This is a genomic window from Bradyrhizobium sp. SZCCHNS30572, from assembly GCF_032484415.1.
In the GTDB taxonomy this organism is placed as follows: domain Bacteria; phylum Pseudomonadota; class Alphaproteobacteria; order Rhizobiales; family Xanthobacteraceae; genus Bradyrhizobium.
In genome coordinates this window covers 54,177-106,225 of sequence record NZ_JAUESY010000012.1, presented here as the reverse complement: position 1 = coordinate 106,225, position 52,049 = coordinate 54,177, and the positions used below count along the sequence as shown (strand labels likewise).

At 64.8% G+C, this 52,049-nt stretch carries 73 protein-coding genes (2 of these 73 cut by a window edge); 19 read left to right on the top strand and 54 right to left on the bottom strand.

Features of this window, described 5'->3' with window-relative positions:
• The 4 genes in view from QX048_RS31265 to phnG are tightly spaced (at most 3 nt apart) and all read right to left on the bottom strand, a layout consistent with a single transcriptional unit that may run on beyond the window.
• Positions 1–738, bottom strand: partial view of an alpha-D-ribose 1-methylphosphonate 5-phosphate C-P-lyase PhnJ gene (locus tag QX048_RS31265; protein WP_315752883.1) — the 5' portion only. The gene continues 147 nt to the left of window position 1, outside the view; only the first 738 of its 885 coding nucleotides appear in the window; it begins with the start codon at positions 736–738; the stop codon falls past the left edge of the window.
• Positions 735–1,838 carry a carbon-phosphorus lyase complex subunit PhnI gene (locus QX048_RS31260; RefSeq protein ID WP_315825149.1) on the bottom strand — a complete coding sequence of 368 codons (1,104 nt, stop codon included), beginning with the start codon at positions 1,836–1,838 and terminating at the stop codon, positions 735–737. The genes QX048_RS31265 and QX048_RS31260 overlap by 4 nt, the downstream gene beginning before the upstream one ends.
• A gap of 3 nt (positions 1,839–1,841) precedes the next feature.
• Complete coding sequence (gene phnH / locus QX048_RS31255) at positions 1,842–2,453, bottom strand: phosphonate C-P lyase system protein PhnH (protein ID WP_315825150.1); 612 nt, start codon at positions 2,451–2,453, stop codon at positions 1,842–1,844.
• Positions 2,453–2,908 carry a phosphonate C-P lyase system protein PhnG gene (gene phnG, locus QX048_RS31250; RefSeq protein ID WP_315825151.1) on the bottom strand — a complete coding sequence of 152 codons (456 nt, stop codon included), beginning with the start codon at positions 2,906–2,908 and terminating at the stop codon, positions 2,453–2,455. The genes phnH and phnG overlap by 1 nt, the downstream gene beginning before the upstream one ends.
• Positions 2,909–3,027: 119 nt before the next feature.
• On the opposite strand from phnG, the gene phnF reads away from it, so the two are divergent.
• Positions 3,028–3,753: a phosphonate metabolism transcriptional regulator PhnF gene (gene phnF / locus QX048_RS31245; RefSeq protein WP_315752880.1), complete on the top strand. Its 726-nt coding sequence runs from the start codon at positions 3,028–3,030 to the stop codon at positions 3,751–3,753.
• Between the two features lie 35 nt (positions 3,754–3,788).
• On the opposite strand, the gene QX048_RS31240 is transcribed toward phnF, so the two are convergent.
• From QX048_RS31240 to phnC, 9 genes are all read right to left on the bottom strand, one after another.
• Positions 3,789–4,631 carry a phosphodiesterase gene (locus QX048_RS31240; RefSeq protein ID WP_315825152.1) on the bottom strand — a complete coding sequence of 281 codons (843 nt, stop codon included), beginning with the start codon at positions 4,629–4,631 and terminating at the stop codon, positions 3,789–3,791.
• Between the two features lie 7 nt (positions 4,632–4,638).
• Complete coding sequence (locus QX048_RS31235) at positions 4,639–5,691, bottom strand: ABC transporter ATP-binding protein (RefSeq protein WP_315825153.1); 1,053 nt, start codon at positions 5,689–5,691, stop codon at positions 4,639–4,641.
• A 5-nt stretch (positions 5,692–5,696) separates the two neighbouring features.
• Entirely contained in the window at positions 5,697–6,482 is a 786-nt protein-coding gene (locus tag QX048_RS31230; protein ID WP_315810534.1) for an ABC transporter permease, read from the bottom strand.
• A gap of 4 nt (positions 6,483–6,486) precedes the next feature.
• Positions 6,487–7,302 (bottom strand): ABC transporter permease, encoded by an 816-nt coding sequence (locus tag QX048_RS31225; RefSeq protein ID WP_315713039.1) that lies wholly within the window; start codon positions 7,300–7,302, stop codon positions 6,487–6,489.
• 52 nt (positions 7,303–7,354) lie between these two features.
• Positions 7,355–8,362 (bottom strand): ABC transporter substrate-binding protein, encoded by a 1,008-nt coding sequence (locus tag QX048_RS31220; RefSeq protein ID WP_315752875.1) that lies wholly within the window; start codon positions 8,360–8,362, stop codon positions 7,355–7,357.
• Between the two features lie 159 nt (positions 8,363–8,521).
• Positions 8,522–9,370, bottom strand: coding sequence for a phosphonate ABC transporter, permease protein PhnE (gene phnE, locus QX048_RS31215; protein ID WP_315713042.1), 849 nt, complete (start codon positions 9,368–9,370; stop codon positions 8,522–8,524).
• Positions 9,367–10,251 carry a phosphonate ABC transporter, permease protein PhnE gene (gene phnE, locus QX048_RS31210; protein ID WP_315825154.1) on the bottom strand — a complete coding sequence of 295 codons (885 nt, stop codon included), beginning with the start codon at positions 10,249–10,251 and terminating at the stop codon, positions 9,367–9,369. Before phnE (QX048_RS31210) ends, phnE (QX048_RS31215) begins: the two co-directional genes overlap by 4 nt.
• A 95-nt stretch (positions 10,252–10,346) precedes the next feature.
• The gene (gene phnD, locus QX048_RS31205; RefSeq protein WP_315713046.1) at positions 10,347–11,279 is read right to left on the bottom strand and encodes a phosphonate ABC transporter substrate-binding protein; all 933 of its coding nucleotides are present in this window, start codon (positions 11,277–11,279) and stop codon (positions 10,347–10,349) included.
• A gap of 79 nt (positions 11,280–11,358) precedes the next feature.
• The gene (gene phnC / locus QX048_RS31200; protein WP_315713048.1) at positions 11,359–12,168 is read right to left on the bottom strand and encodes a phosphonate ABC transporter ATP-binding protein; all 810 of its coding nucleotides are present in this window, start codon (positions 12,166–12,168) and stop codon (positions 11,359–11,361) included.
• 174 nt (positions 12,169–12,342) lie between these two features.
• On the opposite strand from phnC, the gene QX048_RS31195 reads away from it, so the two are divergent.
• The 7 genes from QX048_RS31195 to QX048_RS31165 all read left to right on the top strand — a co-directional run bounded on the left by QX048_RS31195 (position 12,343) and on the right by QX048_RS31165 (position 20,646).
• Entirely contained in the window at positions 12,343–13,005 is a 663-nt protein-coding gene (locus QX048_RS31195; RefSeq protein WP_315713050.1) for a DapH/DapD/GlmU-related protein, read from the top strand.
• Positions 13,002–14,186: an alpha-D-ribose 1-methylphosphonate 5-triphosphate diphosphatase gene (locus QX048_RS31190; protein ID WP_315810539.1), complete on the top strand. Its 1,185-nt coding sequence runs from the start codon at positions 13,002–13,004 to the stop codon at positions 14,184–14,186. The genes QX048_RS31195 and QX048_RS31190 overlap by 4 nt, the downstream gene beginning before the upstream one ends.
• A 6-nt stretch (positions 14,187–14,192) precedes the next feature.
• A complete protein-coding gene (locus QX048_RS31185; RefSeq protein ID WP_315752871.1) occupies positions 14,193–14,903 on the top strand; it encodes a DUF1045 domain-containing protein in 711 nt (236 codons plus the stop codon).
• Positions 14,904–15,673: 770 nt separating this feature from the next.
• Positions 15,674–16,228, top strand: coding sequence for a peroxiredoxin (locus tag QX048_RS31180; protein ID WP_315713058.1), 555 nt, complete (start codon positions 15,674–15,676; stop codon positions 16,226–16,228).
• Positions 16,229–16,230: 2 nt separating this feature from the next.
• Positions 16,231–16,776 carry a carboxymuconolactone decarboxylase family protein gene (locus tag QX048_RS31175; protein WP_315825155.1) on the top strand — a complete coding sequence of 182 codons (546 nt, stop codon included), beginning with the start codon at positions 16,231–16,233 and terminating at the stop codon, positions 16,774–16,776.
• A 503-nt stretch (positions 16,777–17,279) separates the two neighbouring features.
• On the top strand, positions 17,280–18,197 hold the full coding sequence (locus QX048_RS31170) for a sel1 repeat family protein (RefSeq protein WP_315825156.1): 918 nt from the start codon (positions 17,280–17,282) through the stop codon (positions 18,195–18,197).
• A gap of 103 nt (positions 18,198–18,300) precedes the next feature.
• Positions 18,301–20,646: an ABC transporter substrate-binding protein gene (locus tag QX048_RS31165; protein ID WP_315825157.1), complete on the top strand. Its 2,346-nt coding sequence runs from the start codon at positions 18,301–18,303 to the stop codon at positions 20,644–20,646.
• Between the two features lie 13 nt (positions 20,647–20,659).
• On the opposite strand, the gene modD is transcribed toward QX048_RS31165, so the two are convergent.
• Complete coding sequence (modD, locus tag QX048_RS31160) at positions 20,660–21,535, bottom strand: ModD protein (RefSeq protein WP_315825158.1); 876 nt, start codon at positions 21,533–21,535, stop codon at positions 20,660–20,662.
• A 73-nt stretch (positions 21,536–21,608) separates the two neighbouring features.
• Here modD and QX048_RS31155 point away from each other — a divergent pair, with 73 nt between their 5' ends.
• The gene (locus QX048_RS31155) at positions 21,609–22,172 is read left to right on the top strand and encodes a DUF2478 domain-containing protein (protein ID WP_315768941.1); all 564 of its coding nucleotides are present in this window, start codon (positions 21,609–21,611) and stop codon (positions 22,170–22,172) included.
• 27 nt (positions 22,173–22,199) lie between these two features.
• Here QX048_RS31155 and QX048_RS31150 read toward each other — a convergent pair whose 3' ends face one another.
• The 11 genes from QX048_RS31150 to nifH all read right to left on the bottom strand — a co-directional run bounded on the left by QX048_RS31150 (position 22,200) and on the right by nifH (position 31,289).
• On the bottom strand, positions 22,200–22,406 hold the full coding sequence (locus tag QX048_RS31150; protein ID WP_315713067.1) for a molybdopterin-binding protein: 207 nt from the start codon (positions 22,404–22,406) through the stop codon (positions 22,200–22,202).
• Positions 22,407–22,558: 152 nt separating this feature from the next.
• Positions 22,559–22,855, bottom strand: a complete 297-nt coding sequence (locus QX048_RS31145) for a ferredoxin family protein (RefSeq protein ID WP_172112536.1) — start codon at positions 22,853–22,855, stop codon at positions 22,559–22,561.
• A 41-nt stretch (positions 22,856–22,896) separates the two neighbouring features.
• Positions 22,897–24,204, bottom strand: coding sequence for an FAD-dependent monooxygenase (locus QX048_RS31140; RefSeq protein WP_315752867.1), 1,308 nt, complete (start codon positions 24,202–24,204; stop codon positions 22,897–22,899).
• A 22-nt stretch (positions 24,205–24,226) separates the two neighbouring features.
• On the bottom strand, positions 24,227–25,333 hold the full coding sequence (locus QX048_RS31135; RefSeq protein ID WP_315713073.1) for an electron transfer flavoprotein subunit alpha/FixB family protein: 1,107 nt from the start codon (positions 25,331–25,333) through the stop codon (positions 24,227–24,229).
• 36 nt (positions 25,334–25,369) lie between these two features.
• Positions 25,370–26,215 (bottom strand): electron transfer flavoprotein subunit beta/FixA family protein, encoded by an 846-nt coding sequence (locus QX048_RS31130; RefSeq protein ID WP_315752866.1) that lies wholly within the window; start codon positions 26,213–26,215, stop codon positions 25,370–25,372.
• Between the two features lie 261 nt (positions 26,216–26,476).
• Entirely contained in the window at positions 26,477–26,815 is a 339-nt protein-coding gene (gene nifW / locus QX048_RS31125) for a nitrogenase stabilizing/protective protein NifW (RefSeq protein ID WP_315713078.1), read from the bottom strand.
• Positions 26,812–27,603 (bottom strand): serine O-acetyltransferase, encoded by a 792-nt coding sequence (gene cysE / locus QX048_RS31120; protein ID WP_315825159.1) that lies wholly within the window; start codon positions 27,601–27,603, stop codon positions 26,812–26,814. The genes nifW and cysE overlap by 4 nt, the downstream gene beginning before the upstream one ends.
• A 2-nt stretch (positions 27,604–27,605) precedes the next feature.
• Positions 27,606–28,745, bottom strand: coding sequence for a homocitrate synthase (gene nifV / locus QX048_RS31115; RefSeq protein ID WP_315825160.1), 1,140 nt, complete (start codon positions 28,743–28,745; stop codon positions 27,606–27,608).
• Between the two features lie 326 nt (positions 28,746–29,071).
• Entirely contained in the window at positions 29,072–29,566 is a 495-nt protein-coding gene (irrA, locus tag QX048_RS31110; protein WP_315713082.1) for an iron response transcriptional regulator IrrA, read from the bottom strand.
• A gap of 17 nt (positions 29,567–29,583) precedes the next feature.
• Positions 29,584–30,318, bottom strand: coding sequence for a nitrogen fixation protein NifQ (locus QX048_RS31105; protein WP_315825161.1), 735 nt, complete (start codon positions 30,316–30,318; stop codon positions 29,584–29,586).
• A gap of 83 nt (positions 30,319–30,401) precedes the next feature.
• Positions 30,402–31,289: a nitrogenase iron protein gene (gene nifH / locus QX048_RS31100; protein WP_315713086.1), complete on the bottom strand. Its 888-nt coding sequence runs from the start codon at positions 31,287–31,289 to the stop codon at positions 30,402–30,404.
• 419 nt (positions 31,290–31,708) lie between these two features.
• Between nifH and QX048_RS31095 the strand changes: the two genes are divergently transcribed.
• Both QX048_RS31095 and QX048_RS31090 read left to right on the top strand, forming a co-directional pair.
• Complete coding sequence (locus QX048_RS31095; RefSeq protein ID WP_315713088.1) at positions 31,709–32,140, top strand: response regulator transcription factor; 432 nt, start codon at positions 31,709–31,711, stop codon at positions 32,138–32,140.
• A 1-nt stretch (position 32,141) separates the two neighbouring features.
• A complete protein-coding gene (locus QX048_RS31090; protein ID WP_315825162.1) occupies positions 32,142–32,561 on the top strand; it encodes an ArsC/Spx/MgsR family protein in 420 nt (139 codons plus the stop codon).
• A gap of 19 nt (positions 32,562–32,580) precedes the next feature.
• Here the strand turns inward: QX048_RS31090 and QX048_RS31085 are convergent, their stop codons facing one another.
• The 3 genes from QX048_RS31085 to QX048_RS31075 are packed head-to-tail and all read right to left on the bottom strand — an operon-like array spanning position 32,581 to position 33,551.
• Positions 32,581–32,943 carry a (2Fe-2S) ferredoxin domain-containing protein gene (locus QX048_RS31085; RefSeq protein ID WP_315825163.1) on the bottom strand — a complete coding sequence of 121 codons (363 nt, stop codon included), beginning with the start codon at positions 32,941–32,943 and terminating at the stop codon, positions 32,581–32,583.
• Positions 32,940–33,269: a Grx4 family monothiol glutaredoxin gene (grxD, locus tag QX048_RS31080; RefSeq protein WP_315752861.1), complete on the bottom strand. Its 330-nt coding sequence runs from the start codon at positions 33,267–33,269 to the stop codon at positions 32,940–32,942. The genes QX048_RS31085 and grxD overlap by 4 nt, the downstream gene beginning before the upstream one ends.
• A 48-nt stretch (positions 33,270–33,317) precedes the next feature.
• Complete coding sequence (locus tag QX048_RS31075; protein ID WP_006609694.1) at positions 33,318–33,551, bottom strand: BolA/IbaG family iron-sulfur metabolism protein; 234 nt, start codon at positions 33,549–33,551, stop codon at positions 33,318–33,320.
• A gap of 272 nt (positions 33,552–33,823) precedes the next feature.
• On the opposite strand from QX048_RS31075, the gene QX048_RS31070 reads away from it, so the two are divergent.
• The 4 genes from QX048_RS31070 to QX048_RS31055 all read left to right on the top strand — a co-directional run bounded on the left by QX048_RS31070 (position 33,824) and on the right by QX048_RS31055 (position 35,830).
• Positions 33,824–34,315, top strand: a complete 492-nt coding sequence (locus QX048_RS31070) for a hypothetical protein (RefSeq protein ID WP_315825164.1) — start codon at positions 33,824–33,826, stop codon at positions 34,313–34,315.
• 88 nt (positions 34,316–34,403) lie between these two features.
• Positions 34,404–34,766, top strand: a complete 363-nt coding sequence (locus QX048_RS31065; protein ID WP_315752901.1) for an iron-sulfur cluster assembly protein — start codon at positions 34,404–34,406, stop codon at positions 34,764–34,766.
• A 36-nt stretch (positions 34,767–34,802) separates the two neighbouring features.
• Positions 34,803–35,561: a dienelactone hydrolase family protein gene (locus QX048_RS31060; protein WP_315825165.1), complete on the top strand. Its 759-nt coding sequence runs from the start codon at positions 34,803–34,805 to the stop codon at positions 35,559–35,561.
• 26 nt (positions 35,562–35,587) lie between these two features.
• Positions 35,588–35,830, top strand: coding sequence for a hypothetical protein (locus QX048_RS31055; protein ID WP_315752858.1), 243 nt, complete (start codon positions 35,588–35,590; stop codon positions 35,828–35,830).
• Between the two features lie 259 nt (positions 35,831–36,089).
• Here the strand turns inward: QX048_RS31055 and QX048_RS31050 are convergent, their stop codons facing one another.
• From QX048_RS31050 to QX048_RS30955, 20 genes are all read right to left on the bottom strand, one after another.
• Positions 36,090–36,548 carry a group II truncated hemoglobin gene (locus QX048_RS31050; protein ID WP_315752857.1) on the bottom strand — a complete coding sequence of 153 codons (459 nt, stop codon included), beginning with the start codon at positions 36,546–36,548 and terminating at the stop codon, positions 36,090–36,092.
• 16 nt (positions 36,549–36,564) lie between these two features.
• Positions 36,565–36,732 (bottom strand): hypothetical protein, encoded by a 168-nt coding sequence (locus tag QX048_RS31045; RefSeq protein ID WP_315752856.1) that lies wholly within the window; start codon positions 36,730–36,732, stop codon positions 36,565–36,567.
• The gene (locus tag QX048_RS31040) at positions 36,729–37,061 is read right to left on the bottom strand and encodes a DUF6156 family protein (protein WP_315825166.1); all 333 of its coding nucleotides are present in this window, start codon (positions 37,059–37,061) and stop codon (positions 36,729–36,731) included. Before QX048_RS31040 ends, QX048_RS31045 begins: the two co-directional genes overlap by 4 nt.
• A 13-nt stretch (positions 37,062–37,074) precedes the next feature.
• Positions 37,075–37,287, bottom strand: a complete 213-nt coding sequence (locus tag QX048_RS31035; protein ID WP_315713111.1) for a hypothetical protein — start codon at positions 37,285–37,287, stop codon at positions 37,075–37,077.
• A gap of 12 nt (positions 37,288–37,299) precedes the next feature.
• On the bottom strand, positions 37,300–37,608 hold the full coding sequence (locus QX048_RS31030; RefSeq protein ID WP_315752853.1) for a 2Fe-2S iron-sulfur cluster-binding protein: 309 nt from the start codon (positions 37,606–37,608) through the stop codon (positions 37,300–37,302).
• Positions 37,609–37,643: 35 nt separating this feature from the next.
• Complete coding sequence (locus tag QX048_RS31025; RefSeq protein WP_315825167.1) at positions 37,644–38,858, bottom strand: DegT/DnrJ/EryC1/StrS family aminotransferase; 1,215 nt, start codon at positions 38,856–38,858, stop codon at positions 37,644–37,646.
• Positions 38,859–38,860: 2 nt separating this feature from the next.
• Positions 38,861–39,121, bottom strand: a complete 261-nt coding sequence (locus QX048_RS31020) for a hypothetical protein (protein WP_315752851.1) — start codon at positions 39,119–39,121, stop codon at positions 38,861–38,863.
• A 19-nt stretch (positions 39,122–39,140) separates the two neighbouring features.
• A complete protein-coding gene (locus QX048_RS31015; protein WP_315713117.1) occupies positions 39,141–39,497 on the bottom strand; it encodes a DUF3024 domain-containing protein in 357 nt (118 codons plus the stop codon).
• A 6-nt stretch (positions 39,498–39,503) separates the two neighbouring features.
• Positions 39,504–39,752, bottom strand: coding sequence for a nitrogen fixation protein NifZ (locus QX048_RS31010; RefSeq protein ID WP_315752850.1), 249 nt, complete (start codon positions 39,750–39,752; stop codon positions 39,504–39,506).
• Positions 39,749–40,072, bottom strand: coding sequence for a nitrogen fixation protein NifZ (locus QX048_RS31005; RefSeq protein WP_315752849.1), 324 nt, complete (start codon positions 40,070–40,072; stop codon positions 39,749–39,751). Before QX048_RS31005 ends, QX048_RS31010 begins: the two co-directional genes overlap by 4 nt.
• Positions 40,069–40,842: a 4Fe4S-binding leucine-rich repeat protein gene (locus QX048_RS31000; protein WP_315752848.1), complete on the bottom strand. Its 774-nt coding sequence runs from the start codon at positions 40,840–40,842 to the stop codon at positions 40,069–40,071. Before QX048_RS31000 ends, QX048_RS31005 begins: the two co-directional genes overlap by 4 nt.
• Positions 40,835–41,368 (bottom strand): hypothetical protein, encoded by a 534-nt coding sequence (locus QX048_RS30995; RefSeq protein WP_315752847.1) that lies wholly within the window; start codon positions 41,366–41,368, stop codon positions 40,835–40,837. The genes QX048_RS31000 and QX048_RS30995 overlap by 8 nt, the downstream gene beginning before the upstream one ends.
• 11 nt (positions 41,369–41,379) lie before the next feature.
• Positions 41,380–41,709, bottom strand: a complete 330-nt coding sequence (locus QX048_RS30990) for an iron-sulfur cluster assembly accessory protein (RefSeq protein WP_315713125.1) — start codon at positions 41,707–41,709, stop codon at positions 41,380–41,382.
• Positions 41,710–41,720: 11 nt separating this feature from the next.
• Positions 41,721–41,945 (bottom strand): YfhL family 4Fe-4S dicluster ferredoxin, encoded by a 225-nt coding sequence (locus tag QX048_RS30985; RefSeq protein WP_006609676.1) that lies wholly within the window; start codon positions 41,943–41,945, stop codon positions 41,721–41,723.
• Positions 41,946–42,000: 55 nt separating this feature from the next.
• Positions 42,001–43,563: a nitrogenase cofactor biosynthesis protein NifB gene (gene nifB / locus QX048_RS30980; RefSeq protein ID WP_315825168.1), complete on the bottom strand. Its 1,563-nt coding sequence runs from the start codon at positions 43,561–43,563 to the stop codon at positions 42,001–42,003.
• A 264-nt stretch (positions 43,564–43,827) separates the two neighbouring features.
• Positions 43,828–44,694 carry an SIR2 family protein gene (locus QX048_RS30975; protein ID WP_315825169.1) on the bottom strand — a complete coding sequence of 289 codons (867 nt, stop codon included), beginning with the start codon at positions 44,692–44,694 and terminating at the stop codon, positions 43,828–43,830.
• Positions 44,694–44,915 (bottom strand): putative nitrogen fixation protein NifT, encoded by a 222-nt coding sequence (gene nifT, locus QX048_RS30970; protein WP_315713133.1) that lies wholly within the window; start codon positions 44,913–44,915, stop codon positions 44,694–44,696. Before nifT ends, QX048_RS30975 begins: the two co-directional genes overlap by 1 nt.
• Entirely contained in the window at positions 44,912–46,126 is a 1,215-nt protein-coding gene (gene nifS, locus QX048_RS30965; protein ID WP_315825170.1) for a cysteine desulfurase NifS, read from the bottom strand. The genes nifT and nifS overlap by 4 nt, the downstream gene beginning before the upstream one ends.
• 9 nt (positions 46,127–46,135) lie before the next feature.
• Positions 46,136–46,426: a NifU family protein gene (locus QX048_RS30960; RefSeq protein ID WP_315713137.1), complete on the bottom strand. Its 291-nt coding sequence runs from the start codon at positions 46,424–46,426 to the stop codon at positions 46,136–46,138.
• 38 nt (positions 46,427–46,464) lie between these two features.
• Positions 46,465–46,785: a HesB/IscA family protein gene (locus QX048_RS30955; RefSeq protein WP_257170758.1), complete on the bottom strand. Its 321-nt coding sequence runs from the start codon at positions 46,783–46,785 to the stop codon at positions 46,465–46,467.
• Between the two features lie 324 nt (positions 46,786–47,109).
• Between QX048_RS30955 and QX048_RS30950 the strand changes: the two genes are divergently transcribed.
• Positions 47,110–47,718: a hypothetical protein gene (locus tag QX048_RS30950; RefSeq protein ID WP_315825171.1), complete on the top strand. Its 609-nt coding sequence runs from the start codon at positions 47,110–47,112 to the stop codon at positions 47,716–47,718.
• Between the two features lie 71 nt (positions 47,719–47,789).
• Here QX048_RS30950 and QX048_RS30945 read toward each other — a convergent pair whose 3' ends face one another.
• Positions 47,790–48,209, bottom strand: a complete 420-nt coding sequence (locus QX048_RS30945; protein WP_315825172.1) for a Rieske (2Fe-2S) protein — start codon at positions 48,207–48,209, stop codon at positions 47,790–47,792.
• A 199-nt stretch (positions 48,210–48,408) separates the two neighbouring features.
• On the opposite strand from QX048_RS30945, the gene QX048_RS30940 reads away from it, so the two are divergent.
• The 3 genes from QX048_RS30940 to QX048_RS30930 are packed head-to-tail and all read left to right on the top strand — an operon-like array spanning position 48,409 to position 50,112.
• Entirely contained in the window at positions 48,409–48,867 is a 459-nt protein-coding gene (locus tag QX048_RS30940; protein ID WP_315768856.1) for a hypothetical protein, read from the top strand.
• A 53-nt stretch (positions 48,868–48,920) separates the two neighbouring features.
• Positions 48,921–49,772, top strand: coding sequence for a sulfurtransferase (locus tag QX048_RS30935; RefSeq protein ID WP_315752840.1), 852 nt, complete (start codon positions 48,921–48,923; stop codon positions 49,770–49,772).
• Positions 49,773–49,794: 22 nt separating this feature from the next.
• A complete protein-coding gene (locus QX048_RS30930; protein WP_315825173.1) occupies positions 49,795–50,112 on the top strand; it encodes a hypothetical protein in 318 nt (105 codons plus the stop codon).
• A 204-nt stretch (positions 50,113–50,316) separates the two neighbouring features.
• On the opposite strand, the gene hspQ is transcribed toward QX048_RS30930, so the two are convergent.
• The 5 genes in view from hspQ to nifX are tightly spaced (at most 23 nt apart) and all read right to left on the bottom strand, a layout consistent with a single transcriptional unit that may run on beyond the window.
• Positions 50,317–50,643 carry a heat shock protein HspQ gene (gene hspQ / locus QX048_RS30925; protein WP_315752839.1) on the bottom strand — a complete coding sequence of 109 codons (327 nt, stop codon included), beginning with the start codon at positions 50,641–50,643 and terminating at the stop codon, positions 50,317–50,319.
• Positions 50,644–50,662: 19 nt separating this feature from the next.
• The gene (gene fdxB / locus QX048_RS30920; RefSeq protein WP_315713149.1) at positions 50,663–50,950 is read right to left on the bottom strand and encodes a ferredoxin III, nif-specific; all 288 of its coding nucleotides are present in this window, start codon (positions 50,948–50,950) and stop codon (positions 50,663–50,665) included.
• A gap of 23 nt (positions 50,951–50,973) precedes the next feature.
• The gene (locus QX048_RS30915; protein WP_315713150.1) at positions 50,974–51,174 is read right to left on the bottom strand and encodes a CCE_0567 family metalloprotein; all 201 of its coding nucleotides are present in this window, start codon (positions 51,172–51,174) and stop codon (positions 50,974–50,976) included.
• A gap of 18 nt (positions 51,175–51,192) precedes the next feature.
• Positions 51,193–51,663, bottom strand: a complete 471-nt coding sequence (locus QX048_RS30910) for a NifX-associated nitrogen fixation protein (protein ID WP_315752838.1) — start codon at positions 51,661–51,663, stop codon at positions 51,193–51,195.
• 10 nt (positions 51,664–51,673) lie between these two features.
• On the bottom strand, positions 51,674–52,049 hold the 3' portion of the coding sequence (gene nifX / locus QX048_RS30905; RefSeq protein WP_315713153.1) for a nitrogen fixation protein NifX. Its footprint extends 20 nt past the window's final position; 376 of the gene's 396 nt are visible here — the last part of the coding sequence; its start codon lies beyond the right edge, outside the window — the gene reads right to left on this strand; the stop codon is at positions 51,674–51,676.

Sequence of the window (52,049 nt, the reverse complement as noted above, 5' to 3'; positions counted from 1 at the left end):
CTCCGCGCCGCACAGCGCGCAGGGTGCATCGAACTTGTAGCGCGTGAACGGATGGTCCTCGAAATCCAGCGAGACGACCGGCGTATAGGGCGGAATGGCATAGATTCGCTTCTCGCGTCCCGCACCGAACAATTGCAGCGCCGGGCAATTGTCCATCTTGGGATTGTCAAACTTCGGCGTCGGCGACGGATCCATCACGTAGCGCGCATTGACCTTGACCGGATAGGCGTAGGACGTCGCGATGTGACCGAAGCGTGCGATGTCCTCATAGAGCTTGACGTGCATCAGGCCATATTCGGCCAGCGCATGCATGCGGCGGGTCTCGGTCTCGCGCGGCTCGAGAAAGCGCAACGGCTCCGGGATCGGCACCTGATAGACCAGCACCTGCCCCTCGTGAAGCGGCGCCTCGGGAATGCGATGCCGGGTCTGGATCACGCTCGCCTCTTCCGTCGACGTCGTGGTCGCGACGCCCGCGGTCTTGGCGAAGAACTTGCGAATCGAGATCGCATTTGTCGTATCGTCCGATCCCTGATCGATGACCTTGAGCACGTCGTCGGGACCGAGAATGGCGGCGGTGACCTGCACACCGCCGGTGCCCCAGCCATAGGGCATCGGCATCTCGCGGCTCGCGAACGGCACCTGATAGCCGGGAATCGCGATCGCCTTCAGGATGGCGCGACGGATCATCCGCTTGGTCTGCTCGTCGAGATAGGCGAAATTGTAGGTCGGCGCGTTCATTCCGCAGCTTCCTTCAATTCGGGAACGGCATTGGCCTCGGCGAACTCCTGGCGCAGCTTGCGCAGCAGTCCGAGCTCGGACTGGAAGTCGACATAATGCGGCAGCTTCAGATGCTCGACGAACCCGGTCGCCTGCACGTTGTCGGAGTGCGACATCACGAACTCCTCATCCTGCGCCGGCGCGACCATGTCCTCGCCGAGCTCGCGCGCCCGCAAGGCGCGGTCGACCAGCGCCATCGACATCGTCTTGCGCTCGCTCTGCCCGAAGGCGAGGCCATAACCGCGCGTGAAGCACGGCGGCTCGGTCGCCGACCCCTTGAACTGGTTCACCATCTGGCATTCGGTCAGCTCGATCGATCCGAGCGGCACCGCAAAGCCGATCTCCTCGGCCAAGAACTCGACCTCGACTTCGCCGAAGCGGATTTCGCCGGCGAAGGGATGGTTGCGGCCGTAGCCGCGCTGGGTCGAGTAGCCGAGCGCGAGCAGAAAGCCCTCATCACCGCGTGCGAGATTCTGCAACCGCAGATCACGATCCGCGGGAAAGCCTAGGGGATCGCGGGTGAGATCGCCGACCGGCGCGCCAACATCGGCTTGCGGCGACGGCTCGATCAGCCCGTCCTGGCCGAGAATATCGGTGACACGCGGCGTCGGCGCATTCGGCGCCTCGGCACGGGCCGGCGGCTCCGGCTCGGCGGCGGCCGCCAACTGCGGATCGAGCAGCCGATGCGTATAGTCGAAGGTCGGCCCGAGCACCTGGCCGCCCGGAATGTCCTTGAAGGTCGACGAGACGCGCCGCTGCACCCGCATCGCACCGGTGTCGACCGGCTCGGTCGCACCGAAGCGCGGCAGGGTCGCGCGGAAGGCACGCACCAGGAAGATCGCCTCGATCAGATCACCGCGTGCCTGCTTGATTGCGAGCGACGCGAGCTCGCGGTCGTACAGCGAGCCCTCGGTCATCACGCGATCGACGGCAAGCCCCAACTGCTCGGAGATCTGCGCCAGCGAAAGTTCGGGCACATCGCGATCACCCCGGCGTTCATGCGCCAGCAGCCGGTGCGCGTTCTCGATGGCGCGCTCGCCACCCTTGACGGCAACATACATGCCTCACTCTCCTGCGGAAACGAGTCGGGTCGTTCGCGGGATGGCGACGATGGACGAGCCATCGACCAGCACCACATCGACACCACGCGGAAACAGCTTCTCATTGATCGACAGCCGCTCGAACAGATCGGCGGGCGCGACCGTTGCACGGAACGATGTCGTCCCGTCGATGCCAGGACCGCGCAGCTTGAACGCCGGCCCTCCGGACAAGCTCGGCACCTGCAGGATCAGCGTCGTCGAGCGATCAGGGTATTCAGCACTGCCGAGCGCGAATGAATCCAGATCAGGCAGCGCTTCGGCGTCCGCCGCCACCGCAAAGCAAGCGAGCGCGGCATCGGCGACGATCGGCGCCCCGGTGTGAAACTTGAGCCAGGCGCCGACCTCGGGCGTGCCGGCGAGCGGCGCATCGAGCCAGATCGGCGTATCGTGATCGAACAAGGTCAACGCGATCGCGGCAGCACCAGGCATCAACGACGACGGCCGGCCGACATTGCCCTCGACCTGCCGCACATTGCCCGGACGCGCCATGGCCTCCATGACGGTACGGAAGGTCGATTGCGCGGACAGGACATTGTCGGCGAAACCAGGCTGCAGATCGGAAGCGGCAGCAGCCATCAGCTTTCTCCTCGCACCATCGTATAGAAATCGACACGCGTGGCCGCAGCCTCCTCCGCTCGATGCTCCCGCGATGCGCGCATCAGCTCCTGCAGCGGCGCGACCACCTGAGTCTCGATCGATCGCGCATGGCTCGACGACTGGATCATCGCGTCACACAGCGCCATCAGACGCGCCTTCCCGGCGTCTCGTCCGAGCACATAGCCGAACCCGACCTCGCCGCTCTCCAGCCGTACCGCGGCGCGCGACACCGTCGCTTCGCCGACATTGAACGGCGCACCATCACCGCCGATCCGGCCCCGCAGCATCACGAGACCATTCTCCGCCGGACGCAGGTCGCGATACTCAGGCAGCGCCAGTCCGTCGAGCCTGACGCGGATGTCCTCATGCGAGGCATGCGCCAATACCCGCATCGCCGTCCTGCGCCGGTCCTGCATCGCGGTCTCGCCCTCCATCGTCACCTCGAACTTGCTATCGCGAAGTTGTCTATGTTAATAGACAACTTCGTAACGAAGCGCCATGACTGTTTGATGACATGGGCGTGATTTTCAGGTCGCGCAGCGGAGAACCGCAGATGAGCATGCAGGGCGCCGACTCGGGCGTGGCACTGTGGCGCCGGGTGGCCGACGGCATCGAGCGCGACATCGCCGACGGCCGCTTCGCGGCCGGCACCCGCCTGCCCGGCGAGACCGAGATCGCCGAAACCTACCGCGTCAACCGTCATACGGTGCGTCGCGCGCTCGCGACCTTGGCCGAGCGCGGCCTCGTGCGCGCCGAGCGCGGCAGCGGCACTTATGTCGAAGCGCCTCGTCTGTCATATCCCCTGAGATCGCGAACCAGGTTCTCCGAGATCGTGGGCGCCGGCGGGCGCGAGCCGCGCGGACAGTTGATCGCAGCGTCCGAAGAGTCGGCGACGCGCGAACTCGCGCACGCGCTCCGACTGAAGACGGGGGCGCCGCTGGTCCGAATCGAGGCACTGCGTCTTGCCGACAAGACCCCCATCTGCGTCAGCACGTCCTGGCTGTCGTCCGAGCGATTTCCCGAGGCCGGCCACATCTTCGCATCGCTCCGCTCGATGACGGCGCTGCTTGCGCATTACGGCATTCGCGACTATCGCCGCGGCGCGACCAGGATCACGGCGGCCATCGCCGACGCGAGCGACGCCGCACGGCTCGACCTCGCGCTGGGCCGTCCGGTGCTGGTGGTCGACAGCACCGACATCGATGCCGATGGGACGCCGCTGGTCAGCAAGCGCTCGCGCTTCGCGGCGGAGCGCGTGACGTTCGAGGTCGAGAGCTAGACCAGACCCCGCCGCCTCGCTTCGTTCTTGCGCCCTCAGTCGATGAGCGTGCCGTCCTGATTGAAGAACGGATGCGGCCCGTTGAAAATCCCGATCGGCACCTGATGCGTGACGACCGTTCCAAATCCCGGTCCTGGAAACCAGGCATGAAGGTGAAAGGCCGGTGGCTCGATCCGGAAGGATGGCGGGCGAAGCTCGGCCAGGTCGAGCGCGACGGCATGGTTCGGTGCCGGGCAGATCGTGCAGGGGATGCCCGCAAACCGGGTCAGCGTCGCGCGATGAACGTGACCGCACCCGATCAGTTGCACCCGCGGATGGCGCGTGAGGACGGCCGCGAGATCGTCGGCGTTGCGCAGGTTCTGCCGGTCCATGTGCCAGATGCCAGTGGCGAACGGCGGGTGGTGCAGAAACAGCAGGGCCGGCCTTTCGCTGGATCCGGACAGCGCGGCGTCGAGCCATTGCAGACTCGCTTCATCGAGCTCGCCATGCGGATGGCCGGGCACGCTGGAATCGAGCAGAAGCAGATCGAGATCGGCCAACTCCACGCACCGGTTCAGCGGACCGGTGGGCTGACCATGCAGAGCGTCCGGAAACGCCGCGCGCATCAGCTCGCGTGAATCGTGATTGCCGGGCACGGCGACGAATGGAGTTTCGAGCTCGGCGAGAAGATCCTTGAGATGATCGTACTCGGCCGACAACGGCGTATCGACGAGATCGCCGGAGATCACCACCAGATCGAGCTTCGGCTCGAACCGGTTGAGCTCCGTGATGCAACGGGTCAACGCGCGCGCCGTATCGACGCGGCGGTAGGCGAGCCGGCCGGGCGCCTTGATGTGCAGGTCGGATATCTGGGCGATGACGACGGGGCTCTTGGTCATCAGCAGATCAGCCTTTCTCCGGCAACAGCCGAATGGAGTCCGGTGCAATCCGCAGGCCGATCCGCTCTCCCGCAGCGACCCTGATCGAATTCGGCGCGTCCACGGTCAGTGCAATTGAGGCGGCGTCGCGGACGATGATCCGCTGCCGGTCGCCGACAAAGCGGACGCTGTCGACGACGCCAGTCAGACTCGATGCCGCGGCATCGACGATCCCGATCGTTTCCGGCCGAACCATCGCCACCGCCAGGTTACGTGGACCGGGATCGGCGATCGGCTGCCGACCTCCCGGCAGAACGAGCTGGGCGCCGTCGATCGGCGCCTCGATGATGTTGGCCGCGCCGACGAACTCCGCGACGAATCGATCGGCGGGCGAGAAATAGATCTCGCGCGGCGTCCCGATCTGGGCGATGGCGCCCTTGCGCATCACGACGATGCGGTCGCCGAGCTCCATGGCTTCGGCCTGGTCATGCGTGACGTAGATTGCCGTGATTCCGAGCGTTCGCAACAGGCCGTTGAGCTCGCCGCGCAACCGCTCGCGGAGCGCTGCGTCCAAGGCGGTGAGCGGCTCGTCGAGCAGCAGCACGCTCGGCCGGATGGCGACCGCGCGCGCGAGCGCGACGCGCTGGCGCTGACCGCCCGAGAGCTGATCGATGCGCCGATCTTCGAGGCCGGCGAGGTTGGTCAGCGCGACCAGCTCGGCGACCCGCGCGGCGCGCTCCGGCTTGGGCACGCCGCGGATCTTGAGCCCGTAGCCGATATTGTCCGCGACGGTCATGTTGGGGAACAGCGCGTAGGATTGAAACACCATGCCGACATTGCGTTTCTCGATCGGCTGCCTCGTCAGATCCTTGCCGCCGAAAAGCACGCGCCCGCCCGCATCGGGTGTTTCGAGCCCGGCCACGATCCGCAGCAGCGTGGTCTTGCCGCAGCCGGACGGCCCCAACAGCACCAGCGTCTCGCTCTGCGCGATGTCGAGCGTGGCGCGCGCAAGCGCGCAGGTCCCGTCGGCAAAGGTCTTGCCGCAATTCTCCACCTTGAGGGCGGCTCCATGCCGGGTCATCGTGCTCACCTCAGGCTTCCTCTCTCGCCGATCCATTGCATGGCCACCAGCAGCGGGATGATCATGACGAAGAAGATCAGCGTGTAGGCGGACGCGACCTCGAGCCGCATCGATGCGTAGCTGTCGGCGAGGCCGACGGGCAATGTCTTGGTCAGCGGCGTATGCAACATCCAGGTCAGGTTGAACTCTCCGAGAGATAGTGTCACCACCATGAGGCTGCCCGCCAGGATGCCGGGCGCGGCGTTGGGAACGATGACGTCGATGAAGCGGCGCCATGGCGCGGCTCCGACCGATGCGGCACCTTCGTCGAGCGACTTCACGTCGATCGTCGAGAACACGGCCATGACGGACCGCACCATGAATGGCATCGTAAAGATCACATGGCCGGCGAGGATGAACAGCCATGAGCGGCGGAAGCTTCCCGCCCCGCCATAGGTGAGCAACAGCGCGAGCGCGATGGCGAGCCCGGGAATCGCGAGCGGCAAGGTGATGATCTCCTCGACCAGCCGCGCCAGCCGTCCGCCGCGAACGTACAGCGCATAGGCAGCGGGAACACCGACCACGAGCGTGACCGCCAGCGTGCCCAGCGCGATCAGGATCGATGCCATGATCGTGCCCGCGTAGAGCTCCCAGACCTGGGCCACCCACTGCAGCGTCACGCCGGATTGAATGCCGCGGAAGTAGTTGACGGTCACGCCCGCGGCGATCGAAAGGCCGGCCGGCACGGCCAGGAAGGCGGCGACCAGCAGTGTGAACAGCAGTTGAAGAATGAAGATGGCTCTGTCGCGCACGTGCCTACCCTGCCGCTGCCACCGAGCTGCCGGCGAAGGAGCGCGCCAATGCGAGCATCAGCCAGGTCATCAGGCCAAGGCCGACCGAGAGCGCCGCCGAGGTGGCCAGGTTTCCGGCCAGCGTGAACTCCGTGTAGATCAGCATCGGCAACACGTCGATGTTCGTGGCCAAGGTGAATGCCGTTCCGAACGCGCCCATCGCCGTCGCGAACGCGATTGCGCCGGATGCGATCAGCGCCGGGGTCAGTGCCGGCAGAATCACGTCGCGCAGCACGGCCCAGGGGCTTGCGCCGAGCGAGCGCGCGGCCTCCTCCAGCCCCGGGTCCAGCTTCTGCGCGGCAGCCATGATCGTGAGGATCACCCGCGGAATCGAGAAATAGAGATAGCCGAGGAACAGCCCGTAGATCGAATAGGCGAATACGAGCTTGTCGCCGGTGAGCCGGGACGAGACCTCGCCGATCAGCCCCTGACGGCCAGCCAGAAGGATGATCATGAAGCCGACCACAACGCCCGGAAAAGCGAGCGGAAACGTCAGGATCGCAACCAGGATCGCGCGGCCCGGAAACCGGTGACGCTGCAGAAACAGGCCGGCGATCGTCGCGATGATCAGGGTCGCGATCGTGGTGGCCGCCGCCAGCGCCAGCGTGTTGAGGAGAGTCGTGCGGTAGCGCGGTTCGAGAATGATCGCGAGATATTCGGTCAGACCGTGCGGTCCCTCGGCGCCGGTCGCGAGCAGCCTCGCCATCGGCAACAGGAAGAATGCCGCGGTGACGGCTGCCAGGGGCAGCAGGCAGAGCCGGACGAAGGATTTGTGCGACATGTGATCAAGTGCACCTCCGCCGGATCGTCTCCGGCGGAGGCGCGGTGCTCCTTCAGCGGACTTCGGACAGATAGCGATCGACGAAGCCCTTCTGCGCAGCTTCCATATCGCCCCAGTTCACGCTCTTGGCGCGGGCGTAGTCGCTGTCCGGCAGGAACTTGTTCTTCACCGAGTCCGGCAGCTCGATCGGGCGCGCCGGACGCAGATAGGCATTGGTCCAGATCGCCTGGCCCTTGTCGGAGAGCAGATAGTCGATCACCTTCTTCGCCTTGTCCTTGTCGGGCGCGTTCTTCACAAGGCCGACGACATAGGGAAAGACCACCGAGCCTTCGCAGGGAATCACGAACTCGAAATTGCCCTTCTCGGTATATTTCGCGCGGTAGGCGTTGAAGTCGTAGTCGAACAGGATCGGGATCTCGCCCGAGACGACACGCGCATAGGACGTCTGCTTCGGCACGATCGGATCGTTCTTGCGCAGATCCTTGAAGAACGTAAGGGCTGGCTCGAAATTGGCCTGCGAACCGCCGAGCGCGAGGTTGACGGCAACCGCGCCGACATAGCCGACGGCCGCAGAGCTCGGATCGAGGTAGCCCACCATGCCCTTGTAGTCGGGTTTGAGCAGGTCCTTCCAGCAGGCCGGAACGGGCTTGCCGCCGAGCGCGTCCTTGTTCACGAACAGGCCGAGCGTGCCGGAGTGGATCGTGGTCCAGTAGCCGTCCGCATCCTTCAGGCCGGCGGGGACCTGATCCCAGTTTGCGGGCTTGTAGGCCTCCAGCGCGTCCTGCGTCTTTGCCTTCATGCCGAAGGTGACGCCGAAATAGCCGATGTCGCCGACCGGATTGCTCTTCTCGGCGAGGATCTGCGCCAGCGCCTGGCCGGAGTTCTTGTTGTCGTGTGGAATGTCGTAGCCGAGATCGGTCTTGATCGCCTTGAGCATCGAGGCCCAGTCGGCCCATTCCGGCGGGCAGTTGTAGCAGATGACGTCCGCGGCCTTGGCCGGCTGCCATGATGCGGCAACACATAGCGCGAGCAGCGCGAGAACGAGGCGAGTGAGCTTCATGAAGACGGACTCCGTATGTCCTGGCATGGCAGCCAGTTCCGGAGCTTCCCCTAAAGGCGGCACATGAAGGATTTGCGACAGTCGGTGCAGCACACACAGCCGGCACCGCATCCTGATCGTTCGTAAGCGAACGATCGCAACCTTCGGATGCCGCTCCGGTCAGGCGATGGCGCGGCGGCCGATGATCGCAAAGCGCAGCTTGCCTGAGATCCAGTCGATCACAGCCACCGCCACGAGGATCATCAGGATCAGGAACGACACCTTCTGCCATTCCAGCACGCGGATCTGCTCCGCCAGCTGCAGCCCGATGCCTCCCGCGCCGACGATGCCGATGATCGTCGCGGAGCGCGTGTTGGATTCGATGAAGTAGAGCACCTGGCCGGCAATCACGGGAAGAACCTGCGGCAGAAGGCCGAAGCGGATCTCATGCAGCGGGCTGCCGCCGGCAGCGCGAACGCCCTCGACCTGCCGCCGGTCGGCGCTCTCCATCGCCTCCGAGAACAGCTTGCCGAGCGCTCCGAAATCCGAGACCGCAATCGCCAGCACTCCGGCGAACGGCCCGAGGCCGACGACATTGATCCAGACCAGCGCCCAGATCAGTGTGTCGACGCCACGAATGGTGTCGAACAGGCGACGCACCGGAAAACGGAAGATCGCCGACGGGATGATATTCCTGGCTGCAAGCAGGCTGACCGGAAGAGCGAACACGGCCGCCAAGGTGGTGCCGAGCACCGCGATCGAGAGCGTCTCGCCGAGCGCCTTGAGATAAATCGGAAGCGATGAGCCGGGATCCGGCGGCAGCATCATCCGCGCGATCCAGCCGAGCTGGCCGAGGCCGGACAGCATCCGCGACGGCGAGAAGTCGAGATCGACCAGACCGAAGACGAAGATCGCCACGGCCAACGCCAGCACGAGCGGCGTTGCAAGGCGTGCGGACAACGGCCGATTGAAGATCTGCGGATAGCGCTCGGCGAGCTGCTTCGGGTCGGGTGAGCCGGAGATACTCATGTGCGGGCCTCCGAGCCGAACAGGCGGCCGCGCAGCCAGCCGGTACCGATGTCGATCAGGAACACGGTGACCACGATCATGACAAGAATGGCGCTGACGTCGGAATAGTAGAACTTGCGGATCGCGACCACGAGCTCCTGGCCGATGCCGCCGGCACCGACGAAGCCCATCACGGACGCCTCGCGCACGTTGATCTCGAACCGCAGCAGCGTGTAGCTGGAGAAGCCGGCGATGACCTGGGGCAGCACGGCAAAGCGCATGCAGGACAGCCAGCTCGCGCCGGTGGCGCGCACGCCCTCGACCGGCTTCATGTCGGCGTTTTCGACGACCTCGGAGAACAGCTTGCCGAGCGCACCGCTCGAATGAAGGGCGATGGCGAGGACGCCCGGGATCGGCCCAAGCCCGAAAGCAATGACGAAGATCAGGGCGAACACGACGCTCGGAACGGTGCGGGCGAATTCCAGGAGCCGGCGCACCGTGAAGCGGATCCACGGCGCGGGCGAGGTGTTCTCGGCGGCGAGGAAGTTGAGACCGAATGCGACGAGCATTCCGGTCATCGTGCCGACGTAGCTGATCAGCAGCGTCTCTGCCAGAAGCTTGATCCACTTCTTGAAGCCCCAGAACCATTCGGGCAGATTGGTCCAGACCCGCTGCCCGTCGTCGAGCGTGAAGATGCGATCGAAGTAGCTGATGAAGTTGCCGAAGTAGGTATAGAACGTCCGCGGATTGACCTCGGCACCGATGGCCGCGGCGAAGAGCACCGCCAGGAATACCATGGCGGACAGGGCAAGACGCAAACGGCGGCGCGAAACGGCCCGCCGATAGGTCTCGTTCAGAGCCGCAAGCTGCTGGCTCGGAAGGATCGAAACGGCAACAGCCATCGGCTTCGTGCTGCTCTTGGTTCGGACGTGCGAGGGATTCTTCAACGGACGAGCCGGGCCCCACGAGACCCGGCTCACCATCGATGGATCGTCGATCAGGACGCCTTCTTGCGCAGGCTGTCGACGAATTTGATCAGGTCGATCGTGCCATCCCAGTCCTTCGTCGTGGCAGGGTGGAAGCCCTTCTTCTGGCCGTCGGAGAGACGGTCGAAGGCGGCCTTGTCCTTGATCGGCGCATCGAAGAAGGCCTTGGCGATCGCCGATTTCAGATCGGCCGGCAGGTCGGTGTTGTAGGCGTAGGGGCCGTTGATGATCGGCGCCGACTTGTGAATGATGCGGAAGTCGTCCTTCTTCATCGGCGAACCGTCAGCGTTCTTCAGCATGCCCTTGGTCAGCATCTGCGCCAGCGTCGAGTCGTTGTCGCTCGTCCATTGGTTGGCCGCGATGTCGACAGTCCCCTGCGACAGGGCCAGCACCGCGTTCTCGTGGCTGCCGGTGAAGACAACCTTGCCAAAATACGTCTCGGCGTCGGTCACGCCCATCTTGTTGAGCTCGAAGCGGGGCACGTTGTTGCCCGACGTTGAGTTCGGATCGACGAGGCCGAGATTCTTGCCCTTGAGGTCTTCGACCTTCCGGTACGGGCTGCTCGCCTTGACGAAGAACACCGAATAGTAGCCGGTGCTGCCGTCGGAGTTGATGTCGTTGGCGAAGGCATCGGTCTTGACCCCGGTGAGCCGGGCGCGGGCGAACGAGGCCGAACCGTAGCTCGCGATGTGGATGTTGCCGGCGCGCTGGCCTTCGATCACGGCCGCATAATCGTTGGCGATGCGCAGCGTCACCTTCACGCCCAGCTCTTTCGAGAGATAGTTCACGAAAGGCGTCCAGCGCTCGGTGACACCCGAGGCGTTCTCTGCCGGGACCACGGCGAAGGTCAGCTCAGGATACTTCGCCTTCCAGTCCTCGGCTGACGCCGAGGCCGTGAAAGCCAGCGCAGCGACGCCCGCCAGAACGATGCGACGATTGATCATAACATGCCCTCTTGTTGCAGTAAGTAACAGGTCTCGCCCCCGCGCCATGCGGAAGCTCGAGCTTGCAGAAATCCGCGTCTCAGGCCACGGCCGCTTCGCCGAGTACCGGCACCGTTGCCGCCGGTGCCGGATGGATCGAACCCATCACCTCGTCCGCCTCGAGATCGTAGAGTTCACGTGCGATCTGCGCCGTCAGCGCCGACGGCACGTCGTCGAACACGATCCGTCCGGTCGCCATGCCGATCAGGCGATCGCAATAGCTGCGCGCCAGATCGAGCGAATGCAGATTGCAGACGACGGTGATGCCGAAATGCTTGTTGATGCGCAGCAACGCGTCCATCACGATCTTGGTGTTACGGGGATCGAGCGAGGCGATCGGCTCGTCTGCGAGAATGATCTCGGGGTTCTGCACCATCGCGCGCGCGATCGCGACGCGCTGCTGCTGCCCGCCCGAGAGCTGATCGGCGCGCTGCGCGGCGAGGGAGGCCATGTCGAACTGCTCGAGCGCCGACAGCGCCATGGCGACATCCTCCGCTGGCCAGAGCTGCGCCAGCGAGCGCCACGACGGGATTTCGGCCAGTCGCCCCATCAGCACGTTCGTCAGCACGTCCAATCGGCCGACCAGATTGAACTGCTGGAAGATCATCGCCGAGCGCGCGCGCCACTGCCGCAGGTCACGGCCGCGCAGCGCCGTCACGTCGAGATCCTTGAAGAGGATGCGGCCGCCGCTCACCGGGCTCAGGCGATTGATGGACCGCAGCAGGGTCGACTTGCCGGCGCCGGAACGCCCGATCACGCCGACGAAGCTGCCCGGTGCAACAGAGAAGGATGCATTGTCGACTGCGGCTTTCATGCCAAAACGGCACGTCAGGCCATCCACCACCAGCATTGAATTCTCCAGACGCCTCGCTTTGGCCTATCGCTAACGTCTGGATTCTACGGTTATGTGACAGCGACACTGCGGCGCCACATCCGTCCACACGCTGGCCGCAGTCATGCAGATGTCACGCCTCTGTCATAAGGGAGATCCAACACCCTCACAGGCGTAGAGACAGGACGCGAGATGGCCGGCAAGTCGCTTTCGATTGAACCTACCGTTGACCCTTCGGCCAAGCTCCAGGACGTGACGCTCGGCGCCTATTGCGAGATAGGCGCCCGCACCATCCTGCAGGAGGTGACGATGGGCGACTACTCCTATGTGGTCAACGATTCCCAGATCACCTACACGAGGATCGGGAAGTTCTGCTCGATCGCGGCGATGACCCGGATCAATCCGGGCAACCACCCGATGCAGCGGGCGACGCAGGCCCATTTCACCTATCGCGCCAGCGCCTATTTCCCAGGAGAGCCGGACGATGCGGAGTTCTTCGCCTGGCGGAGAGAGCATCATGTCCAGATCGGACACGATGTCTGGATCGGCCATGGCGCGATCGTGCTGCCGGGCCGCAACATCGGCACCGGCGCGGTCGTGGCGGCCGGCGCCATCGTCACCAAGGACGTTGCGGCCTATACCATCGTCGCCGGCAATCCGGCGCGCCCGATCAAGCGCCGGTTTCCGCGCGAGGTCGAGCAGCGGCTGCTGGATCTGGCGTGGTGGGATTGGAATCACGAGGCGCTGCGCGCGGCGCTGCCGGATTTCCGCAAGCTCGCGATCACCGCGTTTCTCGACAAATACGAGGCTGCCCTCGACGCACGCGTCTCGGTGCGGCAGAGTGCCGCCCCATGACCGATATCTCCATCTCGCGAGGCCGCTGCCTCGTCGATACCGACTTCGTCGACACCTCCTTGATCATATCCGGCGGCGTGATCGCCGGCATCGGGACACCGGGACGCCGGTCGGGTCTCGAACTCGATGCGGAGGGGCTCACCGTGCTTCCCGGCATCGTCGACATTCATGGTGATGCGTTCGAGCGCCAGATGATGCCGCGCGCCGGGGTCGATTTCCCGACAGACGTTGCGCTGATCGACAGCGACCGCCAGGCCATCAGCAATGGCATCACCACGGTCTTTCACGCGACGACCTGGTCATGGGAGCCGGGCCTGCGCAGCGCCGACAATGCGCGGCGCCTGCTCGAATCGATCGAAGCGCTGCGCCCGCGGCTCGCAGCCGACACGCGCTTTCATCTGCGTCACGAGACCTTCAATCTCGACGATGAGGAGGAGATCGGCCGGTGGCTCGCCGACCGGCGCGTTGACCTGTTCGCCTTCAACGATCACATGGATTCGACGGTGGCGAGTCTGGACAAGCCGCACAAGCGCCAGCGCATGGTCGACCGCACCGGCCTGCCCGGCGCGGAGTTCGACCGGTTGGTCGCGCGCATCGCCGCTCGCGCCGACGCCGTTCCGGCCTCGATCGCGCGGCTGGCCGAGATCGCACGCAAGGCTGGTGTCCGCATGCTGTCGCATGACGACAACAGCCCGGCCATGCGCAAGGCGTTTCGCAGCCAGGGAGTGACCATCGCAGAGTTTCCGGTCAATGAGGAGACCGCGCGCGAGGCCGCTCAAGGGGACGACGCGATCGTATTCGGCGCGCCCAACGTCGTCCGTGGCGGCAGCCATACCGGGTGGACGAAGGCCAGCGACATGATCGCCAAGGGCCTCTGCTCGGTGCTGGCCTCCGACTACTACTATCCAGCGCCGCTGCTGGCAGCGTACCGGCTTGCGGCCGACGGCGTTCTTCCGCTGGCGCGCGCCTGGGATCTGATCTCGGGCAGCCCTGCACGCGCAGCCGGGCTGGCGGACCGCGGCACGCTCGCCGAGGGCCGCCGCGCCGATATCATTCTGGTCGACGACCGCGTGCCGTTGCGCCCCCATGTCGTCGCCGTGATCGCGTCCGGCCGGCTGGTCTATCTCACCGAGACCGACCGGCTGAACGCCCGGCCGGCGCGTGCCATGGCGGCGGAGTAGCGAACCATGGCCAATCTTCTGCGCTATGCGATCTATTATGCTCCACCAGCGACGGCGGATCTGGCGGAATTCGGCGCGAGCCTGCTCGGATACGACGCGTGGAGCGGCGATGACCGCAGCTTTCCGAGCGAGATCGTCCGCGCGGTTCCAGACTGGGCTGAGCTGACCGCAGACCCGCGCAAATACGGCTTTCACGCGACCTTGAAGGCTCCGTTCGAGCTGTCCGATGCGGAGAACGAAGCCGCGCTCCGCAGCGCCTGTGCCGCGTTCGCGGCCACGCCGCGAGCCGTCCCGGCCATCCGTCCGATCGTGGACGCGATCAGCGGCTTCATCGCGATGATCCCCGGCGAGCCGTCGCCGGCGCTGCAACAGCTCGCGGCCGATTGTGTCCAGGCCTTTGAGCCATTTCGCGCTCCGATGACGGCCGACGACCGTGCTCGGCGCAAGCCGGATCTGCTGACACCACGGCAGCGCGATCATCTCGATCGTTGGGGTTATCCCTATGTCATGGAGGATTTCCGCTTCCACATGACGCTGACCTGCCGGCTGTCCGACGAACGGCGCCGGCCGATCCTGATGATGCTGCAGGAGAGATTCGCGGCACTGTCACTGACAAAGCTCCGGATCGACAGGATTGTGCTGTTCCGCCAGGCCAATGCCCACGAACGTTTCCGCATCATCGGAGACTGGCCGCTCACGGTCGTCCAGGGGGGATAGCGGCGTCAGTTCGGCATGGCCTGCATAGTGCGGCGGCGCCTCGCGGTCGAAGACCGAGAGTGGCGGCGAGATGTCGGCGCGCTCCCGCGGCAGGGCTCCCCATCCTGCCGCGAGCGCGGCTGAGGTCGCGAGAAATCGTCGATCGATCGACAGGCTCGCGCTTGCATTTGGTGCCGAGACAGTTTCGCTCATGGTGATGAACTCCTCCCAGGCCGATGAAAATCTGCGAGGAGACTATGGTCAGGTCATCGCGCAGCAAGGCGAAATAACAGACGCGATCTGCCGAAAAGCTGACAACACTGTGCGCCGTGCGACACCTTGCACCGTGCCGCGCCGTGATCTGCCGACGGCTTGTCGCCTTCATGCCGCTTAGCGAGTCGCCGTGGTCAAACGTGCATCGCGACGAAGGCGATAATGTCAATTTTGCCACTTCGGCCGCACAAAGAAATTGCACGTCGGGCGTCGTCGAGACCGTCAACACGACGTCGCATGGCGCTTCGACCAAGCGGATATCAACCTCATTTTGCCGTGGCGACGACGCGCGCGCTCCGGCTGTCGTCGCTCGATGTCCGATCGCAATGTCACGAAGCCGACTCTCCAAGCCAGCTCCATCCAAAAGCTCCCCATCGCCACGGCCTCGCACTCGCAGCATGTTGCCGCCAAGTGTCGGGTTTTCGACAATCCACTGATACTAAAAACGAATGGCATATCGCTTGCAATGCACAATGCGCCTCGCTATTGCAGCGCAATAATTTTCTTGGAGTGCCCCAATGCTCGGAATCGGAAGCAAGCTGCCATCGTTTGAAATCGTCGGCGTGAAACCCGGCTTTCATCTTCAGGAAGAGAAGGGCGAGAGCGCCTTCGAGACGCTGACCGAGACCAGCTTCCCTGGAAAATGGAAGATCATCTTCTTCTATCCGAAGGATTTCACCTTCGTCTGCCCGACCGAGATCGCCGAGTTCGCGCGCCTGGCGAAGGACTTCGCGGACCGCGATGCCGTCGTGCTCGGCGGCTCGACCGACAACGAGTTCTGCAAGCTCGCCTGGCGCCGCGACCACAAGGATCTGCACAAGCTGCCGATCTGGCAATTCGCCGACACCAAGGGCGCATTGGTCGACGGCCTCGGCGTCCGCTCGCCCGACGGTGTCGCCTATCGCTACACCTTCATCGTCGATCCCGACAACACCATCCAGCACGTCTATGCGACCAACCTGAATGTCGGCCGCGCTCCGAAGGATACGCTGCGCGTCCTCGACGCGCTGCAGACCGACGAGCTCTGCCCGTGCAACCGCGAAGTCGGCGGCGAGACCCTGAAGGTCGCCTGATCGTGTCGATCGAGCAGCTGAAGGACCAGATCCCGGACTTCGCCAAGGACGTCAGGCTCAATCTGTCGTCCATGGCCTCCGACGAGACGCTGTCGCCGCAGGCCAAATATGGCCTGCTCGTCGCCTGCGCGATTGCGACTCGCAATCCGAGCGTCGTTGCGGCCTTCGAATCGGTTGCGGCCGCGCAGCTGTCGCCCGCCGCTTTGGCGGCGGCGAAATCGGCCGCCGCGATCATGGCCATGAACAACGTCTACTACCGCTTCGTGCACCTTGCCTCGAACAAGGAGTACGCGACGATGCCGGCCCGGCTGCGGATGAACGTCATCGCCAACCCCGGCGTCGCCAAGGCCGATTTCGAGCTGTGGTCGCTCGCGGTGTCCGCCATCAACGGCTGCGGCACGTGCATCGATTCGCACGAGAAGGTCCTGCAGGATGCGGGCGTGCCCGCGGCCACGATCCAGACCGCCGTGCGCTTTGCCGCCATCATCCAGTCGGTTGCCGTTGCGATCGAAGCCGCTGGTGTGTCCGTCGCGCTGGCGGCGGAATAAGAATCGATCGGATATGTGAATGCGGCCGGCATTGTCCGGCCGCATTTGTTTTTCGCCATTTCTCGCCTGAGTTGCAGAATTTCCCGGCGCGCCTGCAACTCCTCGGTCCGCTAAGCCCCTGACCTCGCGGCAAAGTCGAGATGGCTGCGGCATCCTGATACTCCAACCGATCTTTCCGCAAAGCGCAGAACTCGCCCCCGATCTCGCGCATTGCGCGTAATCACCGATGCGGCGCGCCGGGAAATTTCCATCAAATAGCCTTACCTACTCACCCTTCCCGACAAGAACATTGATCAGCTTAGGGACCAAGCAACATCGATTGTGACCAGGGCGCGCGAAAACAATGGCGTGCATGTCGGAAGGAAACCGGACCTGTCGGTCTCGACGGAAGCGTTGATGCAATGTCCCCGATGTCGCATCATGTGCGCTTCGGTTGGACCGCGCGCGCCCGACGTCCTGAAGCTATCTCCCACGACCCGTTCGTCGGAGACAGGAGGCTAGTGATGAGTGCTCCAGATCAGAACGATCCGGCGAAACCAGCGCCGCCCTGGGCGAACGAAGAGCTCCGCAGATATGCGCCGCGCCGCCGCCAGACGGAGGCCGGCCCGACGGCATTCGATCCGCCCGCCGACGGCATCCCCCTGCCGCATCATCTGGTCTCCCGGCCAAGCTCCCTGCCGGCCCGGCCAGCGGCCCTTGACCTCGACGATGAGGAGGCCCACCGCGCCTGGAGCGCGAAGCTCGATCCCGTGGTGATGCCCCTGCCGCCGGAGGATCCGGACAAATCGTTGCGGCTGAGCAGCATCATCAAGATCGGTGCCGCCGTCGGCATCGCGGCCTCCATCGCCATGATGGTGGTCAACATGGTCTCCTTCGACAACGGCGCAGCGACACCGGGTGGCAAGAGCCCGATCATGCCGACCGCCGTGCTGGAAAGCCTGGCCCAGATCGATCCTGCGGAAGCCAAGGTCGCCCAGGACGACCCGCCACAGACGGTCGCCGCGCTCGCGGCTCCCAGCGGTACAGAACTGGCGCTGCGGCCATGGCCCTCGACGCCGACGTCGCCAGCGCCAGCCGCGGCAGCACCGGCGGTCTCGCCCCCCTCCGCTGCGCTCCCGATGGCCTCGCCTCGCCCGACCGTTCCGCTGCCGCGAGACGAGGTCGATGCGCTGATGAAGCGCGGACGCGACCTGCTCGCCGCGGGCGACGTCGCCAGCGCGCGCCTGATCCTGACGCGGCTTTCCGACGCCGGAATTGCGGACGCCTCCCTTCTGCTCGCGCGCACCTATGACCCGGCCGAACTGACGAAATCGCGGTTGCTCGGTGCTGTTCCCGACGCAGCCAAGGCGCGTGCCTGGTATCTCAGGGCTGCGGAGCAAGGATCGCCGGAAGCCAGCCGACGCATCTCGGCTGCGCGCTAACGCATACATCTCGGAGCGCTCGAGACGCGACCCGGACCGCTCCCTGCGAGACGGTCGGCCGCGATCTGCTGCGCCCAAGAACCAAATATCGATGGGAGGACTGATGATGCACGGCATCCATGCTGCAGTTCGCGCCTGCTTGGCCGCCAGATGGAGCCGACATCGCAAACCGCGGGATGCAAAGAACAGCCACCCTCGAGCAGCCGCATGCCTCGCCCTGGCTCTGTCCGCTCCGCTGGCGCTGACCGGACATCAAGCGGTCGCCGCGGACAACGAGATCCGCATCGGCAACACCATGCCCTATAGCGGCCCGGCTCTCGCCTATGGCGTCATCGGCAAGACGATCGCGGCCTACTTCAATAAGATCAATGCCGAGGGCGGCATCAACGGCCGGCGCGTCAACTTCATTTCCTACGACGACGGCTATGCGCCGCAGAGGACGGTCGAGATGACCCGCAAGCTCGTCGAGGAGGACAACGTCCTCCTGATGTTCGCCAGCCTGGGCACGGCTCCCAACCTTGCGGTCCGCCCTTATCTCAACGCCAACAAAGTCCCGCAATTGTTCGTGGCATCAGGCTCCTCGCAATGGGACCAGCCGCACGACTTTCCGTGGACCATGGGCTTTCAGCCGAGCTACCAGGCCGAGGCGCACGTCTATGCCCAGTACCTGCTGGAGACCCACAGCCGCGGCAAGATCGCGATTCTTTATCAGGACGATGATTTCGGCAAAGATTACGTCAAGGGATTGAAGGACGGCCTGGGTGGCAAGCTTCCGATCGTGGCGGAAGCCGCCTACAAGGTGACGGACGCCAACGTCAATCAGCAGATCGCCACGTTGAAGGCATCCGGCGCCGACGTCTTTTTCGACGTGACTACGCCCAAATTCGCCGTGATGGCGATCCGCCGCGCGGCCGAGCTCGGCTGGCGTCCGGACCACATCATCTCGACGGTCTCGGAATCGGTCTCCGCCGTGATGCAGCCGGCCGGCCTGCAGAATGCCGAAGGCATCTTGTCCGCGGGCTATTACTACGAGGGCGAGGAGGCCGCGGCCGCAGGCGATCCATCCTACCGCGAATGGTCCGCATTCATGGACCGCTATTTGCCCGACGTACCGAGAAGCAATGGTCTTGCGACCTTCGGCTACCTCGCGGCAAACGCGATGGTCGCAGTGTTGCGGAGTTGCGGCGACGACCTGTCGCGCGACAACATCATGAAGCAGGCGGCATCCCTGAAGAGCCTCAAATTGCCGATGCTGACGCCCGGCATCACCGTCAACACCAGCCCCCATGATCACGCGCCGCTGGAGCAGATGCAGATGATGCAGTTCACCGGCGGCAAGTGGCAGCGCTTCGGTCCGGTCCGGAGCGGTATCGATCCCGGCAGCGTCAGCGATTCCTTTAAGACCATCTTCCGTTACGGCACGGCGAAGCGCGATCTGGCCAACCAGCTGAATGCCAATACCGTCACGCTGATGACCGGCTCGTTCGGCAGCACCTACGCCAATATGGGCGCGGACCTCGCATCCGCGCTCGACAAGGGGACGGAGTTGCGCATCCTTCCCGTGATCGGCCGCGGCTCGGTGCAATCGGTCGCCGACATCCTGCTGCTGCGCGGCGTCGACGCCGGCATCATCCGCAAGGACACCCTGGCCTTTCTCGAGCGCAAGGACTTCGCCAACAACATCCGCGAACAACTGGTCTATGTCACCAAGCTGTTCAACGAGGAGATGCACGTGCTGGCGCCGAGATCGATCGCCAGCCTGAGCGAGCTCGACGGCAAGACCATCGCCGTCGACCTGCCCGACGGCGGCACCTTCGTCACCTCGATCAACGTGTTCGAGCGCCTCGGCATCAGGCCGCATCTGCTCTATATCGAGCCGCGACTGGCGCTGGACATGCTGCGCAAGGGCGACATCGACGCGATCATCACGGTCGAGGGCAAGCCGGTGCAATGGCTGAGCCAGGTCAACGATCCCAATCTGCATCTCGTGCCCGTCGACTACGACAAGGCTCTGCACGACGACTATCTGCCGGCGCAATTGTCCGCCGAGGACTATCCGAACCTCGTCGGCGCCTCGGCGCCGGTGAACACGATCGCGGCCGAGGCCGTACTGGCGTCGTTCAACTGGCCGGCGGGCAGCGACCGTCACCGCCGGCTGTCTCTGCTGGTCGAAGCCTTCTTCAGCAACATGCAGACGCTGCAACGGCCGCCTTATCATCCGAAATGGCAGGAGGTGGCGCCGCTGGCGCCGATCGCCGGCTGGACACGGTTCAAGACGGCACAGGACTGGCTCGATCGCAATACGCCGCCTCCCCAGATGCTGGGGGCCAACGCGCAGGCCAATGATCTGCAGGCGAGCGGCGTTTCGGCCGATCCGCGGCTGTTCCGTGAGTTCATGGAATGGCGAGCCAACCGACAGAAGCGCGCCGCTCCGCGGCACCCACAGTAGCCGGGTCGTGCGGTCAAGCCGCGGCCGAGGCAGGGCTGATCCGCACCTGCACGTCGCAGGGACACGCGAGGTAGGGCGCCGAGGTGACCAGCACGTCCGCCCCCGCCGCAGCATAGGCTGCGGCGTTCTGCGCATTCACGCCACCCGCGGCCGCAATGATCGGTCGCCGCGGCAGCGCCGCGCTGATGGCGATACGCTCCGTCAGCGCAGCGATCTCGGCAGGCGGAAATTTCTCGGCCTGGATGACGTCGAAGCCGGCCACGGCTGCGGCGACGGCCTGCTCGACCGTGGTGACCTCGATCACGAGCCGCTTCTCCGGCGCGCTCCGCCGCAACCGCTCGGCGACATCGGCAAGCGGCGCATCGCCGAGAAACGCCCGGTGTTCCGGAAACACCAGCACCGACTCCGACAGGCCGAGCCGATGCATCACCGCGCCACCCGCCTTCACCGCGGCAACGGCGAACGGCTTGGTTCCGGGGACGTTCTTGCGCGTGCAGGCGACCACAATGCCAGGCCTGATCGCGCGCGCCGCGTCGACGATCGCAGCCGCCCCGGTGGCGACGCCTGACCAGATCTCGATGAGCGTCTGCGCCACCTTCCAGCTCCGCAACAGGCCGGCCGCCGTGCCCTCTGCACGGAGGATCGGAGCCCCCTCCTCCAGCACCATTCCGCTGCCGGCGAACAATTCGACATGGCAGCCCGTGAGCTCGATCAAGGCCGCCGCGTCCTCGGCCAGGGCCAATACCATGCGGCCGCGCGCAGCGAAGTGCATCAGGCCCGGCTCGGCGCCGATCCCGAGCGTCTCCGTCGTCAGGTCGCCATAGGGGACATCGTCGCGGAGCAGCGCTTCCAGATCATGGTGCGTAGCGGTGGTCGGCGCGCGCGACATCTGCTCTTTCTCCACAGGCTGCATCCTCTATATAAACCCTGGTCGCCGCCCGCCCCCGATCGCCAGGCCCCGCATGATCCCGCACGATCTTCCTGCTTCCGCCGAGCCCAATCAGCCCCGTCTCGCCGCCATTCTCTACGGACCGGGCGACGACGCCGATGCCTTGCTGGACGCCTTTGCCCAGGAGCTGCTGCAACGGGGCGTCCGCGTCGGCGGCATCGTTCAGCGCAATACGAGAGACGAAGTCGGCAAGAAAAGCGGAATGGACGTGATCGATCTCGCCAATGGCGACACGATCTCGATCTGTCAGGACCTCGGCACCGGATCGACAGCCTGCAAGCTCGACACCGCTGGCCTTGCCGAAGCCGGCATGGCCGTTCACCGCGCCATCGCGGCCCATGCCGACCTCATCGTGATCAACAAGTTCTCCAAGCAGGAGGCTTCCGGAAGCGGGTTGCGCGGCGAGCTGGCCGACGCAATCACGTCGGGGATTCCGGTGCTGACGGCCGTGCCGCAGAAATGCATCGACGACTGGCGGACCTTTGCGGGCGATTTCGGCACGCTGCTCCAGCCGTCGCTTTCCGCGATGGAAACCTGGTGGCTCGACCTGCGCGCGCGACAGGCGTCGCGCGGCTGATCGGCGCAGCAATTCGGCGCCACGCTCCTATTTGCCGATCATCACATCCGACGACTTGATGACGGCGGAGACGCTGTCGCCGACGGCAAGCGCGAGTTCGTCCACCGCCTCGTTGGTGATCGCCGAGAAGACTGTCAGTCCCGGGGCGAGCTCCACCTTGACGTGGGCGGTGGTCGTTCCCTTTTCAACCGAGATGATTCGTCCCGGCAAGACATTTCGCGCGCTCAGCTTCACGTGCTGTTCCTCATCCGTTGCAGCCTCGTTGCTGCCGCTCAATGTAAACAGAACGCGTGCCAGAACTCAATGACCTATATCAAACACAATACAGGATTGATGATCCGGCGCTGCGTTTGCGGCACCCCGTCGACCGGCATGATCTGACGGCATCAGCCGAACTTGAACAGCACGCCATAGCCGCCGCGCGGATAGCTCCACTCGATGTCGCCGCTGGCCTCGCCGATGACCCGGCAGGTGCCGCATTCGATGCAGCCGTCGACCGTGATCTCGACCTGGCCCTTGTCGTTGAGTTCGTAGCAGCGTGCCGGGCAGGCCTTGAGAAGCGCCTTCAACTGCGGCGTCGGCGTGGTATGCGGACGGACCTTGATATGGGCCCGGCCGGGGTCGACCTGATAGCGATTATAGAACAGCTTGTCTTCGACCCTGACTGCGACGTCCGTGCTCATGTCTGATCTCCCTCGCCTGAGCTGTTTCGTTCATTCACCAATCATCGCCACGCCCGAGCAAACCTGAAGGCGTCACCGAACAGGCCGGTCCATGACCTTGCATTCACGAAGGAGCGCACGGTGCTGCTTTCCTTCTCCTTCTTCGGCGTGCCGTCGACGCGCACGAAGTTCTGCATCGCCTTGGAGACGAGCTGCGGATAGGTCAGGAAGAAGTTCTGCGACTGGTTGTGCAGCAGCGCCGGCATGTCCTTGTATTTCTTCAGGTCCTTGATGACGAAGGAGTCCTCCAGCATCTTCTTGTAGAGCGCGAGGTTCTCCTTGGTCATCGGATCGCGGCGCGACTTCACCTGGAAGATCGCCTCGGCGGCGATGCGGCCGGAGGTCATCGCGAGATTGGAGCCCTCGCGATGAATCGCATTGTTGAGCTGTGCGGCGTCGCCGACCACCACCCAGCCGTCGCCGCAGAGTTCGGGAATCGCGTTGTAGCCGCCCTCGGGAATCAGGTGCGCCGAGTACTCCTTGACTTCCGACCCCTCGATCAGCGGCGCCACCGACGGATGCTGCTTGAACCGCTCGAGCAGGCCGTAGGGCGTCTCGCCGGTCTTCTGGAAGTCGGAGACGAGGCAGCCGATGCCGAGCGAAATGCACTCCTTGTTGGAATAGATGAAGCCCATGCCGGTCATGCCGCGGGAAATCGTGCCGACGGCCTCGATGACGGCCCCTTCGTCGCCCTTCAGGTTGAAGCGCGCCTCGATCGTTTCGCGCGGCAGGAAGTGCATCTCCTTGACCGCGAGAGCGACGTTCTCCGGCTTCGGCCGCTCGCGCAGGCCGGCGCGGGTTCCGAGCAGGCCGTTGACGCCCTCGGCCAGCACGACGACGTCGGCATGGATCTCACCATCGCGCCGATCGGTTCTGACGCCGATCACCTTGCCATAGGCATCCTGCGCGAGCTCGGTCACGGTGGTCTCGCACAGCACGGTGGCGCCAGCCTCCTTGACCTTGGACGAGAACCATTTGTCGAACTGGGCGCGGATGATCGTGTAACGGTTCGGCTTTTCCTCGTTGAAGTCGTCCGACTTGTAGTGCAGGCCGACATGCGACTTGTCGTCGAGCATCCAGAAGCGCTGCTCGACCAGATGGCGTTCCAGCGGCGCTTCCTCGCGGAAGTCCGGAATCAGCTTCTCCAGCATGTCGGCGTAGAGGATCGCGCCCTGCACGTTCTTGGAGCCGGAATACTCGCCGCGCTCGAGCTGCAGCACCTTCATGCCGCGCTTGGCCATGGTCAGCGCAGCCGCATTACCGGCCATGCCGGCACCCACGACGATCGCGTCGAAACGTTCCTCGATCATTGCCCTGCTCCCTCTCTGGTGCCTAGCTTGCGATGCGATCGCGCGAATGCGGCGACAGACGCGCGCGGAATGCCTCCGTCAGCGCGGGCAGCAGCCGGATCGCATCGGTGACGATGCCGACATGCGCGAAGTCGAAGATCGGCGCGTTCTTGTCGGTGTTGATGGCAACGATCAGGTCGGCGCCCTCGACACCGACCCGATGCTGGATCGCGCCGGAGATGCCCGCGGCGATGTAGAGCTTGGGCCGAATGGTCTTGCCGGTCTGGCCGATCTGGCGATCCGAGGTCACCCAGCCCTTCTGCACCAGCGGCCGCGAGCAGCCGAAGTCGGCGCCGAGCACCGCGGCGAGCCCCTTGACGAGCTGGAAGTTCTCCGGCGAGCCAAGCCCGAGCCCGCCCGCCACGACGATGTCGGCATAGGCGAGATTGGACTTGGCGGAATCGCGATCCGGAATGAAGGACAGCACCTTGGTGACGATGTCCTCCTCGACGAGACCGAGCTTGTGCTCGATGATGCGACTGGCGGGTTTCTCGACGCGGTCCGGCATCGGCATCACGCGCGGGCGGACGGTGGCCATCTGCGGCCGATAGTTCAGCGTGTAGATCGTGCAGAGCAGCGAGCCGCCGAAGGTCGGACGCGTCGCGGCCAGCGAGCCGTCGGCATCGACGTCGAGCTCGGTGCAGTCGGCGGTCAGACCCGTGAGCAGCGTTGTCGCGACGGAGCCGGCGAGGTCGCGGCCGAGCGTGGTGGCGCCGAGCAGCAGGATCTCCGGCTTGAAGGTGTTGACGACGTCGGTCAGCGCCTTGGTGTAGGCTTCGTTGCGATAGTCGGTGAGAACGCCGTCCGCGACGATGTAGGCGAGATCGGCGCCATAGCAGAACGACTCCGCGGCAGCGTGCTGCACGGCTTCTCCGGGAGGACCGATCACGACGGCCGCGAGATCGACCTTCAGCTTGTCGGCGAGCTTGCGTCCGGCGCCCATCAGCTCCCAGGATACCGGGTGGACCTGGCCGCGCTCCTGCTCGATGAACACCCAGACGTGCTTGTAGGCCTTGAAATGCTCGGGCAGCTCCTTCTTGGTCGCGGCGCGACCGGCTGCGGCGGGCGGTGCTTTGGTGGGTTCGCTCATGGTCGTCGTCCCTTGGTCCGTCAAAAGCCGTTTGGATCAGAAGCCGTGCGCTGACGTCGTCAGCTCGGCTTCGAGCTTCGGCTGCCGCTTGAACAATTCCTCGATCAGCGCGTCGGCCGGCGCGCGGTTCGAGAAGTCGACCATGGTTGCCTTCTCCGCCCGGGCCGACGGCGCGAAGACCCGCTTCACGATGGTCGGCGAGCCCTTCAAGCCGCACTTCGAGATGTCCTCGACGCCGGCGTCCTTGGCGCTCCAGGTGACGATCTGAGCGCGCGCCGCACGGAGCGCATCGGCCATGGCGCCGCGGCGGATCTCGTTGGTCGCCTCCAGCATCGTCACCAGGCACGGCAGCTTGGTCTTCAGCACTTGAACGCCCCCCTCGGAGCGGCGCTCGGCTTCGATGGTGCGCGCGACAGGATCGACCTCGCGGATCTTCGCCACGTAGGTCAGCTGCAGCAGGCCCAGCCGCTTGGCGATGCCCGGGCCGACCTGGGCGGTATCGCCGTCGATCGTCTGCTTGCCGGTGAACACGATGTCGGGCGCGCCAAAGGTCTCGCTGACCTTGCGAATGGCTGTCGCCAGCGCATAGGTGGTTGCCAGCGTATCGGCGCCAGCGAAGAAGCGATCGGTCAGCAGCACGGCGCGGTCGGCGCCGTAGGTCAGCGCCCGGCGCAGCGAGTCCTCGGCGGACGGCGGTCCCATGGTCAGCACCGTCACTTCGCCGCCGAACTTGTCGCGCAGTTGCAGCGCCGCCTCGAGCGCAAACAGGTCGTAAGGGTTGATGATGGTCGGCACACCCTGGCGCATGATGGTGTTGGTCACCGGATGAACGCGGATCTGCGCGGAGTCCGGAACCTGCTTGATGCAGACGACGATATGCATGCGATCACTCCGGGTGTGTAGTCCTGCGATCAGGACAGCAATTGTCGTACCAGTTTCGGCCGCGATGATTATTGGCACGGATTCAACACCTTGGCGCATGAACCCGATCTGCTTCTGAAAACTCGCCGACGAGGTCCGACACGTCGCAAGCAACACGCGTCGGGAATGCGACAGGAACTTGAAAGCGCACGGCTCGCTTGAACGCAGAAGCGCCGCCAGTCGTGCTGGCGGCGCTGGTGGGAGCGATCGTCAGTTCATGCGCTACTTGAGCGTCGTCAGCGACACGAACGGCTTTGGAGCCGGCTTCGGCGGCGCCACCGCCTCCTTGAGCACCTTGAACACCCGCTGATCGAGCGGCGTCGAGACGAGGAAGTCCTGATAGGCCTGCTCCAGGAACGATTTGCAGCGGGCTGCGACGTCCTCACTGGAAACGCCGGAGAAGTCCTCGCTGACGAGGTACTGCCCCATCCGGCGGAGGATATGCAGCCGGCAGACGTTGAGCACCTTGGGATCGTAGTCGACACCGAGCAGCTTGAAGAACTCCTCGGCCGCGGAGGTCTTCTTCAGTTCGTCCAGAACGTTCGGCGTTGCCGCAGTCATTGCTTTGCTCCTTGACTCGAAATCGGATCAACCTCGCAGAGAGAGGTCGGCGCCGGAGGCGGCGGTCCCTGACGCATCCTCTGCCTGGTGTGAGCGAGCTGCGCCTCGAGGAATTCGATCCGGTCCAGCATCACGGAAAGGGCTTCACCGACCGGATCAGGCATCAAATGATGGTCCAGATCGATCCGTCCGACGGTCCGCCGATGGGTGAACTCAGGCCGCACCACCTTGGCGGGGATCCCGACCACCGTGACGTCGGGCGGCGTGCTCTGGATGACGACGGAGTTGGCACCGACGCGGGTCCGCGGACCGATGGTGATCGGTCCGAGAATCTTGGCGCCGGCGCCGACGACGACACCGCTGTCCAGCGTCGGATGCCGCTTGCCTGGCGACCACGACGTACCTCCCAGGGTGACGCCGTGATACAACGTGACATCGTCGCCGACCTCCGCGGTCTCGCCGATCACGACGCAGGCGCCATGATCGATGAAGAAGCGGCGGCCGATTTCGGCGCCCGGATGAATGTCGACATTCGACAGGAAACGTCCGAGCCACGACAACAAGCGCGCCGGAAAACGCCAGCCGCGGATCCACAGCCGATGCGCCAGGCGGTGCCAGATCAGCGCGTGAATGCCGGGATAGGTCAGCAGTGTCTCGATTTCGCTGCGCGCCGCCGGATCGCGCGAGCGGACACACGCAATGTCCTCGCGGATCAGGCGAAGCAGCGAAGGCCGGCTCGCCTCGACGACGATCGGCTCTGCAATGGGGGTATCGACGATGTCGCTCATGATCAGGCAAAGCTCGCCAGCGGGTGATCGCAGACTTCGCGCCAGATGGCCGCAACGGCCTCCTTCGGCACCGGCCCCTTGTGAGCGACGGCATGCCTGCGCACCCGCGCCAGGATGCGCTGGGCCTGGTCGGCGCTCGCCGGCAGCCGCAAATCCGACAGCAACGAGGTGATCGCCGACAGCCCGGAATGCTTCCCGATCACGATCCGATTGGAGCGGCCGAACAGTACCGGATCGAGCGCCTGGTAGGTGCGCTGATCCTTCAGCAGGCCGTCGACGTGAATGCCGGATTCATGGGTGAAGACGTGCTCGCCAACGATGGCCTTGTTGAGTGGAATGGCGCGTGCCGCGGCGGCCGCCACGACATTGGCGACGTGATCGAGCTCGGCCAGCACGATGCCGGTCTCGCGCCGGTAGAGCTGCCGCAGCGCGACCGCGACCTCTTCCAGCGGGGCATTGCCGGCACGCTCGCCGAGGCCGATCACGGTGACCGACGCATGGGTCGCGCCCGCCTTGACCGCCGCCAGCGTGTTGGCGGTGGCAAGACCGAGATCGTCATGGCCGTGAAACTCGATCTCCAGGTCCGTGGTCGCACGCAAGGCGCCGACCAGGGCTGACGTCGCGTCGGGATCGAGCACGCTCAGTGTATCGGCGACGCGGAAGCGTCGGGCACCGAGCGACTTCGCGGTCGCGATCACCTCGGCGAGAAAGCCGACATCGGCGCGCGACGAATCCTCACCGCCGACGGCAACGGCCAGTCCGCGGCTTCGCGCATAGCCGACCACGCGCTTGAGCAGCTCCAGCGCGGCGCTGCGGCTGCCGCCGAGCTTGGCGGCGATCTGCACGTCGGATGTCGGGATGGAGACATTCACCATCGAGACGCCGGCCGCGATCGCCGCATCGACATCCGCCTCGCGCATCCGGCACCAGCCGATGATGGTCGCGGGCAGACCGGCCTCGACGATCGCCCTGATCGCCGCGATCTCGTCGGCCCCCATCGCCGGCGTGCCGGCCTCGATCTCGGGAACGCCGGCACGGGCGAGCGCACGAGCGATCGCGACCTTCTCGCCGAGGGCGAAGGCGACGCCCGGCGCCTGTTCGCCGTCGCGGAGCGTGGTATCGTTGAGGATGACCCGGGGCATCGGGCTCCCCGAGGCTGTGCCCCCGTGGGCAGAGCCGGCATCTCGGGCATTCCTAGACCCGCGCTGTCCGGAGACGTCTGGCATTCACTCGCTCCGTCGCAACCTGTGTGCGGCCGCCAGAAGCACGACGCTCCGTTGCGGCCTGCCATTCACTCAGCAACGGCCATGCCACCGCCGGACACCACGCCAACCAATTGAATATCTGATTGTTTTTCCAACGCCCCGAATTGTCGGATTCGTAACAGCGTCGGACATCGAACGTCGAACGTCGACGCAGAGAGACATGCCCGCGCAGCGCCTGGACCGCGTGGCGACCTGCGCTGCCGTCAGGCGTGACGCCTGCGGCGCAGATGAATGACGATGTCGATCCGCTCCATGCCATAACCCGGCAGCGGCTCGGGCATCTGCTCGAACGCGACCTGTCCGGGCACATCGACGAGCGCGCCTTCGTCCTCGTAGAAGAAGTGCGGGTGCACGGTCGTATTGGTGTCGAAGAACGATTTCGAGCCGTCCACGCCAATTTGGCGCAGCAGGCCCAGCTCCACGAACTGGTTGAGCGTGTTGTAGATGGTGGCCTGCGAGATCTTCATGCCCGAAGCAACGGCTGCGGCATAGAGCGCGTCGGCGGTGATGTGGCGGTCACCGCCGCCGAACAGAATCCGGCTCAGTTGCTGACGCTGCTGGGTGGGGCGCAACCCGGCCCGGCGCAGCGCGTCCTCGCATCGACGCATCAGGATCTCGCCAGCTTCGCAGGTCTCCGCCTGAGGACAACGTCCGCCGTCGGAGTTGCACGGGGATCCAAGCTGGCTGTCCATCAACATCGTCACGGTCCTCGAACTCACATCGCGGCGCCCGCCGCCTCCCGCAGCGCCACCTCGCGCCGCCGTTCGGCCATCCGGCTCTCGCCGCTCTCCTCGCCGAAGCAGAGCTGGAAGTCGTTGCACTGGGTACAGACCGGCGTCGTGCACATCACGAAGCCATCATCCTCGCACAGCATGCGGTAGAAGAAGCGCTTCCAGCGCATGTTGCTGGTGTTGCGGCTCGCCAACGGCGCGAAGTGGCGCATCAGCAGACGCGACAATTCGGAGCGCTCGCGTAGGCCCAGGTCTTCCCAGAGATGGTTGGGCTCCATCGCGCGACGCGCCACCATGGCCGCGAGCCAGCGGCCGACCTCGCCGTCCGTGGAGCGCTGCGCGGTGAGCAGATCGCGCACCATCGTGATTTCGTCCTCGTCCGGCGCGGCCACGGCCCCGGTGATCGGCAGCCATGAGGAGTCGATCGAGGCTGCCGGAAACAACTGCGCCAGCAGTGCGATCAGTTCGACGGTCGAAAGCCCCGCGCGCTCCGCCAGCGCGCCATGCTCCATCGCTGAAACGGCGAGAACCGATGCGATGACGTGACGATCGAAACCGATGTCACTGTCGATCAGCGCCTCGTCGGGATCGACGCCGGTCAGTAGGCGGTAAATCTGGCGGCCGTGATGCCGCGCGTTCTCTTCGCAGGAGCCGTTGCGCGGCGACGGTTGCAGGCCGGCAGCGACGGACTCTGACACGCCCACGATTGCGATGGTCATAGCTTGATCCCCTGCCGCGCGCCGACGGGACATGCGATGAGGTACCGGCCTTCCGACGGGAGGAAGGCCGGTACCAAGACTGCTTAAGCCGTTGCGGCGAGTTCGGCGGCAGTCTTTCCGATCTGGGTTTCGTCGACGGCTTTCATGATGCCGTGCTCCATCAGCATGTCCTCGAGCTCGTCCATCGTGATCGGGGTCGGGATGATGCCCTTGCCGCCGTTGTTGTGGATCTTCTGCGCCAGCGAGCGGTAGTGCCCGGCCTGGACCGAATCCGGCGCATATTCCAGCACGGTCATGCGGCGCAGCTCGGCGTGCTGCACGATGTTGTCGCGCGGCACGAAGTAGATCAGCTGGGTGCCGAGCTTCTTGGCGAGAGCCTCCGCCAGCTCCAGCTCCTTGTCGGTCTGACGCTCGTTGCAGACCAGGCCGCCCAGGCGCACGCCGCCGGAATTCGCATATTTCAGAATGCCCTTGGAGATGTTGTTGGCGGCATACATCGCCATCATCTCGCCGGACATCACGATGTAGATCTCCTGCGCCTTGTTCTCACGGATCGGCATCGCGAAGCCGCCGCACACGACGTCGCCGAGCACGTCGTAGGACACGTAGTCGATGTCCTCGTAGGCGCCGTTCTCCTCCAGGAAGTTGATCGAGGTGATGACGCCGCGGCCGGCGCAGCCGACGCCCGGCTCCGGACCGCCGGACTCGACGCAGCGGATGTCGCGATAGCCGACCTTCATGACCTCCTCGATCTCGAGGTCCTCGACGCTGCCCGCGGCAGCGGCCAGGCTCAGGATCGTGTCCTGCGCCTTGGCGTGCAGGATCAGGCGGGTCGAATCCGCCTTGGGGTCGCAGCCGACGATCAGGATCCGATGACCCATCTCGGCGAGCGCCGCGAGCGTGTTCTGCGACGTCGTCGATTTGCCGATGCCGCCCTTGCCGTAGAATGCGATTTGTCGAAGTGATGACATTCTGCTCTCCATCAACCGATTGCCAATGTCGCGCCCGCGCTGCTCGCGAGGCGTGACCGCGTCCTCTGTGTGTCCGAACCGGCAGACGGGTTGTTGGGAAGGAGAGCATCGCTCGTCCGGAGCGTCGGCGTGCACTCAGCCCTCAACCATTGCCTGAACCCGGTTTTGCAACGGCTGTGCCAGCACGCGCACAGGGCCAAAACGATCATGTTTTAAAGGAGATGCGGAGCAATCCGGGCGCGATTGCGAGTTGTTGCAAACCCGACATCGGAATGCTTCGCAAGATGCGACGACGCGCGGCGCTGTCCGAAACGACACAACAGCGGTAGCTTTTCAGCCGGGCGGTGCCCGGAACGAGATTTGCTAGATCCCCTCTGCAGCCCTGCGGCACAGACGCTGACAACGTTGAGGAGGATGCAATGCAGATCGGAGTGGAGACGGCCAAGGCAGTGGACCAGCGGCGCGTGTTCGTGATCGACGACGACGAGATCACGCGCGCGGCCCTGCAGTTCATGTTGCACGATGAAATCGAGACCCACGAATTGGCGACGCCGGAGGAGGCGTACGAGAAGGGCGTCGACTGGCTGGCACCGAACGTGGTGCTGCTCGGGGTTTCCTTCCTGAAGCAACGCGGCCCCGAGCTCGTCCGCGAGATCCTGGCGAAGTTCAAGGGCGTGCGCATTCTGATCGTGACCGCCAAGGCCGACGAGGCGATCGCGATCGAAGGTCTCAAGGCCGGCGCGCATGGCGCCGTGGTCAAGCCGCTCACGATCGAGGCGGTGCGCAAGAAGGTCGACACCATTCTCGGCCGCGCCGGCGGCGCGCAGCTGGTCCAGCTCGGCGGTGCCTGACGTGACGACCGTCGTCTTCTACGAGAAGCCGGGCTGCGGCACCAACGCCCGGCAGAAGCTGATGCTGACGCGAGCAGGCCACGATGTCATCGCCAGGAACCTCTTGACCGAACCCTGGACGGGCGAGCGGCTGCGCACATATTTCGCCGGGACCCCCGTCTGGGCCTGGTTCAATCCGGCCTCGCCGCGCGTGAGATCGGGAGAGATCGAGCCAGAGACGATCGAAGCCGTCGCGGCCATCGACCTGATGCTCGAGGATCCGCTGCTGATCCGCCGGCCATTGATCGAAGCCGGCGGCCGGTGCTGCGCCGGCTTCGATCGTGAACCCGTCATCTCGCTGCTTCGGCAGGGCGACGGTCTGGAGGATGTCCAGGGCTGCACGCGTCCGGATGGGTCGACACCTTGTCCGGAGCCGCGTTGAGCGGCTCCGTTCTGCAAGCTCAGCGCTTCAACACCATGACCAGGCGATCGACACGCTTGCCCTGCTTGAAGTGGGATTCGACGATCTCGTCGATATCCTCCGGCTTGGTCGGTCGATACCAGACGCCGTCCGGATAGACCACCATCATGGGTCCGGCGCTGCAGAAGCCGAAGCAGCCGGCGGCGGTGACGCCGATATCCGTCAGCCGCTGCGCCTCGATGGTCTTGGTCAGCCGGTCCCACAGCGGCTGCACGCCGAGCCCGCCGCAGCTGCCGCGCGGATGCCCGGGCGGGCGCTGCGTCAGGCAGACGAAGGCGTGATGTTTGTAGAGCTGCGGAATCTCGAATGCGTCATCCGCCTCGGCGACATTGGCATCGCTCATGACGCAGACGCCTTGATGCCCTTGTCGGCGAGCAGGGTCGCGAGCTCACCGGCCTGGAACATCTCGCGCACGATGTCGCAGCCGCCGACGAATTCGCCCTTCACATAGAGCTGCGGAATGGTCGGCCAGTTGGAGAACTCCTTGATGCCCTCGCGGATGAAGGGATCGGCGAGCACGTTGACGCTCTCGTAAGCCACGTCGAGCTTGGCCAGGATCTGTGCCACCGCGGCGGAGAAGCCGCATTGCGGCGCCGCCGGCACGCCCTTCATGAACAGCACGATGTCATTGCTGTCGATCAGCTTCTGAATGCGTTCGGATGTCGACATAGACTGGATCCTTTCCCTGAATGCGACCGATCAGCCCGGCCGCAACGATCATTTCGGCAATGACGTCTCGAGCGCCAGCGCATGCAGCACGCCGCCCATCTGACCCTTGAGAGCCGAATAGACCATCTGATGCTGTTGCACCCGGCTCTTCCCGGCGAAAGCCTGTGAGGTGACGCGCGCCGAATAATGGTCGCCATCGCCCGCCAGATCCTCGATCACGACGACGGCATCCGGGAACGCCTCCTTGATCAGACGCTCGATGTCCGTTGCTGCCATCGCCATCGCTGCCACTCCCGCTGGATTGATGAAGGCCTCATGCAAGCTCCGAACCAGTGATTTGCTCGCCGCAATCGCCGTCTCGCCGGCATCTGACGACGCGTCCACGCCAATTCGCCAAGCGTTGCGTCGTCTTTGCGACATCGGCCGCGGCGGAGCGAAGAGGCGACGTGCAAAATCCAACATCGGCCCGCTCTTCCGCCCGCCTCCTGCCGGCTCCGGCGCTGCTGCACCCGCGCGAAAACGGTCCGCGTCTTGCAATGATTTGATCGAGGTCAATGCAGATGCTCGAACTCGTCAGCGAACCCGACACGATCAACTTCGGCGATCTGCCGCAAGAGATCGATGCGCTTTTGCAACAGGGCGTGGCGGCGTATCGCCGCGACCACGCGCAGGCGGATCGGCTGTTTCGCCAGGCGCTGGCGACCGCTCCGCAGCAGCTTCCGACCTACTTCTGTCTGTACAAGATTCACACCTATCAAGGCCATCTCGACGAGGCAGAGGCGGTCGCCGAGCTGGGCCTTGCGGAAGCGGCGCGCCAGGCCGGCTGGCCACGGGATTGGCGGCACTGGACGCCGCATGATCCGCTGCCGGATGGCGCCGGCCGCTTCGCGCTCTACACGCTGAAGGCCCTCGCCTTCATCCATCTGCGCAAGACTGATTCCGACGGAGCAGCCGAAATGCTCGCGGCGCTGCGGCGACTCGATCCCACCGGCGCCGTCGGATGGCCGGTCGTCGCCGCGCTGGCCGAGGGGCTCGGTTCGGAATGAGGCGACGCCATGCATGAGCGAAACATGACTCGAATTCCAACGACCATCCCCCGGTGCGAACCAGAATCATGAGAGGAACCAACGCATGATGACCATGCACGCCCCGCCCCCTCCTTCCCCGGCGCAGAACGCCGTAGCGACCGGCTCCCAGAGTGCAGCCGAGAGCGTGATTGCAGCGTTGCGAACGGTCTATGACCCGGAGATTCCGGTGAACGTCTACGATCTCGGGCTGGTCTATCGAATCGCGCACGAGGGCGGCGGCGCGGTCGAGATCGACATGACCCTGACGGCGCCCGGCTGTCCGGTCGCAAGCGAGATCGTCCGAATGGTGGAGGACGCCGTACAGGCCGTCGACGGTGTGGTGTCGGTCAAGGTCACCCTTGTCTTCGAGCCGCCATGGGACAAGTCGCGCATGTCCGAAGAGACCGCCCTGGAGCTGGGTTTGTTGTAACGCGCGCCAACCGCGCAACGGAAGCAGGAGCATCACATGCCTACGGCGAGCACGATCAAGCTGACCGCCAGCGACGGCCATACCTTTCAGGCGTTTCGTGCCGATCCCGCCGACGCGCCAAAGGGGGCGATCGTCGTCCTGCCGGACGGCGCCGACGCTGCCGGCAAACTACGCAAGGTCGCCGATACTTTCGCCGCGAGCGGCTATGTCGTGATCGCGCCGGAGCTGTCGCCTCCCACCGCGATCGAAGCGGCAACGGAGGGCGAGCCGGCCGAGAGCGTGCCGGATCCGGCCGCACCGCTGCTCGCCGAGATCCAGTCAACGGTCGACAGCGTCAAGGACTGCGGCAAGGTGGCGGTGGTCGGCTTCGGCGCCGGGGGCGGTCTCGCCTATGACGCGGCCAACCGCGTCTCCGGCGTGGCCTGCGCAGTGAGCTACTACGCGACCGGTGTCGTCAACGCGGCCGGCGCCAAGCGCAAGATTCCGACGCTGCTCCATTTCGGCGAGGCCGACATCGTCGTGCCGTTCGCGGAGGTGACCATGTTCCGCGCCTATCATCCCGAGGTCAGCGCGTTCTCCTATCCGAATGCCGCGCATGCGTTCGACGGTGACGGCGAGACCTATGATGAATCTGCAGCTGCGCTGGCACATGACCGGACCCTGGCGTGGATCTCGCAATATGTCGTCGGGCAGCCGCCGATCACGCTGAAGAACGCCGGCGCCTATGCGCTCGCCAAGACCGACAAGAAAAAGAAGAAGAAAGCCGACGACGACATGGGACCGCTGGCCGATTGACAATCCGATGGAGTGAGAGCACCGCGATGCTGCCGACCACCATCCTGATCGACGAGCGGCCACGTTGCGTCGTGCGCCCCAACGACACCAAGGATCTCAACCGCTTCATCCGCAACGGCAAGCCTTTTCTGCTTGCCGAGGTGCCGGACGGCAGAATCACGCATCGCAATGCCAGCGAGGTCGAGATGATGCAATGGCAGAACGCCCTGGCGCTACACCGCGCCTGGGGTGGCGACGACGAGACCTTCTTCGGCGTGCCGTTGTATTAGTTGGATTGCGTAAGGTCGGCAAAGGCGCCACGGACGGCAGTGAATTGCACCATCGGAAGATCGCCATGCCCACCTTTCTGGTCCATCTTTTTCTGGTCCATCTTGCAGGCGAGACCGCCGGTGGGCGCGTTTCGCTTGGTCCAGCCTACGCGTCACGCCCTCTCCGTCATTGCGAGCGCAGCGAAGCAATCCAGGGTAACGCGGGCGACTCTGGATTGCTTCGTCGCCTTCGTCTCCTCGCAATGACGTCACCGCAGGCTCACGGCCGCGCGGCCCGAGCATCGTGCGGGTTGCCGGCGTGGTTGCGCATCCAGTCGGCGAGCTTGGTCATGGCGGCGTCGACATCCTGACGGGCCTTGACGTCGCTGACAGTCTCCTCGAGCGCGCCGCGCATGCACAGCAGCCAGGCGTCGCGCTCGGCATTGCCGATGGCAAAGCCCATGTGACGCTGGCGCAGCCGCGGATGGCCCTTCTCGGGCGAATAAAGCTTGGGGCCGCCCAGCCATTCGGAGAGATAGCGCTTCAGGATGTGCTTGATCGGCCCGAGATTGCGGCCGTGCATGTCGCGGATGCCCTTGGCCTCCGGCAGCGTATCCATTCGGTGGTAGAAGGATTCGACGAGACGGTCCACGACAACCGCTCCGCCGATCCGCTCATAGGGGGTCGCGACCGGCCCTGCGTCCGGAGTTCCGGTCTCTGAAGTCCCAGCGTCCGCCATCCGACCAGTCCGCCCTCTACTCATCCAAGCTCGGCTGCAGGATCACCTCGGCCGGAGCGCCCGGGCCCTGCTCGTCCACAAGCTGAAGCGCATCGACACGCGACAATCCGCCGCCGCTGTCCATCAGCACGATAGCGTCCTTCGGCATGCTTGCAAGAGCCTCGATCAGCTTGGCGACAGTCACGAGGCCTCCTTCACCGACGCATCCTGACCGGCGATGGGCGCGCCGGTCTCGTCAAAATTCAGCGTCACCGGATCCTCGTCGAGCATGACGATCTCGGCCCGGCTCAACGCCCCGCTGGCATGGTAGCTGTAGCTGTGCGTGAGCTCGATCTCGCCATAGACGATCTTTTCGAATCCGGTCAGCACGCCCGCGGCATCGAAATAGCCGCCGATGAACGTGTTGCGGTTCGACAGCTGCTCCGGCGCAATCGCAGTCACCAGCCGCAGCGGCAGCTTGACGCCCGTGTAGGAGACGAAGAATCGGCACGCCTGTCCCGCATCGGTGCTCATGCTGCCGACCGTGTCACGAGACAGCCGCTGTCTTCAGGGCCTCGATCTGCTCACGAGCCACCTTGAACACGCCGCGGCCGCCGGCGAAGGTCTGATAGGCCTTCATGCCGATGGCCTCGCTGAGCTTGTCGAACCACTGCTGCGGCGTCAGCCCGACCGGCCGCTCGCTGATCTCGGCGACCGTGCCATCATTGGCAAAGCGGACATGAAGCGTCAATTTGTCCATGTGATCCTCCTGTTACAGACCCGAGCCGAAGCCCAGAAGCTCGATCTTGACGTTCTCGGTGCCGAGGATCGTCGCCTGGCAGGCGAGCCGCGACTTCGAGCCGACGCCGACGATGGTGTCGAGCTTCTCGTTCTCGAGCTTGGTGACCTTCGACACGCCCTTGCGTCCCTCCTGCAGGAAGATGTGGCAGGAGCCGCACTTTGCCTGGCCCTCGCATTTGTGCGGGATCTCGACCTCGGCGCCGAGCAGCGCTGCCAGAATGGTGGTGCCCTCGCCCACCTCGATCGTCTTGCCGGAGGGCATTACCGTCAATGTCGCCACTTGGATTCTCCTTTTCGGTTTGAACTTAGAACTTCTCAGTAGATCGCGGCGCCCGCCCCGACATTGACCGAGGCGTCCTTCATGGTCGCGACGATGAAGGCGATCTGATCCGTGGCGAGATGAACGTGGAACGGCAGGGCCACCACACGATCGGCGACCTTCTCGGTCACGAGATAATCGCCTCGGCGATAGCCCATGTCGAAATAATGCCGCTGCAGATGCAGGGGATTCGAATAGGCCACGGCCTCGACCTGTTCGACCCTGAGATCCTCGACGATCGAATCCCGGCTCGACTTCGAGAACCGCGTGCCCAGATGCACCTGGTAGAGAAACCAGTTCACCTCGGTGACATCGGGCCCGACATAGGGGTCCTTGATGCCCTCGAACGACTGCACCTCGCTGTAATAGATCTGCTCGATCAGCTTGCGCCGCTCGAGGATCTCGTCGATCCGCCGCAATTGCGCCAACCCGAGCGCGGCGGTCACGTCGCTCATCACCGCCTGGTGCGACGCGCTGCTGCTGACCACGACCGATGCGCGCTCGTCGAGCCGGTGCGAACGGTGCCGACGCACGGCCACAGCGATGTCGACGTCGTCGGTGACGACCATGCCACCCTCACCACAGGTGAGCGCGAAAGGCTGCGAGAAATCGAACACCGCGGCCGCACCGAATGTACCGACCAGCGCCCCCTTATATTTCGAGCCGATGGCCTCGGTCGAATCCTCGATGACAGGCAGATTGCGGGTCTTCGCGATCGCCTGCAGCTCCGACCATTTGGCCGGATGGCCGTTGGTGTTGCCGGCCAGGATCGCCTTTGTCCGCTCCGTGATGCGCGCCTCGATCTTGCTCGGCGCCAGCGTGCCCGAGTAGTAATCTATATCCGCAAACACCGGCTTGGCGCCGACAATGCTGATGGCATGCGCGATCTCGCGGAACGAATACGACGACGTGATCACCTCGTCGCCCGATCCGATGCCCATCGCTTTCAGGACCAGGACCAGGCCAAGCGTTCCGCTCGGGACGGCAATGGCGTATCTGCGCCCGAGATAGCTTGCGAATGCCGCCTCGAACTCCTCGACCAGCGGACCGCAGGACAGCCGCGGCGAGCGCAGCGCCGCGTCCACGGCGGCAATCTCCGCCGTGGTAATGTCGGGATCAGAGAGCGGAATGAAGCTCGCCTCGACCGGCGTAAGCTCCGCTTCATCCTGCTCCTGCCGATCGGCGTCATGCACCAGATAGGGCTTGGTCATGCTCAGCTCCGCTTGGCCAGGATCAGGCCGGTGGCTTTGGCAAGGTCATCGGTCACACCCGCGCAGTGGTCGCTGGCGTCGAGCAGATGCAGGTCGAATGCCGGATAGCTGCGGAACGGCGCTTCCGTGACATCGGACGCGTCACAACGTGTCAGTACCAGCCTTGGAAAGCGGCGGCGCAGCTCGCCGAAGGCCGCGCTGCCGGCGTCGGGTCGCTCGAGGACCTGCGCGATCTCATTCAATTCCTGTTCGGCCAATGCCACGTCACCCGTCCTCTTCGCTCTACTGCCAGAAGATCCGCTCAGGGTCCGCGTTCAGCTCGTCGACCGCCGCGGTCAACCGCCGATGCAGACTGTGCAGCTCCCACGTCCCCTGCGCGTGATCTCTCCAGAACAGCTTCCACATCGCATTCGCGGGATCATGGCGCAGCAGCGCGACGTCGATCACCCCGCCGTCCTTGTCGATGTTGCGCGAGCAGCAAGGACTGCGGACGTGATAACCCTCGTCGACCGGCGACACCGTCGGCTCGACATAGCGGTAGCGCTTGCGTGACTTCAGCGCGCGCGCGATCCGCTTGCGATCCAACTCGTTGGGATGCGCGGGCAGGACAAAGCTGGGCTTGAGCGCGGTTGCAGCCATCGTGGATCATCGCACCTCAACCGGGACGATCTCCTCTTCGAGACAGCCCACGACGAGCTGCTCGCCGAACTCGACGAGATAGATCGGCATGTTCGCCTCGGTGTGGGTGCCGACCTGGACGATCTCACCCATATCGCCGACTCCGACCAGCTTGGCTTCGGCCGGCGCGTTCGGGAACGAGCCGTCATTGACGAGGTCGATCAGCGCCTTGACACGCTGGCCCCATTGATATTTCGGCAGGCGTGGCTCGATCATGATCTGTATGCTCCCGGCAGTGGCAGCTCGTCCTCGGTCTCCCCGCGGGGCACGGTGGATTCGAGCTCCTTGCGTTTCATGCCGACGCGGTTCCCGCTTTCGAGAAACTCGACGCCGTAGATGTAGAACTGCTGCAGGAAGGTTCCGATCGAGACGACGTAGCCGATCTCGCCCTTCTTCGCGAGGATCTCGCCGATTTCCTTGCCTGCGTAGGTGCCGTCGTTGCGGATCGTGCGCTTGGCCTTGACCTTCTCGCCGAACGTGAAGTACGGCGGCGCCGACAACTCCACGACCTCGCTGTCACGAACGATGTTGCTCATGCCGGTTTCTCCATGGCAGCTCCGAAGCGGTTCGCGAGCCGGTCGCGCGCCATCTCCTGCACCAGCGGGTCCTCGTCGCGCGCAAGCTCCGCGAGTTCACTGAGCGCGATCCGGCTCGCAACCTCGTGACGCACCCGCCAGTCGGCGTCCTTGCGCATCGCGGTGAGGAGATCCGGCGCGAGGCGCTCGGCGATCTCGAGCCGCACCCGTGGATCTGGGTCACTGATCATGCCGAGCAGCCAGTCGCTGGGGATGCGCCGCGCGACGACGCGGCGTACCTCGGCCTCCGGGTCCCCCATCATGCGGCCAAGCACGGACGGCACGATACGGCGCGCCACGACCAGGCGGACGTAATAGTCGTCGTCCATCATCATCGGCATCAGGTCTTCCGGATCGAGCACGGTCGCGATTCGAATGCGGACCTCGCGATGCGGATCATGGCGCAGCCGGAGCACCAGCCGCTTCGGCAACCGCCGCGCGGCGTTCCAGCGCACCGTCTCCTCGGGATCGTCGAGCAGCGGAGGCAGAAAGAACGGGCTGGCATGCTTCGCCGCGATAGCCCGCACCTCGAAATGCGGATGCTTGACGTAGCCGTTGGCGAGCGCCGGATTCCAGTTGAAGAAGCGGTCGATGCGGCGGGCGTAGCGGTCGTGCACGCAGGCGTGCCGAAGGCGACAGCCGCCGGATGCGTTGAGCTGCGCGTGCTCGCAGCCCTTACAGCTGATGTCGTTGCCCTGCCAGTCGATGGCCTCGTCGATGTCGTCATTCATCGTCGAGCTCCACCCGGTCGACCACCTCGAGCAGGACGCGTGCGCCGATCTTATCGCTGGGATCGAGCTCGAGCAGCTTTTGCACCGCGAGCCGTCCCTCGACGAGATTGCCGAGGCGCATCTGCAAATAGGCGTATCCCTTCAAGGTGAACATGAAGAAGCGCGGCAGCATGTTGTCATAACTGCCGAACTCGGCATGACCGGCGCGAACGTCGCGCCAGTGCGGCGGCAAGCAGTTTTCGGCGGCCGCCTTGGCGAGGCATCGCTTGGCGATGCGCAGCGCGTCGGCGAGCCGTCCCTTGTAGAAATAGAACCGGTAGAAGCCGATCAGGACCGCTGCATGCCCAGGCGCCAGCGCTTCCGCCTCTTTCAGGTGCGTCTCCGCGACCTCGTCGAGATGATAGCTCTGGCCCGCCTGCCACAGATGATACTCGGCCTCCTCCGGCAGGCCGCCGCCGAGCAGCGCGTCGGCGAGCAACGCGTCCTCGATGGCGGTCTGAGAGCTGGGCCGGGCATCGGTGGGCATGGCGAGCTGTCCTAGTGCTCCAGCGCCTTCAAGGCGTGGGTCGAGCACGAAACCTGCTTCGGATCGTGAAACACGAGGCCGGTCTGCGTCGCAGTATCCGCGAAGTCGATGGTCACACCGTCGAGCAGCAAGCGGCTTTCCGCTGGCAGAAACAGCCTGACACCGTCGCGCTCGACCACGGCATCACCGGGCTGCGGCGTGGCGAGCACGCTGATATCGGCCGCAAGGCCGGAGCAGCCGCCGGGCGACACCGCGAGACGGAAGCCGGAGCCCGCGGTACCGTCGGTTCGCAGCATCATTCGCATGAATTTCTGCGCGGCAGGCGTGAGGGTGAAGTTCATCTCGGTCTCCCTCAAGCCGGCGGCTGGTAGCGCGGGAACGAATTGTCGATCACGCAGGTGTTGTCGACCGGGCAGACCGCCGCGCATTGCGGCTCGTCGAAATGGCCGATGCATTCTGTGCACTTCTTCGGATCGATCACGAAGGTGCCGTTCTTCTCCGAGATCGCCACGTTCGGACATTCGGGTTCACAGGCCGAGCAGCTCGTGCACTGCGAGGCAATGATCTTCAAGGTCATCAAAGGCTCCTGTCGAAGGGGCCCGGCGACGCAACAGCGTCGCCGGGGTCTGGTGTCACGCCGCCGAAATCAGGGCGCCCTGGCGAATTTCGGCGTCACCGCGCACGACGTGCTGGATTTCGCCGCTGTTCACCTTGTCGAGGTAGTCCTTGAACCAGGCGATCGCGGACTTCTCGATGAACTCGTGGGCGAACTGATCGACCGGCTCGATGCCCGCGGCCTGCAGGTCGCTCTTCGGGCAGCCGCCGATCTTGGCCACGAACACCGCATGGCAGTCGTTGATGGCGCGGATGACGGTCTCCAGGCTGTCCTCGTCGCCATAGCCGCCCTGGCAGTACAGGTCGACGCGGCGGTGACCGACGAACTTGGCACCGGCGGTGGAGAGCTCGTAGACCTGGAACTCCTTGGCGTGGCCGAAATGCTCGTTGATCAGGCCCGAACCCTTGGTCGCGACCGCGACGAGCAGCTTGATGTCGCTCGACTGGCCGGCGAGCGAGGCAAGCTCCTCCTGCCGGGCGACGACCTTGGCGACGCGCTCGCTCTCGACCGCCTCCTGGTACGCCTTGCGGCTGTCGATGTCGTAGTTCACCTCCATGGCCATGATCTTGTCGGTGGTGAATTCGGCCGAGCGATCCTCACCGAGCAGGCCCACGGCGTCGGCGCGGCACTGGCGGCAATGCCGCATCATGTTCATCTCGCCTTCGCACTCGTCCTGCAGCGCCTTCAGCTCCTGCGCGGTCGGACCGCGCTGGCCGGTCAAACCGAACACGGTGCCGTGCTCCGGCGACGAGATCAGCGGCATGATGTTGTGCAGGAACGCGCCGCGCGACTTCACCGCCTTGTTGACCTCGACGAGGTGCTTGTCGTTGACCCCTGGGATCATCACCGAGTTGACCTTGCAGAGGATGCCGCGCTCGGTCAGCATCTCCAGGCCCTGTAACTGGCGGTCGGTGAGCAGCTTGGCCGCCTCGACGCCGGTATAGCGCTTGTGCTTCCAGAACACCCAGGGATAGATCTTGGCGCCGATCTCGGGATCGACCATGTTGATGGTGATCGTGACGTGGTCGACGTTGAAGCCGGCGATGGTGTCGACGTGGTCGGGCAGCGCGAGACCGTTGGTCGACAGGCAGAGCTTGATGTCCGGGGCGGTCCGGGCGATCAGCTCGAAGGTCTTGAACGTCTTCTCCGGATTGGCGAGCGGATCGCCGGGACCGGCGATCCCGAGCACGGTCATCTGCGGAATGGTCGAGGCAACGGCGAGCACCTTCTTGGCCGCCTGCTCCGGCGACAGCTTTTCGCTGACGACGCCCGGACGCGACTCGTTGGCGCAGTCGTATTTGCGGTTGCAGTAGTTACACTGGATGTTGCAGGCGGGCGCGACGGCGACGTGCATGCGCGCGTAGTGATGATGCGCCTCCTCGCTGTAGCAGGGATGGTTCTTCACCTTCTCCCAGATCTCCGGCGGCAGGTCGTTCTCGCCGGCGCCCGAGCCACAGCTCGCCTTGCCGCTGCCGCCCGAGGTGCCGCAACCCTTGTGTTCCGCGATGGTCTGCATCACCGAGCTCAGCTTGTCGCCGTCCGGTATCGTCGCCTGTTCGTGCTGCACTGACGCGTCCATGTCCGCTCCTTAACGTTGCTGGCGAGCCGCAAACCGCCTTGGGCTAGGGTTCAGCAACTCGCGTGCCACGCCGCGGACAAGATCATTTCGTCAGACTATCAACGCCTTAGCCAAATCATCGCGCCTGTCGCCTTGCCAACATGCGAAAGGCTCTCGTTTCGGGCGTTGTTAGAAACGTTACAGACTCGAATTGGGACACAGGACGAACGGCAAAGCAGCGCAGCTTGCGGCCGCGCTGTTCGATTTCCGGTGTCGTGGTTTCGCTCAGCCGCCGATGATGATCTCGGTCGCGCGGGCCAGCGGAATCGCGATCGGCGTCAACCGCTCGGCGATGAAGAACTTCAGCTCGTTCTTCGACAATGAGTCGGGCTCGACCAGGACGTAGTGATCGGCGCCGGAGCGCTTGATGACCTGGCGGCCATAGGTGCGCAGCAACTGGTCGTTGAAGCGGCAGCCGATGAACAGGAAGGTGCGGTCGGTGCGCCGGTCCTTGACCGTGTCGGGTATCGGTGTCTGGATATCGATGTCGGTCAGCACCTCGACATAGTCGGCGTCGGTGATCAGGAAGTTCCTGGCCGGCGTGATCCCGCCATGTGGCTTGTAGAGCAGCGTAGTCCAGCTTGCGGCCTTCTCACGATCGCTCTCGGCGCCCGCGGCGTCGTAGAAGCGATACCAGCGGTCCTCGCCGATTCCGGCCCGCGTGATGCCCTGCACCTCGCCCCAATCGCCGCGCCCGGCGAGCGCGGCTCGCATTGCGCCGTCATACCAACTGTCGACGATCATCGGCAGCGGCAGCGACGCCAGATGCTGCTGCAGCGGTGTCGGTGCAACGGGCGCGGCAAAGGCTTCGGCCATCAGCGCCGTCACCGTCGAGCGGTGGCGCGTGCTCTCGATGTGCTGGGCTGAAGCCCACGCATTGCCCTTGGCTCGGCGCGGCAGCGCCACTTTGGTGCCGAAGAACGCGGCCAGCGCTTCGGGATTCATCGGCACCGTGGCGCCGGACTGCTCCGACACGGCGGGACCGAGGAACGGGACGACCTTGCCGGCCTTCAGTCCGGCGACGACGTCCTTGAGCAGGGCCTCGGCATCGGCCTGCTTGACGATGTCGATATGAGGAAGTGGCGCATTCATCACTCGTCCCCTTCGCCACCGCGCTTGCGCGCATTGATCGTGATCGGCAGCCGCGTGTCGGCAGCCATCTGCGGCAGTTCGAGGACCCATCCGTTGGCGATGCGGATCCAGCCGCCCCACAAGGACTCGTGCTCCGACTCGACGATGGGCTCCTCGAGATCCTTTTTGGGGACGTAGATCGACAGGCCCGTTTCCGGCGAGCGGCGGATCATGACTTTCATTGCGTGAGCTCCGTAGGGCGAAGGGCGTCCGCCGATGGCGATTGACGATGCTGCAGCCAGGCCGGCGAGGTCTCGCGCAGCCGGCCGACGATGTCGGGCAGGATCTGCAGCATGCGATCGATGTCGTCGTCCGTGGTGTCGCGCGACAGCGAGAACCGGACAGCCCCGCGCAGCAGGTCCGGCGGCACGTTCATCGCGCGGAGCACGTGCGACGGCTCCATCGAGCCGGAGGCGCAGGCCGAGCCGAGCGAGGCGGCGATACCGGCTTGGTTCAGCCGCATGACGATCGGCTCGCCCTCGAGATGCTGGAAGGCGATGTTGGAGGTGTTCGGCAGCCGCGCAGCGAGGTCGCCGAGCACGACGCAATGGCCGACGCTCTGGAGGATGCCCTGCTCCAGCCGGTCGCGCAGCGCGCGGACGCGGCCCTGCTCGTCCGCGAGATGCTTTGCCGCCAGCTCGGCCGCCTTGCCGAGCCCGATGATGCCCGGCACGTTCTCGGTGCCGCCGCGCCGGCGGCGCTCCTGCGGGCCGCCGCGCAGCAGCGGCGCGAACGGTGTGCCCTTCCGAACATAAAGCGCACCGATGCCCTTGGGGCCGTGCAGCTTGTGGCCGGACAACGACAGCATGTCGACGCCAGCGGATTTCAGATCGATCGCGATCTTGCCGACCGCCTGCACGGCGTCGGTGTGGAACAGCGCGCCGGCCTCATGCGCGAGCCTGGCCAGATCGGACACCGGAAACAGCGTGCCGGTTTCGTTGTTGGCCCACATCACCGAGGCGATCGCCGTGCGCGGGCCGAGCGCGCGCTTGTAAGCCTCGAGATCGAGCCGGCCGGCCGCATCGACGCCGATCAAATGCACCGTGAGGCCGCGCTTGCCGCTGAGATACTCGACGAGCGACAGGATTGCGGGATGCTCCACCGCCGTCGTGACGATCTCGTCGCGACCGTCCTGCGTCTCAAGCGCCGACAGCAGCGCGGTGTTGTCGGATTCCGTCCCACCGGAGGTAAAGACGATCTCGTGGTCGAAGGCGGCGCCCAGCAGCGCCTGCAGGCTCTTGCGCGCCTGCCTCACGGCGCCCGCGACCTCGCTGCCGAAGGCATGCGAGGACGAAGCATTGCCGAACTGGTCCGTAAAGAACGGCAACATCGCCGCGACGACCTCCGGATCGGCTCGTGTCGTCGCGTTGTTGTCGAGATAGACCGGACGCAAGGCCGCTCCTTAATGCCGCGCCTTGGCTGCGCCGGCCACCGGAACGAGGCGGACGAATTCGCCGAGCTTCTCGATCATGCGCGCCTGGATGCCCTCCAGCGTCGCGCTGGCGAGCTTGCAGAAGATGCAGGCGCCGGCGAGCTTGACCATGATCTTGTTGCCGTCAATCTCGACGAGCTCGCAATCGCCGCCGTCGCGCTTGAGGTTCGGACGGACCTCCTCGATCACGGCCCGGATGATCCGCTCGCGCTCGCTCATCTGCGACGGCGCTTCGACGATGCCCTGGGATTCGACCAGCATGGTTTCACTTCTCGCGTGTTGGATGATCGAGCGAAGACTCAAGCGAACGACTTGCCGCAGCCGCAGCTCGACTTGGCATTCGGGTTCTCGAAGGTGAAGCCGGAGCCCTCGAGCGCGATGACGAAATCGATCGTCGTGCCTTCGAGATATTCGAGGCTCTTGTGATCGACGAGCACGCGCACACCCTCGCGCTCGATCACGGTGTCCTCCGGCTCGCTGCCGCTGACGAGGCCCATGTTGTATTTGAGCCCGGCACAGCCGCCGGCTTCGACCATGATCCTGAGGCCGTCGACCGGCTTGTCGGAGGTCGTGATCGCGTTGCGGACCGCATTGATGGCGCTGTCGGTCAGGTTGATCATCATCGTCTCGCCTTTCCCATTCGGCTGTTGTGAACGGAATTGGCAAGTCTCATGCCATGCAGCAATCGCCTGAAAGACCTCAACTTTTCATGTTGTCGCTGTGGCGTTTCCGACGCGTGTCGGCTTTCCGACAGGCGCTGTTCACGCCGTGTCGCGCGGGCGTCGGCGCGATGTCGGGGCGCAAACCCGACAATCGACTGGCGCGAGAGGCAAAAGAACCAAGCAAATCAAGCTGCAACACACACCGGCAGACAATTTGCATCACGCCCCTTTCGACCGCGCCGTGCGGCGAACGGCTGACAAGGACATGCGAGGGGATTGCTGATGACGACATTGGAGAAGACGGTTGCGATCGAGACCACCGCGCTCGCGCAGCTCGACAAGGAAGGGCGGCTGCTGAACGCCGTTCTCAAGGCGCCGACCACCAAGCCGGGACGGTTCGGCTTCCGCGGCGATATCGCGCTGAAGTTCCAGACCCAGGTTGCGGACGAGAAGCGTCCGCCGGACTTCTCGATCGAGCAGGTGCTGACGATCGCGCAGGACGGCGCATCGACGATCCCGGTGCTCGTCGGCTACATCCACTCGCTGGCCTATCTCGAGACCGCGGCCGAGGTGCTCAAGGGCCTGCTGACGCCGGACGGCAAGTACTTCATGTTCTGCAACAACATCGATCTGCTGGCGAAGTACCGCATCAAGATCGACGACATCACCTTCTACGTGCTGCCTTGCGACGAATCCACGGTCTGGAAGGAGATGCTGGAGCTGCTGTCGATCGACAAGAACGACATCAAGAAGCTCGATACCGCCGGCAAGCTCGACTACGTGCTCGACGCCGCCAAGGACTTCAGCGAGAACTACGATCTCGTGCCCTACGCGGATGCACTGGCCAGGATGGAGCCGGTCAAGAACCGCAACGAGAACCGGCCAGTCTGAGACCGTCCGTTTCTTCAAATTCAAGATGAAGTCCCGGCAGTTTCCGTCGGGACTTCACCGCGATCGCCGCCTCAGCCGTCCTCACACTGCAGGCCGGTCTCACCCTCTTCCTCGTCATCCTCGACCAGGGTCACGCCGGTCACGCAGATGTCGCCATCCAGCACGCTCAGCGCGACCGGCGTCAGGCTCTCGCCCCTGCACGGGCCATCGACGCAGAGCCCGGTACCGATCTCGAACAGCGAGCCGTGCTTGCCGCAGAGGATGCGAAGGCCGTTGCCGTCCAGGAACTGATTGCGCTCCCAGTCGAGATTGACCTTGTCGTGCGGGCACATGTTCAGATAGCCGAACACCTGCTTGCCCCAGCGGATCACGAAGATCGGCCACGGGCGGTGGCTGCCGTCCTCCGCGACGATCATGAGCTGGAAGCCCATGGCGCGGCGGCTCGGAATGTCGTTGAAGCTGCAGATGGCGTAGGCGACGTCGGTCGTCATGTCGGGCCTCATCGATGTCTGGCGCATCTCCGACACGGCCGCTTCGGCGCAGCAGGAGCGACGGTCGGCTCGCTTGCGAGCCGCGTTGCAAGATTCGCGCAACTCCGCCTGTCCGCCTCGCCTTCTTTGCTGCTGCGATAGACTGGCACAGAACTTGAAAATTTCTCCTGCAAAGGCGCCTCTTTGTAAGGAGATCGACATGAACGTGGCACTGGAATTCGTCGAGAGCTCGCTCGACGACATCAAGGCGGCATTGGAGGGCGGCACGCTGACGGTCTACTCGGTGGCGCGTCCGATCACCGCGGACAAGCCGGTCGACCGCAGCGGCGTGCTCGCGACCTTCACGTTCGGCTCGCCCGCCTTCGGCGCCGCGGTGGATGGCCTCGAGCAGCCGAACTTCGTCGCGACGTCCGTGCCGGCGGCCACCGTCGGCACGCCCGGCTTTGCGCGGGCGCGCAAGGCGGACGGTACTACCGTCGCCGATTTCTCCGCCGGCCCAGGCGAGCGCGAAATCAAGTTCACCGAAGTGTCGTGCTCGCCCGGCGCGCCGGTCACGGTCGCGACCTTCAAGATCGTCGCCGAAGGCGGCTGGCCGGAGCGTCCGGAATACTACGACACCCATCCACGCCCGGGCTATCCGATGCCGAAGACGCTCTGACGCCCGCAAGCGCGTCAGTCATCCTGTTGGCTCTTCAAATCGCGAGCGCATGCATGAGCACGGATCCCTCGAGCACCCTGGTCAGCTCCGACTGGCTGGCACAACATCTTTCCGATCCCGCCACCAAGATCCTCGACTGCACCTGGCACCATCCGAGCACCAACCTGGACGGCCGTACGCAATACCGCGGCCGGCACCTGCCGGGCTCAGTGCATTTCGATATCGACCAGGTCGCCGACAAGTCCAACCCGCTGCCGCACATGCTGCCGTCAGCGGGCGATTTCGCCCACAAGGTCGGGCTGCTCGGCATCAGCAATGCCGATCGCGTCGTCGTCTACGACCGTCACTATGGCGGCTCGGCCGCGGGCCGCGTGTGGTGGATGTTCCGCGTATTCGGGCACGACAACGTCGCCCTGCTCGACGGCGGCTTCGGCAAATGGACCAAGGAGAAGAGGCCGGCGGAGATGACGCCGGTGCGCCCGGTGCCGGCGAGCTTCACGGCCAGCTTCCAGCCCGGCCTGGTCGCGACCTCGGCCGACGTGCGTCGCCTGCTGCAGGCCGGCGGCCAACTCATCGATGCGCGCGGGCCCGGCAAGTTCGACGGCACGCAGGCAGACGTGTTCACCTTCAAGCGCCAGGGCCACATTCCAGGTGCCATCAACCTGCCCTGGGCCGATCTGGTCGATCCGGACTCCGGCGTGCTGCTGGCGCCCGACGCGCTCACCGCACGCTTTACGGCCGCGGGCGTCGATCTGAACAAGCCGATCGTTACCACCTGCGCCTCGGGCATCACCTCCTGCATGCTGGCGTTGGCGCTCTACCGGCTCGGCGTTCCGAACGCCGCCGTCTACGACGGCGCTTGGGCGGAATGGAGCCAGCTCGACGACACGCCGGTCGCGGCGTGATTTCAACGACGGGAGCACGAGCATGGCAAAGACTCTGGTCAAGACCACGCAGGACGGCCGCAAGGTCGAGGTGATTGGCCTCGCCATCTGCCTCGAAGGCGAGCTCGAGGCTTTCGAGCTGGTCGAGGTCAAGCTGCATCCGAACCGGCGCAAGATCTGGGAGGCCGCGCCCGACGCGACTCACATGGCCGGCCGCATCACTTTGACCAAGGACGAGGCAGCGATCGTCGAGAGCGCGTTCGCCGCCGCCCACGCCGAGATTCTCGCCAACCCCGCCGCGATCAACGAGCGCTTCCGGATCGCGGCGATGTGGAAGGCCAGGGAACAGGGGATCGAGTAAAAGTCCCCGCTTTCGGCCTGGCCCTCATCTCTCGACCGTCATTCCGGGGCGCGCGAAGCGCGCGCCCCGGAATGACGAGCGGATAGATCGTGGCCAACACAAGTCTCCGTCATCGCGAACGCAGCGACGCGATCCAGGGCGGCACAAGGAACTCTGGATTGCTTCGTCGCCTGCGGCTCCTCGCAATGACGGCAGTGGCAAGATCTACTGAAAGATCCGCCCGCGGTAGCGATAGCTGCCCTCATCGTCGACATCGAACAGTTCGCCGATATCGGGATGCTTCACCGGCTCCCCGGAAGCGTCCGCCACCAGGTTCTGCTCAGGCACATAGGCGATGTAGCTGCTCTCGCCGCATTCGGCGAGCAGATAGTAGAATGGCTGCTCCTTGTCGAGCCTGGCGTCCATGGTGATGGCGCGCCAGCCCTCTTCCTCGGAGAACGACAGGTCGACATCGAACACGACGCCGCGCAGATCGTAGACGCGGTGCCGAGTCACCTGGCCGATCGTGAATTTCGCCTCCATCCGCATCATGGCAGCACGCTCGACAATCTCAGGCCGCCGGCGAATGGGTCTGGCAGTTGGTCGGGCAGACCCGGGCGCAGGCGCCGCAGCCGATGCAAGCGCCGGTGTCGTTCATGACCATGATCTTCTTCTCGACCTCGTCATCCTCGTCGTCGTCGAGCTCGACGAACTCGCCCTCGTCGTTGATGCCCTTCAGGGTCATGACCTCGCGGCCACACACCTTGTAGCAGCGGCCGCAGCCGATGCACTTGGCCGGATCGATGGCGACCAGATAGTCCGGCCGCCAGTCGCGACCGTCACGGGTTGCGTTGGACATGATGACGGATCCTCAAATCGGGCTTACGCGGTTTCGAGCTTCTTCAGCTCGGCCCGCTTCTTCTCCAGCTCGGCGAACGCGTCATGCGCCTTCTGCGCCGTCGGCAGGATCTGGTCCCAGTTGATGGGCAGTTCCTCCGACAGGTCGTGCAGGTTCATCTTGGCATCCATGGCGCGTGCCGACAGCTTCTTGATCTCGGCCTTCAGGGTATCCAGGTCGCTCATCTCTCTCATCCTCGCCGTTCAGTAGTTCGCGACGTCCTTGAACTTCTCGATCATCTCGACGCCGGCCTTGACGAACTTGTCGCCTTCGTCGGCCAGCTTGCCGAGATTGTCGAAGCCGAACCGGTGCACGTCCCGCAGCTGCTTGTTGACGACGATCAGCCGGCCGCCGATCAGCACCATGCGGCCGAAGCCCTCGTGACTCATCTTCAGCATCGGCGAGATCATGACGCCGGTGGCCTTCTCGATCGACAGCGCGACCGCATTGAAGAACAGCTCCAGCCGCCAGATCGTCTCCGGATCGGGATCGCCGATGATCGGCAGCGCCCGCCGCTTCTCCTTGTCCAGGATGTAGGGCTCGAGCAGGTCGATGTCCTTCTTGCCTTCCCATGCGCCATGGGTGTCCTGGGCGCGCCACACCTTGATCAGCTCCTTGACGAAGGGCCGCTGCTCGGCGGGGATGGTTTCGACGGCTACCGCGGTATCGGACATGGTGGTTTCCTCATTCCTCGAAATCGAGCGCGCGTTCCTGGCCCTTGGCCAGCGCCTTGCGCAGCCAGGGCGGCGGCGTGCCCTTGAGCACCGCCTGCAGCTTGCCGAGCAGATCGGTGATCTCCTCGGGCTGGGTGACCTTCATCGGATGGATGTTGTTGGCGACGACGCGCGCGGCGCCGGAGCCGCCGATCGCGGCGACATAGAGGATCGCGCAATCCTTGATCGCCTCGATCTTCGGCGCCAGCTTGTCCTCGTTGCCATCCTCCTTGAGATCGCCGTCGAACTCGACCTTCTCGATGAAGCGGTAGCCCTCGGGATCGAGATCGTAGATCGCGATGTTCTTGGCCCAGCCGAAATGGGCGTCGACGCGCTTCAGATCCTGG

Coding starts and splice junctions, on each gene's coding strand:
- QX048_RS31170 (WP_315825156.1), top strand. CDS start 17,280: ATGAGTGCTCCAGATCAGAACGATCCGGCGAAACCAGCGCCGCCCTGG.
- QX048_RS31235 (WP_315825153.1), bottom strand. CDS start 5,691: ATGACCCGGCATGGAGCCGCCCTCAAGGTGGAGAATTGCGGCAAGACC.
- QX048_RS30930 (WP_315825173.1), top strand. CDS start 49,795: ATGGCAAAGACTCTGGTCAAGACCACGCAGGACGGCCGCAAGGTCGAG.
- QX048_RS31000 (WP_315752848.1), bottom strand. CDS start 40,842: ATGAATGACGACATCGACGAGGCCATCGACTGGCAGGGCAACGACATC.
- grxD (WP_315752861.1), bottom strand. CDS start 33,269: ATGTCGACATCCGAACGCATTCAGAAGCTGATCGACAGCAATGACATC.
- QX048_RS31155 (WP_315768941.1), top strand. CDS start 21,609: ATGATCCCGCACGATCTTCCTGCTTCCGCCGAGCCCAATCAGCCCCGT.
- QX048_RS31075 (WP_006609694.1), bottom strand. CDS start 33,551: ATGGCGATGGCAGCAACGGACATCGAGCGTCTGATCAAGGAGGCGTTC.
- nifW (WP_315713078.1), bottom strand. CDS start 26,815: ATGACTGCGGCAACGCCGAACGTTCTGGACGAACTGAAGAAGACCTCC.
- QX048_RS31135 (WP_315713073.1), bottom strand. CDS start 25,333: ATGAGCGAACCCACCAAAGCACCGCCCGCCGCAGCCGGTCGCGCCGCG.
- QX048_RS30915 (WP_315713150.1), bottom strand. CDS start 51,174: ATGAGCGACCTGGATACCCTGAAGGCCGAGATCAAGAAGCTGTCGGCA.
- QX048_RS31105 (WP_315825161.1), bottom strand. CDS start 30,318: ATGACCATCGCAATCGTGGGCGTGTCAGAGTCCGTCGCTGCCGGCCTG.
- QX048_RS30995 (WP_315752847.1), bottom strand. CDS start 41,368: ATGCCCACCGATGCCCGGCCCAGCTCTCAGACCGCCATCGAGGACGCG.
- QX048_RS30990 (WP_315713125.1), bottom strand. CDS start 41,709: ATGAACTTCACCCTCACGCCTGCCGCGCAGAAATTCATGCGAATGATG.
- QX048_RS31165 (WP_315825157.1), top strand. CDS start 18,301: ATGATGCACGGCATCCATGCTGCAGTTCGCGCCTGCTTGGCCGCCAGA.
- QX048_RS31060 (WP_315825165.1), top strand. CDS start 34,803: ATGCCTACGGCGAGCACGATCAAGCTGACCGCCAGCGACGGCCATACC.
- QX048_RS31145 (WP_172112536.1), bottom strand. CDS start 22,855: ATGAGCACGGACGTCGCAGTCAGGGTCGAAGACAAGCTGTTCTATAAT.
- QX048_RS31225 (WP_315713039.1), bottom strand. CDS start 7,302: ATGTCGCACAAATCCTTCGTCCGGCTCTGCCTGCTGCCCCTGGCAGCC.
- cysE (WP_315825159.1), bottom strand. CDS start 27,603: ATGAGCGACATCGTCGATACCCCCATTGCAGAGCCGATCGTCGTCGAG.
- QX048_RS31095 (WP_315713088.1), top strand. CDS start 31,709: ATGCAGATCGGAGTGGAGACGGCCAAGGCAGTGGACCAGCGGCGCGTG.
- QX048_RS31130 (WP_315752866.1), bottom strand. CDS start 26,215: ATGCATATCGTCGTCTGCATCAAGCAGGTTCCGGACTCCGCGCAGATC.
- nifB (WP_315825168.1), bottom strand. CDS start 43,563: ATGGACGCGTCAGTGCAGCACGAACAGGCGACGATACCGGACGGCGAC.
- QX048_RS31260 (WP_315825149.1), bottom strand. CDS start 1,838: ATGTATGTTGCCGTCAAGGGTGGCGAGCGCGCCATCGAGAACGCGCAC.
- nifH (WP_315713086.1), bottom strand. CDS start 31,289: ATGTCATCACTTCGACAAATCGCATTCTACGGCAAGGGCGGCATCGGC.
- QX048_RS30985 (WP_006609676.1), bottom strand. CDS start 41,945: ATGACCTTGAAGATCATTGCCTCGCAGTGCACGAGCTGCTCGGCCTGT.
- QX048_RS31220 (WP_315752875.1), bottom strand. CDS start 8,362: ATGAAGCTCACTCGCCTCGTTCTCGCGCTGCTCGCGCTATGTGTTGCC.
- QX048_RS31190 (WP_315810539.1), top strand. CDS start 13,002: ATGACCGATATCTCCATCTCGCGAGGCCGCTGCCTCGTCGATACCGAC.
- QX048_RS30975 (WP_315825169.1), bottom strand. CDS start 44,694: ATGAATGCGCCACTTCCTCATATCGACATCGTCAAGCAGGCCGATGCC.
- QX048_RS30945 (WP_315825172.1), bottom strand. CDS start 48,209: ATGACGACCGACGTCGCCTACGCCATCTGCAGCTTCAACGACATTCCG.
- QX048_RS30950 (WP_315825171.1), top strand. CDS start 47,110: ATGACGACATTGGAGAAGACGGTTGCGATCGAGACCACCGCGCTCGCG.
- QX048_RS31005 (WP_315752849.1), bottom strand. CDS start 40,072: ATGAGCAACATCGTTCGTGACAGCGAGGTCGTGGAGTTGTCGGCGCCG.
- QX048_RS31025 (WP_315825167.1), bottom strand. CDS start 38,858: ATGACCAAGCCCTATCTGGTGCATGACGCCGATCGGCAGGAGCAGGAT.
- QX048_RS31195 (WP_315713050.1), top strand. CDS start 12,343: ATGGCCGGCAAGTCGCTTTCGATTGAACCTACCGTTGACCCTTCGGCC.
- QX048_RS31140 (WP_315752867.1), bottom strand. CDS start 24,204: ATGATCGAGGAACGTTTCGACGCGATCGTCGTGGGTGCCGGCATGGCC.
- QX048_RS30910 (WP_315752838.1), bottom strand. CDS start 51,663: ATGTCCGATACCGCGGTAGCCGTCGAAACCATCCCCGCCGAGCAGCGG.
- phnG (WP_315825151.1), bottom strand. CDS start 2,908: ATGGAGGGCGAGACCGCGATGCAGGACCGGCGCAGGACGGCGATGCGG.
- QX048_RS30955 (WP_257170758.1), bottom strand. CDS start 46,785: ATGATCAACCTGACCGACAGCGCCATCAATGCGGTCCGCAACGCGATC.
- phnE (WP_315713042.1), bottom strand. CDS start 9,370: ATGAGTATCTCCGGCTCACCCGACCCGAAGCAGCTCGCCGAGCGCTAT.
- QX048_RS31065 (WP_315752901.1), top strand. CDS start 34,404: ATGACCATGCACGCCCCGCCCCCTCCTTCCCCGGCGCAGAACGCCGTA.
- irrA (WP_315713082.1), bottom strand. CDS start 29,566: ATGTTGATGGACAGCCAGCTTGGATCCCCGTGCAACTCCGACGGCGGA.
- QX048_RS31180 (WP_315713058.1), top strand. CDS start 15,674: ATGCTCGGAATCGGAAGCAAGCTGCCATCGTTTGAAATCGTCGGCGTG.
- phnH (WP_315825150.1), bottom strand. CDS start 2,453: ATGGCTGCTGCCGCTTCCGATCTGCAGCCTGGTTTCGCCGACAATGTC.
- QX048_RS31055 (WP_315752858.1), top strand. CDS start 35,588: ATGCTGCCGACCACCATCCTGATCGACGAGCGGCCACGTTGCGTCGTG.
- nifV (WP_315825160.1), bottom strand. CDS start 28,745: ATGCCCCGGGTCATCCTCAACGATACCACGCTCCGCGACGGCGAACAG.
- QX048_RS31035 (WP_315713111.1), bottom strand. CDS start 37,287: ATGGACAAATTGACGCTTCATGTCCGCTTTGCCAATGATGGCACGGTC.
- QX048_RS30935 (WP_315752840.1), top strand. CDS start 48,921: ATGAGCACGGATCCCTCGAGCACCCTGGTCAGCTCCGACTGGCTGGCA.
- QX048_RS31240 (WP_315825152.1), bottom strand. CDS start 4,631: ATGACCAAGAGCCCCGTCGTCATCGCCCAGATATCCGACCTGCACATC.
- QX048_RS31050 (WP_315752857.1), bottom strand. CDS start 36,548: ATGGCGGACGCTGGGACTTCAGAGACCGGAACTCCGGACGCAGGGCCG.
- QX048_RS30960 (WP_315713137.1), bottom strand. CDS start 46,426: ATGCTGGTCGAATCCCAGGGCATCGTCGAAGCGCCGTCGCAGATGAGC.
- QX048_RS31010 (WP_315752850.1), bottom strand. CDS start 39,752: ATGATCGAGCCACGCCTGCCGAAATATCAATGGGGCCAGCGTGTCAAG.
- QX048_RS31185 (WP_315752871.1), top strand. CDS start 14,193: ATGGCCAATCTTCTGCGCTATGCGATCTATTATGCTCCACCAGCGACG.
- phnF (WP_315752880.1), top strand. CDS start 3,028: ATGAGCATGCAGGGCGCCGACTCGGGCGTGGCACTGTGGCGCCGGGTG.
- fdxB (WP_315713149.1), bottom strand. CDS start 50,950: ATGTCCAACGCAACCCGTGACGGTCGCGACTGGCGGCCGGACTATCTG.
- QX048_RS31085 (WP_315825163.1), bottom strand. CDS start 32,943: ATGAGCGATGCCAATGTCGCCGAGGCGGATGACGCATTCGAGATTCCG.
- QX048_RS31040 (WP_315825166.1), bottom strand. CDS start 37,061: ATGAGCACCGATGCGGGACAGGCGTGCCGATTCTTCGTCTCCTACACG.
- phnD (WP_315713046.1), bottom strand. CDS start 11,279: ATGATCAATCGTCGCATCGTTCTGGCGGGCGTCGCTGCGCTGGCTTTC.
- QX048_RS31070 (WP_315825164.1), top strand. CDS start 33,824: ATGCAGATGCTCGAACTCGTCAGCGAACCCGACACGATCAACTTCGGC.
- modD (WP_315825158.1), bottom strand. CDS start 21,535: ATGTCGCGCGCGCCGACCACCGCTACGCACCATGATCTGGAAGCGCTG.
- phnC (WP_315713048.1), bottom strand. CDS start 12,168: ATGCTGGTGGTGGATGGCCTGACGTGCCGTTTTGGCATGAAAGCCGCA.
- QX048_RS31015 (WP_315713117.1), bottom strand. CDS start 39,497: ATGGCTGCAACCGCGCTCAAGCCCAGCTTTGTCCTGCCCGCGCATCCC.
- phnE (WP_315825154.1), bottom strand. CDS start 10,251: ATGGCTGTTGCCGTTTCGATCCTTCCGAGCCAGCAGCTTGCGGCTCTG.
- QX048_RS30940 (WP_315768856.1), top strand. CDS start 48,409: ATGAACGTGGCACTGGAATTCGTCGAGAGCTCGCTCGACGACATCAAG.
- nifT (WP_315713133.1), bottom strand. CDS start 44,915: ATGAAAGTCATGATCCGCCGCTCGCCGGAAACGGGCCTGTCGATCTAC.
- hspQ (WP_315752839.1), bottom strand. CDS start 50,643: ATGATGCGGATGGAGGCGAAATTCACGATCGGCCAGGTGACTCGGCAC.